Annotated in this window: 45 protein-coding genes and 1 pseudogene (1 of these 46 running past the window's edge); 24 read left to right on the plus strand and 22 right to left on the minus strand. The window is 70.7% G+C overall.

The features are described 5' to 3' along the window. Positions 1 to 131 (plus strand): acyl-CoA dehydrogenase family protein (locus tag ACTWPP_RS00005; RefSeq protein WP_443102696.1); only part of this gene is annotated, 131 nt, incomplete at its 5' end. A 9-nt stretch (positions 132 to 140) separates the two neighbouring features. Here ACTWPP_RS00005 and ACTWPP_RS00010 read toward each other — a convergent pair. After that, complete coding sequence (locus tag ACTWPP_RS00010; protein ID WP_443101909.1) at positions 141 to 737, minus strand: HAD family hydrolase; 597 nt, start codon at positions 735 to 737, stop codon at positions 141 to 143. A gap of 53 nt (positions 738 to 790) precedes the next feature. On the opposite strand from ACTWPP_RS00010, the gene ACTWPP_RS00015 reads away from it, so the two are divergent. Continuing rightward, positions 791 to 1,549, plus strand: a complete 759-nt coding sequence (locus tag ACTWPP_RS00015) for a DeoR/GlpR family DNA-binding transcription regulator (protein WP_443101910.1) — start codon at positions 791 to 793, stop codon at positions 1,547 to 1,549. Then, complete coding sequence (locus ACTWPP_RS00020) at positions 1,542 to 2,765, plus strand: MFS transporter (protein WP_443101911.1); 1,224 nt, start codon at positions 1,542 to 1,544, stop codon at positions 2,763 to 2,765. Before ACTWPP_RS00015 ends, ACTWPP_RS00020 begins: the two co-directional genes overlap by 8 nt. A gap of 21 nt (positions 2,766 to 2,786) precedes the next feature. Here ACTWPP_RS00020 and ACTWPP_RS00025 read toward each other — a convergent pair whose 3' ends face one another. The 3 genes from ACTWPP_RS00025 to ACTWPP_RS00035 all read right to left on the minus strand — a co-directional run bounded on the left by ACTWPP_RS00025 (position 2,787) and on the right by ACTWPP_RS00035 (position 5,856). Beyond that, positions 2,787 to 3,260, minus strand: coding sequence for a hypothetical protein (locus tag ACTWPP_RS00025; protein WP_443101912.1), 474 nt, complete (start codon positions 3,258 to 3,260; stop codon positions 2,787 to 2,789). Positions 3,261 to 3,336: 76 nt separating this feature from the next. Continuing rightward, positions 3,337 to 4,146 (minus strand): thioesterase family protein, encoded by an 810-nt coding sequence (locus ACTWPP_RS00030; RefSeq protein ID WP_443101913.1) that lies wholly within the window; start codon positions 4,144 to 4,146, stop codon positions 3,337 to 3,339. A 39-nt stretch (positions 4,147 to 4,185) separates the two neighbouring features. Next, positions 4,186 to 5,856, minus strand: a complete 1,671-nt coding sequence (locus tag ACTWPP_RS00035) for an LCP family protein (RefSeq protein ID WP_443101914.1) — start codon at positions 5,854 to 5,856, stop codon at positions 4,186 to 4,188. Between the two features lie 239 nt (positions 5,857 to 6,095). On the opposite strand from ACTWPP_RS00035, the gene ACTWPP_RS00040 reads away from it, so the two are divergent. Both ACTWPP_RS00040 and ACTWPP_RS00045 read left to right on the plus strand, forming a co-directional pair. After that, positions 6,096 to 7,178, plus strand: coding sequence for a glycosyltransferase family 2 protein (locus tag ACTWPP_RS00040; RefSeq protein WP_443101915.1), 1,083 nt, complete (start codon positions 6,096 to 6,098; stop codon positions 7,176 to 7,178). 103 nt (positions 7,179 to 7,281) lie between these two features. After that, the gene (locus tag ACTWPP_RS00045) at positions 7,282 to 8,031 is read left to right on the plus strand and encodes a hypothetical protein (RefSeq protein WP_443101916.1); all 750 of its coding nucleotides are present in this window, start codon (positions 7,282 to 7,284) and stop codon (positions 8,029 to 8,031) included. 11 nt (positions 8,032 to 8,042) lie between these two features. Here ACTWPP_RS00045 and ACTWPP_RS00050 read toward each other — a convergent pair whose 3' ends face one another. Together ACTWPP_RS00050 and ispD are read right to left on the minus strand one after the other, a co-directional pair. Then, positions 8,043 to 8,825: a glycerophosphodiester phosphodiesterase gene (locus ACTWPP_RS00050; RefSeq protein ID WP_443101917.1), complete on the minus strand. Its 783-nt coding sequence runs from the start codon at positions 8,823 to 8,825 to the stop codon at positions 8,043 to 8,045. Beyond that, positions 8,822 to 9,523 carry a 2-C-methyl-D-erythritol 4-phosphate cytidylyltransferase gene (gene ispD, locus ACTWPP_RS00055; protein ID WP_443101918.1) on the minus strand — a complete coding sequence of 234 codons (702 nt, stop codon included), beginning with the start codon at positions 9,521 to 9,523 and terminating at the stop codon, positions 8,822 to 8,824. Before ispD ends, ACTWPP_RS00050 begins: the two co-directional genes overlap by 4 nt. Before the next feature lie 86 nt (positions 9,524 to 9,609). Between ispD and ACTWPP_RS00060 the strand changes: the two genes are divergently transcribed. The 6 genes from ACTWPP_RS00060 to ACTWPP_RS00085 all read left to right on the plus strand — a co-directional run bounded on the left by ACTWPP_RS00060 (position 9,610) and on the right by ACTWPP_RS00085 (position 14,610). Continuing rightward, positions 9,610 to 10,359: a hypothetical protein gene (locus ACTWPP_RS00060; RefSeq protein WP_443101919.1), complete on the plus strand. Its 750-nt coding sequence runs from the start codon at positions 9,610 to 9,612 to the stop codon at positions 10,357 to 10,359. Continuing rightward, the gene (locus ACTWPP_RS00065; protein ID WP_443101920.1) at positions 10,356 to 10,973 is read left to right on the plus strand and encodes a DUF5941 domain-containing protein; all 618 of its coding nucleotides are present in this window, start codon (positions 10,356 to 10,358) and stop codon (positions 10,971 to 10,973) included. The genes ACTWPP_RS00060 and ACTWPP_RS00065 overlap by 4 nt, the downstream gene beginning before the upstream one ends. Beyond that, the gene (locus ACTWPP_RS00070) at positions 10,970 to 11,701 is read left to right on the plus strand and encodes a phosphocholine cytidylyltransferase family protein (protein WP_443101921.1); all 732 of its coding nucleotides are present in this window, start codon (positions 10,970 to 10,972) and stop codon (positions 11,699 to 11,701) included. The genes ACTWPP_RS00065 and ACTWPP_RS00070 overlap by 4 nt, the downstream gene beginning before the upstream one ends. A gap of 41 nt (positions 11,702 to 11,742) precedes the next feature. After that, entirely contained in the window at positions 11,743 to 12,816 is a 1,074-nt protein-coding gene (locus tag ACTWPP_RS00075) for an iron-containing alcohol dehydrogenase family protein (protein ID WP_443101922.1), read from the plus strand. After that, entirely contained in the window at positions 12,806 to 13,666 is an 861-nt protein-coding gene (locus ACTWPP_RS00080; RefSeq protein ID WP_443101923.1) for a CDP-alcohol phosphatidyltransferase family protein, read from the plus strand. The genes ACTWPP_RS00075 and ACTWPP_RS00080 overlap by 11 nt, the downstream gene beginning before the upstream one ends. Before the next feature lie 89 nt (positions 13,667 to 13,755). After that, positions 13,756 to 14,610: a glycosyltransferase family 2 protein gene (locus ACTWPP_RS00085; protein ID WP_443102697.1), complete on the plus strand. Its 855-nt coding sequence runs from the start codon at positions 13,756 to 13,758 to the stop codon at positions 14,608 to 14,610. A 9-nt stretch (positions 14,611 to 14,619) separates the two neighbouring features. Here ACTWPP_RS00085 and ACTWPP_RS00090 read toward each other — a convergent pair whose 3' ends face one another. From ACTWPP_RS00090 to ACTWPP_RS00115, 6 genes are all read right to left on the minus strand, one after another. Then, a complete protein-coding gene (locus ACTWPP_RS00090; protein WP_443101924.1) occupies positions 14,620 to 15,261 on the minus strand; it encodes a TetR/AcrR family transcriptional regulator in 642 nt (213 codons plus the stop codon). Between the two features lie 62 nt (positions 15,262 to 15,323). Next, positions 15,324 to 15,653 (minus strand): MBL fold metallo-hydrolase, encoded by a 330-nt coding sequence (locus ACTWPP_RS00095; RefSeq protein WP_443101925.1) that lies wholly within the window; start codon positions 15,651 to 15,653, stop codon positions 15,324 to 15,326. Between the two features lie 74 nt (positions 15,654 to 15,727). Further along, positions 15,728 to 18,253: a HelD family protein gene (locus ACTWPP_RS00100; protein WP_443101926.1), complete on the minus strand. Its 2,526-nt coding sequence runs from the start codon at positions 18,251 to 18,253 to the stop codon at positions 15,728 to 15,730. A gap of 91 nt (positions 18,254 to 18,344) precedes the next feature. Then, positions 18,345 to 19,016 (minus strand): SDR family NAD(P)-dependent oxidoreductase, encoded by a 672-nt coding sequence (locus tag ACTWPP_RS00105; RefSeq protein WP_443101927.1) that lies wholly within the window; start codon positions 19,014 to 19,016, stop codon positions 18,345 to 18,347. After that, positions 19,013 to 19,759 carry an acetoacetate decarboxylase family protein gene (locus tag ACTWPP_RS00110; RefSeq protein ID WP_443101928.1) on the minus strand — a complete coding sequence of 249 codons (747 nt, stop codon included), beginning with the start codon at positions 19,757 to 19,759 and terminating at the stop codon, positions 19,013 to 19,015. The genes ACTWPP_RS00105 and ACTWPP_RS00110 overlap by 4 nt, the downstream gene beginning before the upstream one ends. A gap of 58 nt (positions 19,760 to 19,817) precedes the next feature. Beyond that, positions 19,818 to 20,315, minus strand: coding sequence for an SRPBCC family protein (locus ACTWPP_RS00115; RefSeq protein ID WP_443101929.1), 498 nt, complete (start codon positions 20,313 to 20,315; stop codon positions 19,818 to 19,820). A 161-nt stretch (positions 20,316 to 20,476) separates the two neighbouring features. Here ACTWPP_RS00115 and ACTWPP_RS00120 point away from each other — a divergent pair, with 161 nt between their 5' ends. Then, on the plus strand, positions 20,477 to 22,513 hold the full coding sequence (locus ACTWPP_RS00120) for an outer membrane protein assembly factor BamB family protein (protein ID WP_443101930.1): 2,037 nt from the start codon (positions 20,477 to 20,479) through the stop codon (positions 22,511 to 22,513). 36 nt (positions 22,514 to 22,549) lie between these two features. On the opposite strand, the gene ACTWPP_RS00125 is transcribed toward ACTWPP_RS00120, so the two are convergent. The 3 genes from ACTWPP_RS00125 to ACTWPP_RS00135 form a co-directional block, all read right to left on the minus strand. Then, positions 22,550 to 23,689 (minus strand): glycosyltransferase family 4 protein, encoded by a 1,140-nt coding sequence (locus tag ACTWPP_RS00125; RefSeq protein WP_443101931.1) that lies wholly within the window; start codon positions 23,687 to 23,689, stop codon positions 22,550 to 22,552. Between the two features lie 229 nt (positions 23,690 to 23,918). Further along, the gene (locus tag ACTWPP_RS00130) at positions 23,919 to 25,181 is read right to left on the minus strand and encodes a nucleotide sugar dehydrogenase (protein WP_443101932.1); all 1,263 of its coding nucleotides are present in this window, start codon (positions 25,179 to 25,181) and stop codon (positions 23,919 to 23,921) included. A 22-nt stretch (positions 25,182 to 25,203) separates the two neighbouring features. Further along, the gene (locus ACTWPP_RS00135) at positions 25,204 to 26,637 is read right to left on the minus strand and encodes a glycosyltransferase family 4 protein (RefSeq protein ID WP_443101933.1); all 1,434 of its coding nucleotides are present in this window, start codon (positions 26,635 to 26,637) and stop codon (positions 25,204 to 25,206) included. Positions 26,638 to 26,661: 24 nt separating this feature from the next. Here ACTWPP_RS00135 and wecB point away from each other — a divergent pair, with 24 nt between their 5' ends. Genes wecB through ACTWPP_RS00150 form a run of 3 tightly spaced genes read left to right on the plus strand, consistent with a single transcriptional unit; the run spans position 26,662 to position 30,702 of the window. Then, entirely contained in the window at positions 26,662 to 27,762 is a 1,101-nt protein-coding gene (wecB, locus tag ACTWPP_RS00140) for a non-hydrolyzing UDP-N-acetylglucosamine 2-epimerase (RefSeq protein WP_443101934.1), read from the plus strand. Next, positions 27,755 to 28,492, plus strand: a complete 738-nt coding sequence (locus tag ACTWPP_RS00145) for a hypothetical protein (protein ID WP_443101935.1) — start codon at positions 27,755 to 27,757, stop codon at positions 28,490 to 28,492. The genes wecB and ACTWPP_RS00145 overlap by 8 nt, the downstream gene beginning before the upstream one ends. A 53-nt stretch (positions 28,493 to 28,545) precedes the next feature. After that, positions 28,546 to 30,702, plus strand: coding sequence for a glycosyltransferase (locus tag ACTWPP_RS00150; RefSeq protein WP_443102698.1), 2,157 nt, complete (start codon positions 28,546 to 28,548; stop codon positions 30,700 to 30,702). 21 nt (positions 30,703 to 30,723) lie between these two features. Here the strand turns inward: ACTWPP_RS00150 and ACTWPP_RS00155 are convergent, their stop codons facing one another. Continuing rightward, on the minus strand, positions 30,724 to 31,401 hold the full coding sequence (locus tag ACTWPP_RS00155; RefSeq protein WP_443101936.1) for a winged helix-turn-helix transcriptional regulator: 678 nt from the start codon (positions 31,399 to 31,401) through the stop codon (positions 30,724 to 30,726). Positions 31,402 to 31,509: 108 nt separating this feature from the next. Here ACTWPP_RS00155 and ACTWPP_RS00160 point away from each other — a divergent pair, with 108 nt between their 5' ends. Further along, positions 31,510 to 32,331 (plus strand): class I SAM-dependent methyltransferase, encoded by an 822-nt coding sequence (locus tag ACTWPP_RS00160; RefSeq protein WP_443101937.1) that lies wholly within the window; start codon positions 31,510 to 31,512, stop codon positions 32,329 to 32,331. A 122-nt stretch (positions 32,332 to 32,453) separates the two neighbouring features. Here ACTWPP_RS00160 and mptB read toward each other — a convergent pair whose 3' ends face one another. Further along, positions 32,454 to 33,932 (minus strand): polyprenol phosphomannose-dependent alpha 1,6 mannosyltransferase MptB, encoded by a 1,479-nt coding sequence (gene mptB / locus ACTWPP_RS00165; protein WP_443101938.1) that lies wholly within the window; start codon positions 33,930 to 33,932, stop codon positions 32,454 to 32,456. A gap of 416 nt (positions 33,933 to 34,348) precedes the next feature. Between mptB and ACTWPP_RS00170 the strand changes: the two genes are divergently transcribed. From ACTWPP_RS00170 to ACTWPP_RS00190, 5 genes are all read left to right on the plus strand, one after another. Continuing rightward, complete coding sequence (locus ACTWPP_RS00170) at positions 34,349 to 36,712, plus strand: hypothetical protein (RefSeq protein WP_443101939.1); 2,364 nt, start codon at positions 34,349 to 34,351, stop codon at positions 36,710 to 36,712. Positions 36,713 to 36,821: 109 nt separating this feature from the next. After that, positions 36,822 to 46,115, plus strand: coding sequence for a LamG-like jellyroll fold domain-containing protein (locus tag ACTWPP_RS00175; protein ID WP_443101940.1), 9,294 nt, complete (start codon positions 36,822 to 36,824; stop codon positions 46,113 to 46,115). Next, positions 46,093 to 46,662 carry a hypothetical protein gene (locus ACTWPP_RS00180; RefSeq protein WP_443101941.1) on the plus strand — a complete coding sequence of 190 codons (570 nt, stop codon included), beginning with the start codon at positions 46,093 to 46,095 and terminating at the stop codon, positions 46,660 to 46,662. Before ACTWPP_RS00175 ends, ACTWPP_RS00180 begins: the two co-directional genes overlap by 23 nt. Positions 46,663 to 47,268: 606 nt before the next feature. Further along, positions 47,269 to 47,883, plus strand: coding sequence for a hypothetical protein (locus ACTWPP_RS00185; protein WP_443101942.1), 615 nt, complete (start codon positions 47,269 to 47,271; stop codon positions 47,881 to 47,883). A 111-nt stretch (positions 47,884 to 47,994) separates the two neighbouring features. Next, positions 47,995 to 48,735 carry a leucine zipper domain-containing protein gene (locus ACTWPP_RS00190; protein WP_443101943.1) on the plus strand — a complete coding sequence of 247 codons (741 nt, stop codon included), beginning with the start codon at positions 47,995 to 47,997 and terminating at the stop codon, positions 48,733 to 48,735. Here ACTWPP_RS00190 and ACTWPP_RS00195 read toward each other — a convergent pair. Then, a pseudogene (locus ACTWPP_RS00195) lies at positions 48,640 to 49,644 on the minus strand (CU044_5270 family protein); the annotation flags it as partial. The gene ACTWPP_RS00190 and the pseudogene ACTWPP_RS00195 sit on opposite strands and share 96 nt — an antisense overlap. Next, positions 49,637 to 50,212: an RNA polymerase sigma factor gene (locus ACTWPP_RS00200; RefSeq protein WP_443101944.1), complete on the minus strand. Its 576-nt coding sequence runs from the start codon at positions 50,210 to 50,212 to the stop codon at positions 49,637 to 49,639. The gene ACTWPP_RS00200 and the pseudogene ACTWPP_RS00195, both read right to left, overlap by 8 nt. A 920-nt stretch (positions 50,213 to 51,132) precedes the next feature. On the opposite strand from ACTWPP_RS00200, the gene ACTWPP_RS00205 reads away from it, so the two are divergent. Continuing rightward, entirely contained in the window at positions 51,133 to 51,315 is a 183-nt protein-coding gene (locus ACTWPP_RS00205) for a hypothetical protein (protein WP_443101945.1), read from the plus strand. Between the two features lie 513 nt (positions 51,316 to 51,828). Here ACTWPP_RS00205 and ACTWPP_RS00210 read toward each other — a convergent pair. Continuing rightward, complete coding sequence (locus ACTWPP_RS00210) at positions 51,829 to 52,806, minus strand: CDP-alcohol phosphatidyltransferase family protein (protein ID WP_443101946.1); 978 nt, start codon at positions 52,804 to 52,806, stop codon at positions 51,829 to 51,831. A 259-nt stretch (positions 52,807 to 53,065) separates the two neighbouring features. Between ACTWPP_RS00210 and ACTWPP_RS00215 the strand changes: the two genes are divergently transcribed. Further along, positions 53,066 to 53,488, plus strand: a complete 423-nt coding sequence (locus ACTWPP_RS00215; RefSeq protein ID WP_443101947.1) for a hypothetical protein — start codon at positions 53,066 to 53,068, stop codon at positions 53,486 to 53,488. 51 nt (positions 53,489 to 53,539) lie between these two features. Beyond that, the gene (locus tag ACTWPP_RS00220; protein ID WP_443101948.1) at positions 53,540 to 55,132 is read left to right on the plus strand and encodes a glycosyltransferase family 2 protein; all 1,593 of its coding nucleotides are present in this window, start codon (positions 53,540 to 53,542) and stop codon (positions 55,130 to 55,132) included. Positions 55,133 to 55,207: 75 nt separating this feature from the next. Here ACTWPP_RS00220 and ACTWPP_RS00225 read toward each other — a convergent pair whose 3' ends face one another. Continuing rightward, positions 55,208 to 56,206: a CDP-alcohol phosphatidyltransferase family protein gene (locus tag ACTWPP_RS00225; RefSeq protein ID WP_443101949.1), complete on the minus strand. Its 999-nt coding sequence runs from the start codon at positions 56,204 to 56,206 to the stop codon at positions 55,208 to 55,210. Positions 56,207 to 56,410: 204 nt separating this feature from the next. Further along, positions 56,411 to 57,671, minus strand: partial view of a CDP-glycerol glycerophosphotransferase family protein gene (locus ACTWPP_RS00230; protein ID WP_443101950.1) — the 3' end only. Its footprint extends 2,288 nt past the window's final position; the window shows 1,261 of its 3,549 coding nt (coding positions 2,289-3,549); its start codon lies beyond the right edge, outside the window; it ends in the stop codon at positions 56,411 to 56,413.

A 57,671-nucleotide genomic window follows, 5' to 3' on the forward strand; every position in this document is an offset into this window, starting at 1 on the left:
TGCTGGGTGGTTATGGCTACACGCGGGAGTTCCCGGTGGAGCGGATGATGCGCGACGCCAAGATCACCCAGATTTACGAGGGGACCAACCAGATCCAGCGCATGGTCATGGCCCGCCAGCTCCTCAAATAGCCCACCCGGTCAGCGCAGCCGCCCGAGGTCGGCGCGGAGGCCCGCGACGTCGGTGAACAGCACCGACCGGATCCCCAGGGCCTCGGCGGCGCGCACGTTCTCCTCACGGTCGTCGACGAACACCATCTCGCCCGGAGTGGCGCCGAGCCGGTCGGTCAACCGGCCGAAGATCTCCGGGTCCGGTTTGGCCAGCCGCAGGTCGGCGCTGAAGAGCCGGTGCCGGAACAGCCGCGCCCAGGGCCGCCCGTCCACCGTGCGGGCCAGCTCGGCCGGCGCGTTCGACAGCAGGGCCAGCGGCGTCCCGGCCTCTGCCAGCTCCGTCAGCAGGCCGAGGGTGTCCCGGTTGACGTGCGTCCACGCGCGGACGTCCAGCGTCACCAGCACCTCGATCAGGCCGTCGTCGACCGGAACGTCGAGCCGCCCGCAGACCTGCCGCCAGAAGTCGCCGGCCGTCACCCCGCCCAGGTCATAGGGCGGGCGGTGCGCCCAGTACACGGGCCAGAACCGTTCCGCCGGGACGCCCGCCGTCTGCGGCAGCAGCGCGCCGGCCCGGTCGGGCGGGGACAGGCTGATGACACCCGCGTAGTCGAACACGATCCATTTCATGGCGACCCCTTCCGTCGTTGACTTTCTAACATAGATCTTGTTCGATCTACCACATGGATAGTTCACAACGGGTCGCCACGCTCATTGAACGGTTGCGGACCACCGAACACGTCACCGTGACCGAGCTGGCCGACGAGACCGGCGCGTCGGAGATGACGATCCGGCGCGACCTCGATCAGCTCGCCGAGCGGGGTGTGCTGCGGCGGGTGCGGGGCGGCGCGGTGAGCCTGCTGCTGCGCGGAGAGGCGATGCCCTTCGCCGTCCGCGAGCAGGAGGCCGCCGACGCCAAGGAGCGGATCGCCGCCGGAGTGAACGACCTGCTCACCGACGGGGAGGCCGTCATCCTGGACGGCGGCACGACCACGCTCACCGTCGCCCGCACGATCGCCGGGCGGCGGCTCACCGTCGTCCCCCTCGACATGCACGCGGCGAACGCGCTCAGCGGCGCCCCGCAGGTACGGCTGCTGGTCCCCGGCGGACGGACCACGCCCGGGGCGCTGGCGTTCACCGGGCCGCTCACCGAGGCGTCGCTGGCCTCGCTGCGCGTCGACACCGCCGTCCTCGGGGTGTGCGGGCTGTCGGCCGAGCACGGGCTCACCGCCCACGACCTCGACGAGGTCGTGGTCAAGCGGGCCGCGATCGCCTCCGCCCGGCGAGTCGTCGCCGTGTGCGACGGGGCCAAGTTCGGCCGCACCGGCCTCGGGCACGTCTGCCCCGTCACCACGCTCGACATGGTGGTCACCGACCGCTCCGCGCCCGGCACCGCGGTGTCCCGCCTCCGTGACGCCGGCGTGGACGTCCGCCTTGTCTGACCGATCACTGCGGGCCGGACGGCTGGCCACCTTCGTCTACTTCGGCCTGAACGGCTTCTTGCTGGGCATGTGGATCGTTCACATCCCCGGCATCGAGGAGCGGGCGGGGATCGGCCATGCCGTTCTCGGCTGGCTTCTGCTGCTGCTCGGCGCGGGAGCCGTCGCGGGAATGCAGATCACCGGGCCTCTCACCGACCGCGTCGGCGCCCGCATCGTCGTCCCGCTCAGCGCGGTGTTGTGCAGCGGCGCCCTGATCCTGCCGGGCCTGGCCGCGAACGCCTGGACGCTAGGGGTCGCCCTCCTGGTGCTCGGCATCGGCAACGGCTGCCTGGACGTCGCCATGAACGCCCACGCCGTCCAGGTCGAACGCGGCTACCGGCGGCCCGTCATGTCCGCCTTCCACGCCACGTTCTCCATCGGCGGGGTCCTCGCCGCGCTGGCCGGCGCCCGTACGCTCGGCTGGGGCTGGAGCCCGGCGGCGACCTTGGGCCTGTCGGCGCTCTCCGGTGTCGCCGTGGCCGTACTGGCCGCCCCGGCGCTGCTCCGGTCCGGCGGCGCCCGCCCCCGGGACACCGCCGCCCGTGGCCGGCCCGAAACGCCCCGGCGCATCTGGATGCTCGCCGTCCTCGCGCTGATGGTCATGCTGTGCGAGGGAGTGGCCAACGACTGGAGTGCGCTCCACCTGCGCGACGGCCTTGACGCGCCCGCCGCCACCGCCGCCCTCGCCTACGGGGCGTTCGCCACCGCCATGACCGCCGGCCGGCTGCTGGCCGACCGGGTGGCCGCGCGCTTCGGCCCGGTGGCCGTCCTCCGCTACGGTGCCGGCACGGCCGCGCTCGGCCTTGCGGTGGCGGCGCTGTCCCCCTGGGTCCCGATGGCCCTGGCCGGCTGGGCCGTGTCCGGGGCCGGGCTGTCCGGCTGCGTTCCCCAGCTCTTCAGCGCCGCGGGCCACCACGACCGGGGCGCCGTCGGCGCCAACGTCTCCCGCGTCGCCGGGCTCGGCTACCTCGGCATGCTCGCCGGCCCCGGCATCATCGGACCGCTGACCCACGCCATGCCGCTGAACCTCACGTTCTTCCTGCCCGTGGCACTGTGCGTCATCGCCGCTTCCATGGCGGGCGTCCTCCGCACCCCGACCACCGTCCCCGACGGCCCCCCGGCACCGGACGCGGCCGCCGGTACGGCAGGCGCTCGCCGGGGTGGCGGTCGGGGGTGACCGCCACCCACCGGACGGAATTCAGGAGTGGGAGACGGTGAGCATGACTTTGCCGTCCTTGGTCATGTGCGGGCGGAGCGTGAGGCCGTTGAAGTTCGCGCTCGTGTTGGGACCGTTCGCGTACACCGTGGTCTTGGCCTCCGAGTTGGCGGTGCGGATGGTGAAGGTCACGAGGGTGCCGTCGACGTCGACCTTGATCGGCTTCATCCCGTACTTCTCGTCGAGAACGATCTCCTGGCCGTCGGTGATCTCGATCTCGCAATCGGCGTCGCGGCATTCCTCCAGGGCGGCGTCGTCCTTGCCGGGCGAAGGCGTGGCGGACGGGGACGCCGGCGGCGACGCGGCCGGTGCGGTGGACGGCGACGCGGCCGGTGAAGGGACGGCGTCGGACGTGGGCGGAGACGGTGGTGGTGCGGCGAGCGCGGCGGTGATGCCGCCGGCGAGTGTCAGCGTGGCGGCGGTCGTGGTGAGCAGGGCGAGAATCCTTGTCGACATCCTGTGACTCCTGACAGGTGACTACTCTCGGTCACCTGACTTGTTACCCACCGTGTTCGATCAAGAACGTGCGAGGTCAGGAGGGCGGGCGCTCGTCGACGAGGAGGGTCTGCATCGCGCGGCCGAACTCGCCGGACATGTCGGCGAGCGTCGCGTCGCACAGGGCGCTGCCGCCGGGGCTCGCGTCGAGGGACGCGGCCATGCACAGCCAGTCGCCGACGGGGTCGCGGTGCAGCGCGACGGTCACGTCCGTGTTGATGATCAGCCACTTGGCGAGGTCGAGCTGGCTGCCGATGCCGGACGCGCTGTCGGCCAGCGTCAGGGCGCGCACCAGCGGCGTGTCGGGCTCGCCGGGGATCAGGGGGATGCGGGGGCGTGCCCAGGTCGTGCCCGGGCCCGGTCGGCCGAAGGCGCCGTGGACGAGGCGCCACTCCATCGCGGAGAGGTAGCCGCCGGTGTGGACGCCCGGCCACTCCGGGAACGGCGGAGTCGTGTCGGGGAGGGGCGGCGGAGGGGGCGCGTGGACGACGGATTCCAGGTGGGACGGCGCCTCCATGATCCGCCAGGCGGTGGCGCGGACGACGGGACGGTCCTCGTGGGTCATCTCCGCTTCGAGGAGCGTGATCCGCTTGCCGGGGCGGATGACGCGGACGGCGATGGCCAGCGTCGCCACGGGGACGGGGCCGAGGAGCTCGACCGTGACCCGCGCGATCCGGGTGCCGGGGACGGGGTCGTGCCGTTCGAAGGCCCGTCCGATCAGGCCCGAGACCGGACCGCCGTGCTGGAAACCCGGTGACCACGGTCCCGCCGTGGCGGCGGTGCCGGCGAACCGCCCGTCGCCGAGCGGCTCGTAGAACGAGCCGGCGGGCGCGCTGGACTCGGTCATGCGGCTCCCTCCCAATCTAGAATGCCATTCTAGACATGGTCAGCCGCAGAGCTTCTGCGTGGCGGTGTCGGTGTCGATGCCCGACCGGGGCGACGGCGACGCGCTAGGCGACGCCACCTCGACCTTCTCCACGCCGTCCCAGTTCGCGCCGACCATGACCTGCACCTTCGACCCGAGCGAGGTCACCTTCCTCAGCTTGGCGTCCGGGATCGCGGCGGCCAGGGTCTTGGCGGAGTCCGCGCCGTCCGGCCCGTACTGGATCTGGGTCTTCTGGAGGCCGCGGCGCGCCACGCCCGGCGCGACGGTCACGTCGAAGCCGAGCCCGGTCAGCTGCTTGCCGGCCGTCGTCGCGAGGCCCGGCGTGCCGATCGCGTTCAGGACGCGGACCGAGATGTCGTCCGGCGGCACCGTCAGCTCGTTCTCGGGCTTCTGGCTCGGGGTGGCGCTCGGCTTCCCGGCCCGCTCCGCCAGCGGCTCGTCCTTCCGGATCTTGGTGAACAGGTCGCGCGCCCTGCCCTGGTCCCACTGGACGGTCGACTGCGGCGTCGGCGAGTTCCACAGGACGGCCTGGTGGTCGGGGTTCGCCAGCGGGACCTTCGCGAACGTCAGGTCGTCGGTCGACAGGTCCTTCATCTGGTCGGCGAGTTCCGGCAGGTTGTCGGCGAGTTCGGGATCGACGCGCAGCGACTTCAGCGCCGCGTTCAAAAACTTCGTCGACTTGACGGGGTCGCCGAGCGTCTTCGTCGACAGCGCCTGCTTCAGCATCGACGCCATGAACTGCTGCTGCCGGTCAATGCGCCCGAGGTCGCTGCCGCCCGTCAGCGAGTAGCGGGCACGGGCGAACGCCAGGGCCTTCATCCCGTCCACGTGGGACGTGCCGGCCGGGAGCCGCAGCCCGCTCTTGACGTCGTCGACCGGCTCCTCGGTGCACACGTCCACGCCGCCGAGCGCGTTCACCATGTGCACGAACCCGTAGAAGTTCACCTCGACGTAGTGGTCGATCGACAGGCCCGTCGCCCGTTTGATCGTGCTGACCGTGAGGTCGGGCCCGCCGAACTGGTACGCCCAGGTCAGCTTGCCCGGACGGGACGGCACCCGCGACCCCTTCGCGCCCTCCGACCCGTTCGACTCGTGCGCCGGGATCGTGACGTGGGAGTCGCGCGGCAGGTTCACGATCGACACGCGGTCGTGGTCGCGGGACACGTGCACCAGCAGCATCGTGTCCGAGCGCTCGCCCTCCTGATGCCCGAGCCTGGCGGCCTTCTGCTGCGCCTTCGTCAGCCCGTCGCGGCGGTCGACCCCCGCCACCAGGATCGTCATCGCGCCCTTCGGCCCGTCGCCCTTGCCGAGGCCGCCGACCGACACCTTGTCGATCATGCCGGTCACATAGTTCTGGAACGCCCACGCGCCGCCCGAGGTGAGCAGCACGAACGCCGACATCGTCCCGGTCACCATCAGGAACCGCTTCTGCCGCCGCGCGCTCATCGCCGCCCGCGGGCTCAGCCCCCGGCCGGGACGGCGGGGGCCGCGCGGGCTCTCCACCGGTACCCGGGGCGCCGGCATCCCGTCGACGGTGACGCCCTCGATGTCGCCCTCGCCGCCGTCGCCCGCCACCGCGTGGGAGCCCGGACGGGGCCGGAAGTAACGCTCCAGCGGATCGGCCTCCGGTCCGCCGGTGTCGCCGCGACCTGAGTCGTGCCCGTCTGCCATGCCGGCCGCCGCCTCCCGAGGACGTCGTTCTGACGCGAGTCCACACCACTCTAAAGTGGGGAACACCCGTCCGTTCGCTACCTGGACCTCGTGTCCTTGGAGTAACGTGGCGCCGTCTCGACCACACCCCGGCGGCCCGCACGCGAACTGGGTGGCGTGGGCTGCGTCAGACAAGCGAGCAAGAGAGGATTGGGGCGCCTCACTCCGGTCATCGGCCGGAGGGCGCCCGCGAGCCCACCATGAATTCGTCTCCCCATGTCCAGCGCGCCACGAACCAGGAAACCCAGTACGCCGTGAAGCCCCGCTCCGACTCCGGTGAACGCACCTGGCCCGCCGTGTCGGTGGTGATGCCGGTCCTCAACGAGCAGCGCCATCTGACGGACGCCGTGCGAGGCATCCTCACCCAGGACTACCCGGGCGAGCTCGAACTCGTGCTCGCCATCGGCCCGTCCCGCGACGGCACCGAGGAGATCGCCCGCAGGCTCGCCACCGAGGACCCGCGCGTCCTGGTCGTCGCGAACCCGACCGGACGCACCCCGCAGGGCCTCAACATCGCGATCAAGGCATCGCAGTACTCGATCATCGTCCGGGTGGACGGGCACTCGCTGCTGCCGGACGACTATGTCCGCGCCGCCGTCGAGACGATGGAGGAGACCGGCGCCGACAACGTCGGCGGGATCATGGCGGCGGAGGGCGTCACCCCGTTCGAGAAGGCCGTGGCGCGCGCGATGACGTCCAAGCTCGGCGTCGGCAACGCCCGCTTTCACACCGGCGGAGAGGCGGGCGAGGTCGAGACCGTCTACCTCGGGACGTTCCGCCGCAGCGCGCTCGACCGCGTCGGCGGCTACGACGAGACGTTCGTCCGCGCGCAGGACTGGGAGATGAACCACCGCATCCGGGAGACCGGCGGCCGGATCTTCTTCACCCCGCGGATGCGGGTCACCTACCGCCCGCGCCCCAACCTGCGGGCCCTCGCCAAGCAGTACTTCCACACCGGCCGCTGGCGGCGCGTCGTCGGACGCGAGCACCAGGGCACCCTCAACCTGCGCTATCTCGCGCCGCCGATCGCCGTGGTCGCGATGACCGCGGGCGCGGTCGCGGGGGCGTTCGGGTTCTGGCCCGGCTGGCTGCTGCCCGGCGGGTACGCGGCCGCGATGATCGCGGGCGCCGCCTTGGAGGGACGGGGGCTGCCGGTGTCGGCCTGGGTGCGGCTCCCGCTCGTCTTCGCCACCATGCATCTGACCTGGGGCGTCGGTTTCCTCACCAGCCCGCCGAGGCTCGGCCAGCCCACTCCGGTCAAACCCGGCCAGTCCGTCCACTGACGGACGAAAACACAAAACCACCTGCAAACCTCCTGCCATCCCGCGGATGTGTCAGGGTTGGGTTGGGCGCGATCCCTCGCCGCCCGACGGTTTGGAGGTGGCCATGTCCAACGGAGCACGCCATGGGCTCGGTGTGCTGATCGGTGTGGTCGTGACGCCGATCATCGCCGTGTGCCTGATGTACGGGACGATGAAGCTGGGCCGGCTCACCCGGACTCTCGACCTCGCAGGGAGCGATCGGTGGGTCGGCGGCGCCGTCCTGCTGGTCGCGGCCGTGCTCATCGGCCTGGTGGCGGGATCGCGGGTGTCCCCGCTCGCCTCACTGGTGCCCGGTTTCGTCTTCGGGGTCGCAGGCGTCCTCTGGCTCGCCGCGCCACGCTGGACGCTGACGAACACCGGACGTGACCTGCTCCCCAGGGACCTGTGGTTCGGCTACACGCTGCTCGGCCCCTACGGCATCTTCCTGGTGCTCGGCATCGGGCTCACCGTGGCGTCGGTGGCGCCGTCGCGGTGGAAGGCCCGGACCGCCGCCGGGGCCGCGCCCCGCTTCGGCGGGCCGCCGCCCGCGCCGATGGGCCCGCCTCCGATGCACGGCGCCCAGGCGCCCATGGGGGCGCACCACGCGCCGCAGGGTCCTCCCGCACCGGGACAGAACCCGCCGTGGCAGGGCGGCGCACCCCAGTACGGGCAGCCGCCCGCCCAGCCGGGTGCCTCCAACCCGCCTCCGATGCCCGCCGCCCCTCCCGCGTCGCCGCCCGCCGACGACCAGCCCAGGTCGCCGTCCCGGAGCGACCCGGACGAGGACAACCCGGGCGAGTGGACCCAGATGTACGGCGGCAACCGCCCGACGTGATCGGGCCGTGGTCAGAGCGCGGCGAGGACGCCGGGAATGTCGTTGACGACCATCGCGTCGAAACCGGCGGCCGCGTAGGCCGGTGCCGTCTCCGCGGTGGGGCACCAGACGACGACCTCAAGGCCCGCCTTGTGCGCGACGTTCACATAGTGCGCCAGCGGGTGCAGCCGCGTGTCGGGGTGGTCGAGGCCGCACGAGCCGGTGTGCACCGCGACCACGTCCATCCCGAGGCCCGCCGCGGCCGGGACGGCGTTCCACAGCGGGAACCGCAGCCACGTGAGCAGGCCCAGCGGGACGCCGGGCAGCTCGTCCTTCAGGAACGTCAGCAGTGACGGGTCGAACGAGGTGACGAGCAGCCGCCGCCGCCGGGCCTCGCGCCTCAGCATCGGAAGCAGCAGCGCGCCGGTGCGGCGGGACGGGGCGTCCACCGCGTCCTCCAGGACGGTCTTGACGTCCACGTCCACCGCGACGTCCGGTGGCAGCGCGTCGAAGATCTCCGTGAGGCGGGGCAGCCCGCCGGCCGTGGCGGGCAGGTCGACGACGTAGTCCCCGTCCGGGGTGGTCGGATCGTGCCGCAGGACGAGGTCGTCGTCGGCGGTGCGCGTCACGTCGATCTCGACCCACGACGTCCCCGGGGCGTGTCGGCAGGCGTCGACGGCGGCGAGCAGCGACGGAAGCGTGTTCTCGGCCACGGGCGTCTCGGAGCCGGGCGGCGTCGGATCGCCCGAGCCGTAGCCGCGATGGCCGATGATCGCGGGGGCGCTGTCGAAGATCGGGGTCCGCGCAGAGATCAAGGGGTGTCTCCGGTGGCGAGGTGTTCGGCGACGACGACGTCGAGGGGCTGGGTGACCTTGAGGTTGCGTTCGCTGCCCGCGACCACCCGGATCGGGACGTCCGGCAGGTAGCGGTGGACGATGCCGCAGTCGTCGGTGGCGCGCAGCCCCGGGTCGGCGAGGGCCAGCTCGTACGCCTTGCGGATCGTGCCGAGCCGGAACCCCTGCGGGGTCTGGAACCGGATCATCGTCTCGCGCGGCGGCATGGACACGACCATGCCGTCCTCGACGACGACCATCGTGTCGGACGCGGGCAGCCCGGCCGCGACGGCCTCGTGGGCGTCCAGCGCGTCCAGGACGCGGTCGATGACCGGGCGGTCCACGAAGGGACGGGCCGCGTCGTGGAACAGCACCCGGACGTCGTCGGGACGCCCGGACAGGGTGCGCAGCGCGGCGACCGTGGAGGCGGTGCGCGTGTCGCCGCCCTCGATCACGGCGGCCGTCTTGCCGAACGGCGCGGCGACCGCGGCGGCCTCCCGCAGATGCCCGGCCGCCATCACGACCACCACCTCGCCGATGCCCGGATGCGCGTCGAACGCGTCGATCGCGTGCGCCAGGATCGGGCGCCCGCCGACGTCGATGAGCTGCTTCGGGCGTCCGGCGCCCATGCGTTCGCCGACCCCGCCCGCCAGCACCACCGCAACGGTCCGCGTCGCCATCTCTCCCTCGGTTATCCACGACACCCGGTCATCGGGCCACTACGCTGTGCATCTGCACATGATGTTCCGACCGGCCGGAGGCCCCGATGGATCAGGCGCTCCGGAGCGACCGTCCGGCCACGCTCAACGTACCGGACCACCCCGCGGTCATCCGGCCGGACCGAGAGGCGGTCGAAGCCGTGGACGACGACGGGCTCATCGGCGCCCGCGTGGTGCGCCCGTGCTCGCCGCCCGTCGCCCGGTGGGCGGCCCGGTGGGGGCTCACGCCGGGCGCCGTGTCGGCGATCGCCCTGGCCGCCGCGGCGCTCGCCGCCGTGTGGTTCTCCGCCGGGACGCGCGGCGGGCTGGTCACCGGGGCACTGCTGCTGTGCGTCTCGCTCGTCCTCGGCCATGCGGGCCGGGGCGGCGCCGACGGCGTGCGCGGCGGTCGGGCCGGCCCGTCCGGCGGGCGGCCGGCCGCCGTCCTCGGCCGGTTCGAGGAGTACGCGGTGTACGCGGGGCTGGCCGCCGGAGCCGCGGCGTCCGGCGGGGACCTGTGGTGGGCGGCGATGGGCGCGGTCGCGCTGCTGTCCGTCCGGCACACGATCGAGGCGTCGTTCGCCGCGAGCCGGACCCGGCCGCCCCGGTCGTCCCGGCCACCCCGGTCGTCCCGCTGGGACACCACCCTGCGGCGGGCCCGCAACAGCCTCGGGCTGCCGCACGGCGAGCGGTTCGCGCTGATCTCGGTCACCGCCGCGTTCGCCGGCGCCCGGCTGACGTTCGCCGTGCTCCTCGCATGGGGTTCCGCCGCCACCGCCGTCACCCTGACCGAACGATCGAGGAGGTCGATCACATGACGGCCACGACCGTGGGGGCCTGCACCGTGCGGGCCTACCGCGACGACGGTCCCGCGTGCCGCGCGCTCGGCCGGATGGCGCGGGGACGGCTCCCGCCGCTGCCCGCCACCGTCGCCGCGGCGGCCGCGACGGCCGTCCTGCTGTCACCGCGGGGCGACGGCGGCCCGGCGCCGGCGCTGTTCGCCCCGGTCATCGTCCTGCTCCTCGCCGGACCCGCGTCCACGCACCCCCACACCGGACGGCTGGACTGGCTCGTACCGCCTATATCGCGCGGGATCGAGTATGGTTACCTCGCCGTGCTGGGGTTCGCGCAGGCGGTTTCGGCGCCGCTCGTCTACGTGCTGATCGCGGTTCTCGCGCTCCACCACTACGACATCGTGCACCGCACCCGCCACGGGTCCCGGCCACAGGAGTGGGTCCTGCGCGCCGGGCTCGGCTGGGAGGGCCGGATGCTGTTCGCGGCCGTCGCGGGCCTTTCCGGTCTGCTTCCGTTCGCGTACGCCGCACTGGCCGCCTACCTTGGCGTGTTGTTCGGCGGCGAGAGCGTCGCCACGTGGGTGCGCAACAGCCGCGGCAGCGGCGTGATGGTCGACCTGAAGGAAGAGGAAGCATGATCGGCATGGTGCTGGCGGCGGGGGCGGGCAGGAGGCTGCGGCCCTACACCGACACGCTCCCCAAGGCCCTGGTCCCCGTGAACGGGGAGACCACCATCCTCGACATCGCCCTGGGCAACCTCGCCGGGGTCGGCCTGACCGACGTCGTCATCGTCGTCGGCTACCGCGCGGGCGCCGTCGAGGAGCGCGAGGCCGCACTTGAGGAGCGGTACGGCGTGAACATCACGCTGGTTCACAACGACAAGGCCGAGGAGTGGAACAACGCCTACTCCATGTGGCTGGCTCGCGAACACTTCTCCAAGGGCGTCCTCATGGTCAACGGCGACACGGTCCATCCGGTGAGCGTCGAGAAGACCCTATTGGCGAACCGCGGACCGGACATCCTCCTGGCGGTGGACGACGTGAAAACTCTCGCTGACGAGGAGATGAAGGTCATCCTCGACGGCGAGGGCCACCTGAAGACCATCACCAAGCTGATGGACCCGTCCACCGCGAACGGCGAGTACATCGGCGCCACCCTGATCGAACCCGCCGCCGCCGGAGCGCTGGCCGACGCCCTCAAGGCCACCTGGGAACGCGACCCCGACCTCTATTACGAGGACGGCTACCAGGAGCACGTGAACCGGGGAGGTCGCATCGGCGCCGCCGCCATCGGCGAGGTCGACTGGGTCGAGGTCGACGACCACGACGACCTGGAGAAGGCCCGGCGGATCGCCAAGGGCTACTAGGCCGCCGCCGGCCACTGACAGCGCGGACGACGAGGAGGCTCATGCCCCTGCTGACGCGGATGCTGAACGCGCCGCTCTCCATCGATGTGTGGCGCGGCGCCGTCGCCGCGCTCGGCGACCTGCTCGCCGACAAGCGGATCGCCACCGAGGGACGGGTGGCGATCGCGGTCGGTCCCGGCCAGGGCGACCAGATCGCCGAGCAGGTCCGGCCGTCCCTGTCGGCCTGCGAGGTGTACCGGGTCGCGGGCGGCACCGTGGACGCGGCCGTCGAACTCGCCGCCAAGCTGCGCGCCGGGTCGTACGAGGCCGTCGTCGGCATCGGCGGCGGCCGGACGATCGACGCCACCAAGTACGCGGCGACGCTGTCGGGCATCCCGATGGTGTCGGTCGCCACGAACCTGTCCCACGACGGGATCTGCTCGCCGGTCGCCTCGCTCACCCACGAGAACGGCAAGGGCTCGTTCGGCGTCGTGATGCCGCTGGCGATGGTCGTCGACCTCGACTACGTGCACGCCGCGCCGCCGCGGCTCGTCCGCGCCGGGGTGGGGGACGTGCTGAGCAACTTCTCCGCCGTGGACGACTGGCTGCTCGCCGCGCAGGAGTGCGGGGAGCGCGTCGACACGATGGCGCTCACCGTCGCCCGGACCGCCGCGGAGGCGCTGCTGCACCAGCCGGAGTCGATCGAGTCCGACAGGTTCCTGACCGTGCTGGCCGAGAGCCTGGTGCTGTCGGGGATGTCGATGGCCTTCGCGGGTGACTCCCGCCCCGCCAGCGGCGGCGAGCACGAGATCCTGCACGCCATCGACCAGCTCTACCCGGACACCGCCCACCACGGCGAGCTGGCGGGGCTCGGCACCGCGTTCTGCTACCACCTGCGGGCCACCCGCCTCGGGCAGGGCGCCGGCCGCCTGGAGGAGATCCTCACGTGCCTCGGCCGGCACGACCTGCCCCGCCTGCCCGCCGACGTCGGGCTGTCGGTCGAGCAGTTCGCCGACGCCGTCCTGTACGCCCCGCGGACCCGGCCCGGCCGCTATACGATCTTGGAATACCTCGGCCTCGACAAGGGTGAGACCCTCAAGGCGGTGGAACAGTATGTCCAGGCCCATGGAGGCTGAGCTCCCCGGGCGGAGCGGATCCCCCGAGCCCCCCGGCGACGAGCGGCCGGACCGCAAAGGCGCCGGCGTCGCCGACGTCCGGCGGTACGGCCAGCCGCCCGGGCTGAAGGACCGGCGCAACGAGGAACACTGGGCCGGCCGCCTCTACATGCGGGACCTGTCCCCGTACTTCGCCTGGATCGCGCTGCGTCTCGGGTTCAGCCCCAACCAGCTCACCTACCTGATGATGGCGAGCGGCGTCCTCGCCGGCGTCGTGGTGTCGCTGCCCGCGTCCGGTACCGGCGCGCTGTGGACGGCGCTCGGCGGCGCCGTGCTCATCCAGGTCTACCTCCTGCTCGACTGCGTGGACGGCGAGGTCGCCCGCTACCTGCGGCAGACGTCGGTGGCCGGGGTGTTCCTCGACCGGATCGGCCACTACCTGTCGGAGGTCGCCCTCCTCATCGGCCTGGGCTTCGCCGCCCAGGGAGGTTGGGAGAACGGCGGCTGGGTCGAGCTCGGCCTCGTCGCCGCGCTCGGCGCCGCGCTGATCAAGGCGGAGACCGACAACGTCGTGGTCGCGCGGGCCAAGTCGGGCCTGCCCGCCGACCCCTCCGGCGGCGACCGCGCGCTGCGTCCCCGCTCCACCCGGATCGCGCTCGCCCGGCAGGCGGCGTCCATGCTGCGCTTCCACCGCATCATCGGCGCGGTCGAGCTGTCGCTGCTGATCCTCGCGGCCGCGGTGGTCGACACCGTCTTCGGCACCGAGACGCCGGCCGCGACCCGCGTCCTCATGGCCGCGGTCGCCGCCGTCGCGGTCGTCCAGACGCTGCTGCACCTGGTCAGCATCCTCGCCTCCCGGAGGCTGAAGTGACCTCCAGCCTGGACGAGGAAGCCGTGGACCCGCGAGAACAGTCCTCCCGCGCGGACGGTGGCGTCGCGCTCAGCGTCGTTGTCCTGACGATGGGCAACCGCCCGGCGGAACTGGCCCGCGCGGTCCGCAGCGCCTTCGAGCAGGAGCACGTCGGCGTCGAGGTCGTGCTCGTCGGCAACGGCGTCGCGGGCGACTGGCGGCCGGGCGACGACCCCGTCTTCGACGACGAGCGCGTCACCCTCCTCCGCCTGCCGAACAACGTCGGGATCCCCGCCGGCCGCAACCGCGGCGTGGCGGCGTCCTGCGGCGACGTCATCCTCTTCCTGGACGACGACGGCTGGTACCGCTCCACCCGCCTCGGCGCGCACCTGCGTGACAGGTTCACCGCCGAACCGGACCTCGGCGTCATCTCGTTCCGCGTCCGCGACCCCGAGGGCGGACGCGGCGAACGCCGCCACGTCCCGCGGCTGCGCGCCGGCGACCCCGAACGCTCCTCCGCGGTCACGACGTTCCTCGGCGGCGCCTGCGCCGTCCGCCGCGCCGCGTTCGACGCGGGCGGCGGCCTCCCCGAGGATTTCTTCTACGCCCACGAGGAGACCGACCTCGCCTGGCAGATCCTCAACGCCGGCTACCGCATCGTTTACGACGCGGCCGCGGTCATGTTCCACCCCGCCGTCCTGCCCACCCGGCACGACATGTTCTACCGCTACAACGCCCGCAACCGCGTGTGGCTGGCCCGCCGCAACCTTCCGTGGCCGCTCGCCCTCACCTACCTCGGCGTGTGGGTCGCCATGACCGTGCTCCGCGAGCGCAGGCCGAGCGCCCTCAAACCGTGGTTCAAGGGCTTCGCGGAAGGATGGCGCAAGCCCGCCGGTCCCCGCCGGCCCATCTCGTGGCGCACCGCCTGGCGCATGACGCGGACCGGCCGCCCCCCGATCATCTAGGCCCCGCCGTCATCTGGGCATCGTCACGGTGGCGAGGATGAGATGCGCCAGTTCGGCGGTGATGTCGTCGAGGGGGATGTCCTGGTCGCGGGCGGACCAGTGGTGGACGAGGTTGTTGACGGCGCCGATGACGGCGATCATGGTGAGGTGGTAGTCGCGGTCGATGGCCTCGCCGCGCTCGACGGCCTCGCGGGCCATCGCGACGAGGGACTCCTCCCACCGGGCCCGCCAGCGCAGCCGGTGCCGCTCCAGGCCGGCGCTCACCCCGATGACCTCGACGAACGCGATGCGGGCCCAGCGGGGGTCGCTGGCGGTGACGGCGACGAACGCGCGTACGGCGCGTTCGACGCGGGTCGGCAGGTCGGCCTCCGCGGCCTCGGCGTAGGCGGCGGCGAGGGCCTGCGCGGCGCGCTCGTTGATGTCGTGGTGCAGCGCGACGAGCAGTTCCTCGCGTCCGGAGAACTCCTCGTAGAAGTTGCGGGTCGACACGCTCGCCGTCGCGCACAGCCGTTCGATGGACGTGGCCGCGTAGCCGCGTGTGCCGAACAGTTCGAGGCCGGCGGCCAGCAGGCGCCCCCGTCGTTCGGCGCGGCGCTCCTCGGCCGTGCGGCCGCCGTAGCTGCGCCTGGGCGCGGGATTTCGGCCGGTCATCGCTCTCCGTCCACCCGTGCGAATGGGGCAGCGTCAGCCTAACCCGCGCGCCCGGGCACTTTTCACGCCCCGCGGGACGCCGCCTCCCTCAGCTGGGCGGACGCGTCCTCGGTGACCGGGGCGTCGGCGCGGTGGGCGAGCACCTCGACGTCGCCCCAGGCGGTGACGTCGGCGGCGGAGCCGACGTGGTCCTCGTGGAAGTGGGTGAGGACGAGGCGGCGCAGCTCTCCGGGGTCGCGGCCCAGGGAGCGGATGGCTTCGGCGATCAGGTCCGCCGATCCGGGGAGGCCGCTGTCGATCAGCGTCAGACCTTCGGGGGCGTCCCAGAGGTAGGCGTGCCCGACGGGGAAGCGCAGATGGTGGAGGCGCGGGGGCAGGCGCATGATGTCCATGCGGCCGACGTTAGGCACGGACGCGGGAGGAACCCATGGATATCCGCCCTCGGCGGATCAGCCGAAGGCGTAGCTCAGTCGCTGAGGAGCGTGTCACGCCATCCGGGGTCGGTGGTGAGGACGGTGAGGCGCTGCGTCGCGCGGGACACGGCGACGTAGAGGACGCGCAGCCCGCGCGGGGACTGGGCGGCGATGGTCTCCGGCGCCACGATCACCGCGGCGTCGAACTCCAGGCCCTTGGCCTCAAGGACGTCCAGGACCTGGACGCGTTCGGGGAGGTCGGCGGCGAGGCGCTCGCGGTCGGCGGCGGTCCAGGCGGGACCGGGGCCGGGGCCGGGGGCGCCGGGCGCCGGGGCCGCGGCGGGTGCCGCGGGGTCGTCGAACAGGGTCTCCTGCGCGTCCGGCGCGTCCGCGGGGCGGGGCTCCTCCAGCGGCAGCGGGACGATGAGGCCGATGGTGCCCTCGACCTGTCCGAGCTGCTCCTCGGCCGCCTCCCACGCGGCGGCGACGCCGAGGTCGGGGACGACGCGGACGACCGGGTCGATGCCGGAGGTGCGGACGGCGCGGGCCGGGCGGGCGTCGGGCAGCGCCACCGCGAGCACCCGCGCGGACACGGCGGCGATCTCGGTGGAGTTGCGGTAGTTCGTGGTGAGTTCGTACTCGTGCCGGGTCCGGGCGGAGGCGGCCCCGCGGGTGCGGCGGCGGCCCCGCGCCGGTCCCCGGGCGGCGGACCGTTCGCCGCCGAGCGCGGCCTCCATGGCCCCCCGGGCGGCGTCGAGGTCCTCCCAGGCGCTCTGGGCGGGGTCCTCCACGATCGTCCAGCTGGCCTGGCGCCCGCGGCGGCCCAGCATCCGCCACTGCATGGGGGAGAGGTCCTGTGCCTCGTCCACGACGATGTGCGCGTACTCGGGACGCTCCTCCACCACGCCGTCGTCCACGCGGCGCGACCGCTCAAGCCGCTCGATGGACGTGGTCAGCTCCTGCATCTCCGGCTCCCACGTCTCGTCTCCACCCACGTCCTCGCCGGTGAGGATGTTGACGCCGTCCACGACGAACGGGTCGTCCTCGGACGGCGCCCTGCGGCGGCGGGGCGGGCGGGGCGGGGAACCGAGCAGCGCGTCGAGCTCGTCGAGCAGCGCGACGTCCTGGTAGCTGAGGGGCGGGCCCTCCCCGGCCCAGGACTCGGCGAGCGGGGCGATGTCGGTGGGGTCGAGATCGCGTCCGGCGGCGCGGCGCAGCCGGGCGGGGTCGCCGAGCGAGCGCAGCACGTCCAGCGGGCGGCGGATCGGCCACCAGGCGACGAGGAAGTCGGTGAACGTGCGCTGCTCGCGGACCCGGGCGTCGAACTGGCCGCGCTTCGGGTCGCCGCCGTTCCGCTCGTTCCCGCGTGCGGGCTCCTCGTCGATCGACGCGAGGCCGTCCGCGGCCAGGATCGCGTTCCACAGGCCGGTTTCGGCGCCCTCCGCCGCCTCGGCCGCGTCCGGGCCCCCGATGTCGGTGAAGCGGTCCCAGAGGGCGTCCAGGAGGAGTTCGGCGGCCCGGCCGCGCGCGGCGTTGACGCTGCCCCGGCTGCGCCGGTGGACCTCGCTCCTGATCCGGTCGAGGCGGGCCCGGTCCAGCGTCACGACGACGCCCTTGAACACCACGCGCAACTCGTCCGGGGCGCCGGGCGCGTGGTCGGTCACGGCGCGCCTCAGCACCGTCGCCATCGCGTCCGCGCCCTTGACCCGGGCGACGCGCGGGGGGTCGTGGACGGTCGCGGTGACGCCGTCGACGAGGTCGCCGAGCGAGCGCAGCGTCGCCGAGCCCTCGCCGAGCGACGGCAGCACCCGCTCGATGTAGGCGGTGAACCGGCGGTTCGGGCCGATGACCAGCACGCCCCGGGAGCCGAACCGCCGCCGGTGCCGGAACAGCAGGTATGCGACGCGGTGCAGGGCGACGGCCGTCTTGCCCGTGCCGGGCGCGCCGCGCACCAGGACCGTCCCGTCGGCGGGCGCGCGGATCACCTCGTCCTGCTCCCGCTGGATCGTCGCGACGATGTCGCGCATCTCGCCCTCGCGGGTGCGGGCGAGCGAGGCCAGGAAAGCGCCGTCGCCGACGATGGTCATCCCGTCGGCCGCGTCCGGGTCGAGCAGGTCGTCCTCCAGGTCGACGACCGTGTGCCCCCGCGAGTGCAGGACGCGGCGGCGGACGACGCCGCGCGGGTCCTCGGGGGTGGCGCGGTAGAAGTCCTCGGCGGCGGGCGCCCGCCAGTCGATCACCAGGGAGTCGTGCTCGCTGGTCCGCACGCCGATGCGGCCGATGTAGCGGACCTCGCGGGAGGTCAGGTCGAGCCGGCCGAACACCAGGCCGTCATCGGCGATGTCGAGGGCCTGGGCGCGCAGGGCGGCCTGGTGGACCATCGCGTCCCGGTCCACGAGTGAGCCCTTGGTCCCGGCCAGTGACTGGCGGTAGCCCTCGCGGATCAGGGCCTGGGCATCCGCGCGCATCTCCTCCAGGCGCGCGTAGGCGATGTCGACATGGCGCTGCTCAACGGCGATCTCTTGATCCTTGACCGTGCCGCCGGGGCCGGTCGGCCGCCCGGTGACCTGGGACGACATGCAGGCTGCTCCTCGCACGTGTTTCACGCCGGGGACGTCCCCCGGCGCCCCGAAGGGGCGAAAGAGACAGCTTATTCGGTCCGTCCGACCTTCAGCGTGGTGCGGACGTTCCGGCAGGCGGGCGGCGCGCCAGCCGGGACGTGAAAAGCTCTCGGAGCGCGGCACCGGGAGCTTGGACGACGTGCACTTCCCCGGCGGGACGTGCGAGCGACCGGTCGATCGCGTCGAGCAGGAGGCGCGGCGGGAGCCCTGGCGGCACGACGCAGCAGCGGAACGTCACACCGCGCCCGCTGTGCTCCGCCCAGAGCGCGTCGGCGTACGCGGCGACGGCGGCGGAGGCCGCGGCACCGGCCGACGCGCCCGGCACCGGGTGGTCCGGGCAGAGGATCATCTCGCCGCGCCCGCGTTCCAGCATGCCGGGCAGGGTCGCCCGCACGACGTGGACGGTGCCGAGGACGTCGGTCCGCAGAACGTGCTCCACCTCGTCCAGGGGCTGCTCCAGCGCGGGCGCCACCGGCGCGATCATGGCGGTGTGGACGACCCGCTGCACGGGGCCCGTCATCGCCACCACGTCCGCCACGGCCCCGGGGTCGGTGACGTCGCACGTCCGCACGTGCATGTTCGGGGAACGCAGCGCCGTCGCGGCCAGGCCGCCGGCGTCCGTGTCGACGGCGACGACGTCCCAGGCGGCCGCCGCCAGCCGCTGCGCCGCCAGCGCGCCGAGCCCGCGCGCGGCACCGGTCACCAGCGCCGTCCGCCTCATCCGCGCACCTCCTCGGCCGCCTCGAAGGTCATCGTGAGATGCCCGACGGTGCTCGTGCTCAGCGCCCGTGCCCGGTCCAGGCCCAGGCCGCGCAACTCCTCCGCCACCGGATGGTCGCCGAGGACGACCTTCGCGCCGCCCGGACGCATCCGCACATCGGACGGCGTGACCGTCCACGGCGTCCGGCGTGTGACGCCGTCCATGCACGAGTAGGCCTCGACGCTGGGCGCTCCGGCACCGCCCGGGAGCGGCGCGCCCGGCTTGACCGCCACCTCGATCGCGGTACGGCCGCCGAGCCGCACGGCGCACCGCTTCACGCGCCCGGCCAGGTCCATGGGGATGTCGGCGATCTCCTTCGGGAAACCCCAGATCGTCCGCCCGGCCTCAAGGGTGAACTCCTGGTTGACGGGCAGCCAGTGGATGAACGCCCCGGCGCCCGCCATTCCGCGCAGCCGCCCGAGCGTCCCGGACGGCGGCGCCGAGCCCGGCGGCCGGACCAGGAACGCGACGGCGAACTCGTGATAGGGCCCGAGATCCCCGTCCGCGTACCGGACGAACGCCAGCGAGCAGACGGCCTTGCCCGGCAGCGGCTCGGCGACGTCGAGGCCGGAGTAGGCGATGACGGCCTGCGCCGCGCCGGCGGGCACGGCGAACATCGCCGACGCCACCGCGGCGTCGCGGATCCGGACCGGCAGGTCGACCTGTTCCCCTTGGATCGCATGGGCATGTACGGCGCTTGTCACACCGCTTAGTAGAACAGGTTCTTGTTTTACTTCCAAGGACCGTGTCGAACCGCCTTGCTCAGCCCCGCTCGATGGCCGTCCTGATGCGGTCAAGGGTGGCGCGCATCCCGTCGCGGTTGACGGCGGCGCGCCGGTCGGCGGGCACACCGGTGAAGAGCCTGCCGAGCAGCGAGACGAACGCGGCGCCCCGGCCGTCGCGCCGCAGGTCCTCCCAGTACTCGGTGAGCCGGGTCCGGGGCGCGGACGGGTCGTCCGCGATGTTCTCGATGCGGAATCCCCACAGCGCCACCGGCATCCCGAAGCTCGACACCCGGAACGCGAACGCCTCTCCCGGCACCGCGGCCGTCACCTGGCACGTGGTGAACCACACGCGCCAGCCGATCCGGTTGAACCCGGCGAACCTCGTGCCCGGCGTGATGGCCCGGCCGCGGACCCAGACGGCGAACACCTCCGGGCTCCACTCGGCCATCCGCCGCGGATCGGCGATCGCTCCGTAGACGGCCGTCGCCCCCGCGCCGACGGTCACGCTCTCCTCGACCACCCACTCGCGTTCCATGGCCGAATCCTCCCACTTAATGACCGTACGGTCACACCAGGTGGGTGAAGAGCTCCGCGTTCTTCCGTTCGGTCGCGCGGACGCCCCGCACAAGGCAAGGTGGATGTCGTCCTTCAGGGGAGAAGCACAGAGGCACGTACGCGGAAGGAGGCGGCGCGGTCGTGGGCGGAAGCCGGCAGCGCCCCGGTGGCCGGCCGGAGTCCGTGGGCGGGGTCCGCGTGGCCCTCGGCCTGCTCTCCGGGGTGGTGGCCATCGCGCTCGTCGCCGTGCTCGTCGACCGGTTCGTCCTCGGCGCGGAGTGGTGGCAGGTGCGGCACACCGTGACCGCCGAGCCCGTCACGCCGCAGCGCGAGGTGGGCCCGCCGCCGGGTCCGCTCACGGTGAGCTGGGAGCACACGACGCGGACGCACCACGGGTCCGTCGCGGGCTACGACGGCGTCGCCTACGCGGTCGCGCAGGGGCAGGTGGTGACGGCGTCCGGGCGCGGCCTGGAGGTCCGGGACGCGCGGACCGGCGCGGGCCGCTGGAGCTATCGCCGCTCCGGGTGGACGATGCTCGGCTGGGCGTCCACCCGGTCCCGGCTGTTCGGCTACTTCGAGCGGGACGGCGAGCGCGGCGACCGGCTGATCATCGCGTTCGACGCGCTGTCGGGCGGGCTGCTGTGGCGGCGCGAGGGGCTGCGTCCCGCCGCGGTCTCCCGGACGACGCTGCGCTGGCCCGCCGGGTCGGACGTCCTGCTCACCACCGACGACGACCGCCGGACCCTGTTCGGCGTCTCGGCGGTGACGGGCAACCGGGCGTGGCGGCGGCCGCTGCCGCGCGGCTGCCGGCTGTTCGAGGGCGGCGCGCGGCCGTCCGCCGGGCGGGAGAAGCTCGCGGCGCTGGCCCTGGACTGCACCGGCGGGGAACGGCACAGCCGGCTGCTGGCCGTCGAGCCGGGCAAGGGCGCCGTCCGCTGGGAACGGCGGCTCGGCTCCAAGGAGTCGCCCGAGGTGTCGATGCTGGACGGCGTGACGCTGGCCTCGGACGGGACGGCGCTGCGCGCCTTCGACGCCGACGGCGAGCAGTTCGGCGCCTGGAGGGGCGACGGGGTGTGCGGCGACACCATGTGCCCGGCCGTGCTGCGGTCGGACCGGCTCGTGATCGTCTACCACCCGGACGGCGCGAAGCGCGGCGAGACCCGCATGGAGGCGATACGCGTGCCGTCCGGCAAGGTCGAGTGGTGGCAGGAGTCGCCCGCGTACGCGGCGCTCGCGCAGGCGGGCGGCCATGTGTTCGCGCTGCGTCCCAGGTTGTCGGAGCGGCTGCTGCCGGCGGCCGTCGACATCGTCGAGCCCGGCGACGGGCACACCACGACCGCGCCCGCGCCGATCTCGATGAACCCCGACCTGCCCGGCCCGCGGCCGTGGCTGGCGGCGGCGGGCGGGCTCCTGTACGCGGCCGTCCCGCAGGCGGCGCCGCGTCCGGACGGCGCCGCGCGGCTGGTCGCGCTCCGCGGCGGGCTCGCGGGCACCGGCCCGGCCGGGCTGGGCGGGGTACCGGAGGCGGACTGGCCGGACGCCTGCTCCCTGCTGGAGAAGCCCGACCTGGTCGCGGCGCGCGTGGCCGGCCACGTCGCCGAGCCCGCCACCGCGACCGCGGGCCCGGTCCGGCTGCCGCGCCCGGTGTCGTGCAGGTACGAGCCGCGGGACGAGGACGAGGACGATGACTCCGACGACGAACCGGAGGGTGAGGAGCCGAAGCGGACGGAGTCGGCCGCCCCGCGACCGGCCACACCCGAACCGACCGTGTCGGATCCGACGGCGTCCGAACCGACGGCGTCCGAACCGGCCGGGCCCGAGCCGGCCGGGTCTCGGCCGGCCGGGACGGAATCCGCCGGGACGATGTCCCCGACGGCCGACCCCGGGGAGGACGGCGAGACGGCGCGGACCGTGGGCGGCTTCACCGTCAGCGTCCGCTGGGTGGCCAGGACCGACCACGAGGCGTCGCGGATGCTGGACGCCCTCCAGGCCACGCAGGCGAAGGCCCGCAAGCGGCGCGACATCGGCGCGGACGAGGCGTACGAGATCGGCCCGACCGCCGGCATGATCGCCCTGCGCGTCGGCCGGTACGTCCTGGTGGTCGAGGCCGACCGCCCGCCGGGCGTCGCCGCGCGCCTGGCCCGTTCCGTCGCCTACCGCCTGCACCACCCGTCCTGACCCACCGTCCGGCTCCTGGCGGGCGCCGGGGGCGGCTCAGTACTCGGGGACGGGCTCGGGCTCCGACACCGGCTCCGGGACGGTGACGGGGGAGCGGCCGGCCCACGCTTCGAGCTGGGCGACGAAGCGCTCGGCGTGGACGGGCCAGTGGAACCGCTCGCGGGCGGCGCGGTGGCCGCGTTCGCCGAGGCCGGTGCGCAGCTCCGGGTCGTCGCGCAGCCGCAGCACGGCCTTGGCGGCGGCGGCCGGGTCGCCGAACGGGACGATCAGCCCGCAGTCCGCGGGTTCGACGATGTCCACGGCGGGCGGGTTGGGCGTGGTGATGACCGGGATGCCGCGGGCCATGTACTCGACGACCTTGGTCGGCATCGAGTGCCGGTAGTTGGGCTCGTCGTGCAGCAGCGCCAGCCCGGCCATGGCGCCCTCGGCGATGCGCAGCGCCCGGTCGTTGGGGACGAACCCGTACCAGCGCAGGATCCCTTCGCGCTGCGCGCCCCGGAGCGCGTCCTTGACGTCGGCGTCGGCCGCCCCGATCAGTTCGACGAGGATGCCCTTGTCGGCCAGCGAACCGGCCATCTCGATCATGTCGAGCGCGCCGCGCGCCCGGGACAGCTGCCCGACGTAGACGGCGCGGCGGCCGTCCGGCCGTCCCGGCGGCACGTCGGAGACGTAGGTGGTGTTGGGCACGACGGGATGTTCTTCGCGGAACCGGGCCCGGTAGCCCTCCTCGGCGAGCAGCAGGCGGTGCCGCCGTTCGCTGCGCCGCTCCAGGCGGTGGACGGCGGGGCGGAGCACGGGACGCGCCGGCGCGGGCACCCAGCCTTTGGTGCTGAGGGCGGCGGCGGTGTCCTCGTGGACGTCCCACACGACGGTCCGCTCGCGTACCTCGCGGGGGAGGGACACGAGGAGTTCGGGGTCGTGCAGGAGGATCACGTCGGCGTAGGCGGCGTGCTCGGTGAGGGCCCGGTGGGCGGCGCGCAGGGCCCGGAGGCGGCGCCGTCCGGTGGCGCGCGGGACGTCCACCGGGCTGATCTGCCGCCACGGTGTCGCATTACATGCCCGAAATGGAGCGATATATGTGACTTCATGGCCGGCATCGAGCAGCGCGCGTATCTGCCGGTGCAGAATGCGCGCGTCCTCGGGATGGTGCACCACCGTGCAAACGCAGACCCGCATTACTCTCACTCCGGTCCGAATCAGTGCTTACGGCCGAGTCTCGGATGCCGATGGAAATTGCCGATGAATTCCCGCTGTCCCTGACATGGACGCCGCCGGGCGATTCGTCCCCGTGTGCTAAGGGGAAGCCGCCGCCCAGTGCCGAGCCGCGCTCACCTGCGGGACGCCGCCCTTTTCGAGGCCGCCGGTGAGGGCGGCTCGCCGCGACTCAACGGGTCCTGCGGGCGGGTCAGAGAAGCTCGACCGTGTCCTGCTGGGCGTTGCGGGTCCGGCCGCGGGTGTCGAACAGCAGCGGCGCGTGGCGTGTCAGCGTCGCGGCGTCGTAGGCGGTGTGGTCGGCGAGGACGATCGCCAGATCGGCCGCCTCCAGCGCCGCGCGCAGATCCTCTCCGGCGTTCGCGACCTGCGTCCCGTCGACCTCCCAGGACGAGACGAACGGGTCATGGAACGACAGATCGGCACCGAGCCGTGCCAGCCGCCGCGCCACCGGGCGGGCCGGCGACTCGCGCTGGTCGGCGATGTCGGCCTTGTAGGTGACGCCGAGGAGCAGCACCCGGGCGCCCTTCAGCGCGCGGCCCTCCCGGTTGAGGAGCTGCTGCGCACGCTCCACCACATACCGGGGCATCCGATCGTTGATCTCCTGGGCCAGCTCCACGAACCGGAACGGGTAACCCAGCGAGCGGACCTTGTACGACAGGTAGTTCGGGTCGATCGGGATGCAGTGCCCGCCGACGCCCGGCCCCGGCCGGAACGCCTGGAACCCGAACGGCTTGGTCGCCGCGCAGTCGATCGCGTCCCACAGGTCGATGCCCAGCTCGTTGCAGAACACCGCCATCTCGTTGACCAGCGCGATGTTGACGTGCCGGTAGGTGTTCTCCAGCAGCTTGGCCATCTCGGCCTCGCGGGTGCCCTTGGCCTGCACGACCCGGTCGACGAACTTGCCGTAGAACGCCGCCGCCGCCGACGCGCACGCCGGGCCGAGCCCGCCGACGATCTTCGGCGTGTTGCGCACCCCGTAGACCGGGTTGCCCGGGTCGATCCGCTCCGGCGAGAAGGCCAGGTGGAACTCGTCCCCGGCGACCAGGCCGGACGTCTCCAGGATCGGCCGGACGACCTCCTCGGTGGTGCCGGGGTAGGTGGTCGACTCCAGCACCACCAGCGTCCCCGGCTCCAGGTGCCGGGCGACCGTCTCGGCCGCGCCGCGCACCGCGGTGAGGTCGGGGCCGCCCTCGGGCGACAGCGGCGTCGGCACGCAGATGACCACGGTGCGGGCGCCGTCCAGGATGTCCTCCTGCAGGCTCGGGACGAACCCGGCCTCCAGCATCTGCTCTGCCTCGGCCGGCGAGACGTCGTCGATGTGCGACAGCCCGGCCTTGAGCCCGGCGACCACGCGTGCGTCGCGGTCGAGGCCGCCGACCCGCAGGCCGGCCCGGCAGGCCTCCCGCACGAGCGGCAGTCCCACGTAGCCGAGTCCGATGACCACCAGATCCACGCCGGTGGCTCCCTTCGAGCGTTTAGGTGAGGGCGTAGGCGGCTCGGTATCCGGCCGTCACGGCGCGCCAGGTGCGTTCCGCTCGGACCCATTCCCGGGCCGACTGCCCGATTTTCTGCCTTCTTTCCGGACTGTAAGCCAGGTCTTCCAGGCAATTCGCCCATGCTTCCGGGTCTTCCGGAACTGTTAACGCGCCGGTTACGCCAGGTTCCACAATTTCGCGAAGTGCCCCGACTTCACTGGCTATGACCGGGAGTCCCCCGGCCATCGCCTCGATCGGCTTGAGAGGCGTCACCAACTGGCAGACCCGGTCCGCCCGGCGCGGAACCGCGAACACATCGAGGACGGCGTGGAATCGGCGAACCGACCCCATCGGCACCCGGCCGGTGAACACGGCGTGAACGCCGTGCCCGGCCGCGCGCCGTTCGAGCGCGCCGCGTTCCGGGCCGTCGCCGACCAGCAGCAGCGTGACGGGCGCGCCCCGGTCGCGCAGCAGCGCCGCCGCGTCGATGAGCGTGTCGATGCCCTCGTAGCCGTAGAACGACGACGTGAGGCCGACGACCGGCGCGCCCTCCGGGATTCCGAGGCGTTCACGCAGGTCGCCGGGGTCCGGGAGCGGCTCCAGGAACGCCTCGTCCACACCGTTCGGCACCGTGAAGATCTTGTCCTCGGGGACGCCGCGCGCCGCGATCTCCGCCCGCATGGCCTCGCCCAGCGTCACGACCGCGTCGGCCTCGGCCATGCGGCGCGTCTCCAGCTCGCGGGTCAGCCGGTAGAAGTCGTCCGTCTCGCTGTGCGCCGGGTCGCGCGACAGCCAGGAGTCCTCCAGGAATCCGCGGACCTCGTACACGACGGGCAGCCCGTGCCGCCGGCCCAGCTCCAGCGCGACGGCCGCGTTCAGATGGTTGCTGACCGCGTGCAGGACGGACGGCCGCAGCTCCTCGACCAGTCGTCCGGCCAGATCGGCGCCCTTGCCGACGGCTTGGACCGGATCGGCCGGCGGCAGCCAGGGGAGCAGCCGGTGGTACGGGACGCCCTCGACGTCCACCCGGGCCCGCGCGTCGCCGGCGCCCTGGCTGAGCGGGTACCCGAGCCGCGTCACCACGTGCGTGTCGAGACCCGCCTCCCGCTGGGCGTGGGCGATCCGGTGCGTCCGGACGGTGTAGCCCGCGTTCGTGCAGGGCAGGGCGTTCGTCACGAACTGCAGGACCGTCTTCCCGGCCGGCGCGGCGCCGCGCGCGCGAGGAGGCGGCGACTGGGCCAGCAGGCGGCGCAGGTCGGCCGTCTCCCGCCGGACGTCCCGGGGCTCCGGGACGACGAGCCGGGAGCGCCGCAGCCGGGCGCCGGGCGGGGTACGGGCGAGCAGCCGGACGGCCAGCCGGGACGCGCGGCCGGGATCGTCCCTGACCTGCCGCCAGGCGAGCCCCGCCAGATAGACGGGCTTTTTTGTGAGCACGGCGGGCGAGCGTAGGCAACCCCGATGAACAGAAGGGAAATTGTGTTGGGACCCATCGTGCACGTTCTCGGGGCGCGGCCGAACTTCGTCAAGGCCGCCCCGGTGATCAACGCGCTGCGCGCCGCGGGCGCCGAGCAGACGGTGATCCACACCGGCCAGCACTACGACGCCCGGATGTCGGAGATCTTCTTCGACGAGCTGGGGCTGCCCGAACCCGACGTCAACCTCGGCGTCGGCTCCGGCGGGCACGCCGAGCAGACCGCCGCCCTGCTCGTCGGCCTGGAGAAGGAGTTCACGAGCCGTTCACCCGCACTCGTCATCGTGTACGGCGACGTGAACTCGACCATCGCCGCCGCCCTCGTCGCGGCCAAGCTGCAGATCCCCGTCGCCCACGTGGAGGCCGGGCTGCGGAGCTTCGACATGTCCATGCCGGAGGAGGTCAACCGGCGGATCACCGACCAGCTCTCCGCGCTGTGCCTGGTCACCAGCCCGGAGGGGATCGGGCACCTGGCGAACGAGGGCGTCCCGGTCGAACGCGCGCACCTCGTCGGCAACCCGATGATCGACACGCTGCTGGCGAACCTCGGCTCGTTCGACACCGGCGCGGTGCGGGAGGCGCACGGGCTGCCCGGACGGTACGTCCTGGCGACCATGCACCGGCCCGCGAACGTGGACGCCCCCGGGACGGCGGCGGCCCTCGTCCGGCACCTGCACGGCGTCGCCGACCTCGCCGACCTGGTCATCCCCGTCCACCCGCGAGGCCGGGCGAACCTGCTGGCCGCCGGGCTCGGCGACCACGCCGGCGTGCACATCCTGGAGCCGCTCGGGTACATCGACTTCATCGCGGCGGTGCGCGGGGCGGCGGCTGTCGTCACGGACTCGGGGGGCCTGCAGGAGGAGACGACGATCCTCGGCGTGCCGTGCCTGACCGTCCGGCCCAACACCGAACGGCCCATCACCATCACCCACGGCACGAACCGCCTCGTCACCTTCGAGGAACTGGTTCCCGGGGTGCGCAAGGTCCTTGAGTCGGGCGCGGGCGCGGGGGACCGCAAGCCGCCGCTCTGGGACGGCCACGCCGGCCCCCGCATCGCAGACGTGATCATGGAGTATCTGGGTGAGTGACGAGGCCAAGAACGTCAAGGCGTACCAGCAGCTCGGACGGCTGAAGTCCACGCTGCGGGAACGCGAGGCGCGCGTCGCGGAACTGGAGAAACAGCTCGCCTCGCTGGAGAGCTCGACGGCCCTGCAGTTCGGGCGGCTCGTCGCCGGCGCCGCGCGCAACCCCAAGCGCGGCCGGCGGCTGCCCAAGGAGCTTTACCGGCTCTGGCGTACCCGGAACGCGCCCACCGCGGCATCGAAATCCGCCGCCGGCGGCGGCCAGCCCGACCGCATCGACCGTCCCGAGAACCACCTGCTCGTCGCCGGGCCCTGCGACCGCCTGATCATCGCGGGCATCGTCGGCCCGCGCATGGCCTCGCGGCTCGCCGAGCACGCCAAGGTCGTCCCGCTGTACCCGCACGACGCCGCGATCGCCCTCGACCGGGCGGACGTGGACATGGTCGTCGTGGACGCGGCGGCCGGCGAACCCGGCGGACCCTGGGCGTACCTGGGCGTCCCCGGCATGTACGACCGGGACGCCGCACTGCACGACGTCCGGACGATCGCGGCCGCCCGCTCGCTTCCGCTCGTCCTGTGCGGCGAAGCGCCACCCGCCACCCTGGCATGCCTGACCTGGGACGCCAGGCTCGCGGACGGCGCCACCGACCCCGGCCGGCTCGCCGGACTCCTTGAACCGGCGCGGTTGCCGGGGGGTGTGGAGGGTCGTCCCCCCACACCGGATTCAGACCACTGAAAGGAACCACCGTGCGACCACGTGCCCTCGTCTACGGCGACGTCGATCTCAACATGATCGACGGATCGGCGATCTGGGCCCAGGGCATGGTCCAGGCCCTCGCCCGCGCCGGCTGCGAGGTGACCCTGGTCCTCAAGGCCCCCATCCGGACCGGACGCCTCGTCGACCCGCTGCGCGCCCTGCCCGGCGTCACCGTCCGCAGCCCGCACGCCGAAGGCATGTTCGACGGCCTCCTCGTCCCGCGGCACGCCGCGACGATCCTCGCCCGCATCGACGCCGAGGAACAGCGCGCCTCAAGCGGGGACGGCCGCCCCGGACACGGGTTCGACCTGGTCGTCGTCCGCGGCCGCCGCCTCGCGGCCAAACTCGCCGCGGGCCCCCTGGCCGGACGGCTGTGGACGTACCTGACCGACGTCCCGCAGTCCGCCGCCGAGTTCACCGCGTCCGCCAAGGGGGAACTGCGCCGGATCGCCGACGCCTCCCGCGTGCTGCTCTGCCAGACCGAGGAACTCCGCGGTTTCCTGGAAGGCGCCGTCCCCGCCACGGCCGGCAAGAGCGTCCTGTTCCCGCCCGTCGTCGTCCTCCCGGACGGCCTGGAGGCCCGCCCCGCCGGGGCACCGGACCGCCGCGCGCTCCGCCTCATCTACACCGGCAAGTTCGCGCCGCGCTGGAACACCTACGAGATGACCTCCCTGCCGCGCCTCCTCGCCATCCGCGGCGTCGACGCCGAACTCCACATGGTCGGCGACAAGATCCACGACGATCCCGCCGACCCGGGATTCGCGTCCCGGATGCGGACCGCGCTGGAGACCGGCGAGGGCGTCGTCTGGCACGGCGGCCACCCCCGCGCCGAGGCGATGCGGCTGACGGCCGCCTCCGACGTGGGCCTCTCCTGGCGGCACCCCGAGATGGACGCGAGCCTCGAACTGTCCACGAAGGTCCTGGAATGCGGCACCCTGGGGGTCCCGGTCGTCCTGAACCGGACCCCTATGCACGAACGCCTCCTCGGCGCCGACTACCCCCTGTTCGCCGCCACCGAAGCCGACGTCCTGGACTCCCTGGCCCTCATCGGCAAGAACCCCGACGTCTTCAGCCTCGCCGTGGACCGCTGCCGGTCGGCCGCCGCCGAGTTCACCCTGGACGCCGCCGCCGACCGCCTCCGCACCTACCTGTCCCGGACCTTCCCGGAACCGTCCGAAGCCGTCCTGTCCGTGAAGGCCCGGCGGCTCCGCGTGGGCGTCGCGGGCCACGACCTGAAGTTCTTCAGCCGCCTGCTCGACTACCTGCGTTCACGTCCCGACATGGAGGTCCGGGTCGACCACTGGGCCGCGTTGAAGGCCCACGACGAGAAACGCAGCCGGGACATGGTCGACTGGGCCGACGTCGTCATCTGTGAATGGTGCGGCCCAAACGCCCTCTGGTACGCGAACCACAAACGCCCGGACCAGCGCCTCGTCGTCCGGCTGCACCGCTTCGAGCTCTACGCGCACTGGCCGAAACAACTGAAGATCGACGCCGTCGACGAGGTCATCTGCGTCAGCCCCCACTACACCGGCCTGACCCGCGAAATCACCGGCTGGCCCGCCGAGAAGGTCGTCACCGTCCCCAACTGGGTCGACGACGCCCAGCTCGACCGCCACAAGCTGCCCGGCGCCGAACACCACCTCGGCATGATCGGCATCGCGCCGTCCCGGAAACGCCTGGACCTGGCCCTCGACGTCCTCGAAGAACTCCGCCGCGACGACCCCCGCTTCACGCTCTTCGTCAAGTCCAAGCTCCCCTGGGAGTACTGGTGGATCTGGCAGAAGGACGAAGAACGCGCCTACTACGAAGAGGTCTTCCGCCGCATCCGCCGCTCCCGTCTCCTTTCAGGCGGCGTCGTCTTCGACTCCTACGGCCGCGACGTGGCGTCCTGGCTTCGCCGCATCGGTTTCGTCCTTTCCACCAGTGACGACGAAAGCTTCCACCTGGCCCCCGCCGAAGGCATGGCCTCCGGCGCCGTCCCGGCGTTGCTGCCCTGGGCGGGCGTCGAAACCATCTACGACCGGCGCTGGATCCACGAGACCCCGTCCGCCATGGCCGCGTCCATCGCGACGACCGTCTCCGAGGGCCGCTGGGAAACGGACCGGACCCTGGCCCGCAGCCAGGTCACAACGGCCTATGGCCTGGACGAGGTCTGCCGCCGATGGACGGCCCTCCTCGCCAAGTAGCGGGCGTCCCCATCCGGCCGGCTACCCGGGCCGGGGGATGGAGGCGAACTGCGACATGCCGAGCCAACCGGACACCGCCCGTCGGAGCGCCTCCGGCCCTCCGACTTCGAGCACACCGGACCGCAGCGCGTCCTCCCACCGGATGTCGCCGCGCCATATCAGGACCATGTCGCGCAGGCCGGTGGTCACCGTCACCGCCACCTCGTAGCCGGGGTCCGTGTCGCAGACGTCGGCCCCGCCGGACGTGAGCACGAGCCACCAGTGGCGGTCCCGGGCGGGGACGTCCGGGAAGTCGAACCGGACCACCGTCCGCCCGTCCGGGACGGCGTCGCAGACGATGTTGCGGCGCACGTCCCACATCAGCAGCTTCGGGTCGAGGTCCCGGTCGCCGATCTCCCCGACCCAGCGGACGCCCCACACGGCGAGCGCCTCGACCACCGGCCGCAGCTCCTCACCCGCCGCGGTCAGGACGTACCTGGCGTCGTTCCCGTCGACCCTCTTGTCCACGACACCGGCGCGAATCAGCTGGTTCAGCCGCTTGGACAGCAGGGTCGGGGACATGCGAGGCACACCGCGGCGCACCTCGTTGAATCGCTCGCTCCCGGACAGCAGCTCCCGGATGATCAGCAGCGTCCAGCGCTCGTCGAGCAGTTCCATCGCCTTGGCGACGGGGCAGAACTGGTAATAGGAGGCCCCCATACGTCGCAGGCTAGAACGCCGCCGCCCCCGCCACCAGTACAGATCCTGTACTAGGAGCCGGTCCGGCCCGCGCCTAGCGTGGTTCGCACGACACGAGGGGAGCCGTCAATGGGGGACACGATCGACAAGGTCAAGGCCGGTCACCGCAAGATGTGGGCGCTCGGGGACTACCCGACGCTGGCCGCCGAGATCATCTGGGACCTGGGCGGGGTCCTGGTCGACGCATCGGGCGTGGGGAGCGGCGCCCGGGTGCTGGACATCGCCGCGGGTTCGGGCAACGTCGCGATCGCCGCCGCGCTCGCCGGCGCGGACGTGGTGGCCAGCGACCTGACACCGGAGCTGCTGGAGGCCGGACGCAAGGAGGCCGCGCGGCACGACATTCACCTGGAGTGGCGGGAGGCCGACGCCGAGGCGCTGCCGTTCGCCGACGCGGAGTTCGACGCCGTCCTGTCGTGCGTGGGCATCATGTTCGCCCCGCACCACCAGGCCGCCGCGGACGAGATGGTCCGCGTCTGCCGGCCGGGCGGCACGATCGGCCTGCTCAGCTGGACTCCGGAGGGCTTCATCGGCCAGATGCTCGCCACGATGAAGCCGTACGCGCCGCCGCCCCCGCCGGGCGCGCAGCCCCCGCCGCTCTGGGGCAGCCCCGACCACGTCGAGGCACTGCTCGGCGACCGGGTCACCGATCTCACGTTCCGCCGGAAGACGGTCCGGATCGACCTCTTCGAGACCCCCGAGGCCTTCCGCGACTACTTCAAGGCCCGCTACGGCCCCACCATCGCCGTCTACAACCACATAGCCGACGACCCCGAAAAGGTAGCCGCCCTCGACAAGGCCCTTGTCGACCTGGTCCGCCGCCACGACCAGGGCACCTCGAACGCGACCATCGACTGGGAGTACCTCCTGGTAACCGCCCGCCGCCGGCCCTGACCGCCTCACCACCCGGCCCGTTGCGCACGCCGAGCGCAACGGGCCGGGTGGTGAGCCATTCCGCGCTCCGGGTGACCCGCCGCGCCGGCGGATCCGCCAACGAACGGGCACTTGCCTCCCGATCAGTGCTGCGCGTTGGCACGCAGTCTTCGGTGCTGCGATGGGAGAAGAAAGACCACTGTAAGCAGGACCAACGAAACCGGAACTGCGATACGCACAGCGGTGAACTGGGCTGCGGAGGTGCCGACGCCGGGCAGAAGAATGCAGCTCAGTGCCGCAAAGCGAACGGCCAGGATCTCATCGAAACGCGTGGGCCCCAGCAGTGCGAGCAAGGGCAGGAACGTTGCGGCGTACCAGGGGTACTGCACAGGCGACATGATCACCGATCCGATGGCGAACGCCGCCACCGGATACAGGACCAGATCACCGGACACCGGAGCGTCGGTGCTGAGCCGCCACCACACGAGGGCGGCGACGATCAACGTCAATGCTCCCATGCTGATGGTGTAGAGCATCGGCCGCGCCATGAGCGCCGACGGTATCGGCAGGAACTGGTCGCCGTGCGAGAGCCGTTTGGTCAGCGATGCGACCGCCGACTCGCCGACGCTCAGATAAGCGGTTCCGGTACATGCCACGGCACCCGCCGCGCCGGAGACGAAAACCGCGGGACGGCGTAGGCACGCCAACCCCAGACCTAACACAGCCAGGGCAAAGGTCGCCTTAACCGAGACGGCGGCGCCCGCCAGGACACCTGCGGCCAATCCGGGCACGATGGCGCTCCACCGTTCGGGGCTGCGCCGGAGAACGTACACCGCGCCGATGAGCAGCGCCGCTGCGATGACGTCGGCGTGACCGCTGCCGACCATCCAGAACAGCACGAGCGGGTTCGCCGTCCACAGCACCGCCGCCCGCGCTCGCGCCGCGCGGTCGGGTGCGGTGAGCCGGTCGAGCATGACCGCCGTAGCCAGGAACGCCGCAAGGTGAATGGCCTTTAGCCAGAAGACGATCCATCCCATGGAGGAGCCGCCGAGCCATGCCGCGGCGGTGTGCACCCCGGTGGCCACAGGCCCGTAGACGGTGGGCTGATCGCCCCATGACCCCGGGCTCAGGATGCCTACCGGATCATCGCTGCCGCGCAGCTGGTTCGGGGTCATCGTGTAGGGGTCGAAACCGAGGTCGGTGATCCGGCCGTAGATCGCGTAGTTGAGGATGTCGACGGAGCCCGCTGGCGGCAGGACGGTCATCAGTACGGCGATGATCGTGCCGCCGACGAGCAGCAGTCGTGGGGGAATGCCGACCCGTCCGCGCCGCAAGGACCACAGCATGATCACGGTCCCGAGCCCGCCGCAGAGCGCGGCCGTCCCGGCGATCAGCGTCATAGTGTCGCGAGACAGTTCCATGTCCCAGGTCCGGAATGGCCCGTCCGCTCCCCAGCGCGCCACCAGGGCCGATGGCCCGGCGAGCATGCCGGCGATGAACACCGCAACACCGAGAGTCGCCAATCCCAACCCGGCATAGCTTGTTGCACGGCTCGTCCGCCCACCTTTGACGGGGATGCGTTCTTCAACGGCCGGATTGCCGGCCGAACGTAGGATCGACACGGCTGAACGGTAGCGGAAGTGACCGTTTTCTTGCCGGGGAATGTTCCTAATTCTCGTATTCCCAGGTCACACCGTATGCCGGGAAGATTTCAAGTTGCCGACGCACATGCCAACCCTCAGGTTTACACGCTGTCAGTAGTGCTTTGTGTGTGCGGAGTGACTGTGTTGCGATGGGGCTTTGGGGAAGTGAAGCGGTTCAGGGCTCGAGCTAGGTCGACCACCAGCGCAAACACGAGTCAAGTGGCTTGGCGAGGCCGGCGGGGAGGGGGCCGGGCTCCTGTGTCGCCTCTGGTGATGCTGTCCTGAAGCGGTCACTGATCTTGTCAAAGATGGATGCGCAGGTGATCTTGTGGGGGATTGTTTTTGGGATGACGCTGCCGATCTAGCGTTGCGGCGCCTTGTGAAGGAGCTTGTTCATGCGAGGCTTCGGTATTCGCCGAATTGCCGCAACCCTGTTCGCGCTGATTTTGGGCGCTGGTCTCATGTCCGCAGCCGGGCCTCCGCCGGCGGCTGCGCGGCAGCAGGCCGGGGCGGTTCCCGGGACCCCGCCGGAGGCGGGGCAGTGGTACAAGGTGCGTGGGCGACTGGTCGATGGGCAGACCATCACCGCAGGTACGACGCTAACGGTGAAGGTCACCGGCAGGCGGGGGATTCCAGCCTCAGACGTGGGATCAGTGGCCATCAACATCGCCGCCAAGGGCCTGAACGGAAACGGCCAGATCATTGCATATCCGTCCGGTGTGGCCATGCCGGATACCACGATGATGCGGTACCGCAGGACCCTGTACCACCAGAACCTGGTGTTCTTGAAAGTCGGCGCGGACGGCTATATCAAGCTGACCAACAACATGTCGTCGGATGTGATTATCTACGCGGATGCGCACGGCTATACAACATCGACGGCGGGCAGTACAGCTGGCTCCACGTTCGTCCCGGTCAAGCCAGAGCGAATCGGGAAGGTGACCGTCCCTGCCAACGGCACCGCCCAGGTGGCGCCGCTGGGCAAGGCGGGAATTCCCTCGTCAGGTGTGTCAGACGTGCTGTTCACCATGTCAGGCAAGAGCGACACCGCGGGCAAGCTGACAGTCTATCCTTCCGATGGTGTCCTCCCAGGTGACACCAACCTCGACTACGGACTGAACGTACTCGTCCAGAACCAGGTGATCGGACAGGTAGGCGCCGACGGCAAGCTTGAGATCGCCAATGCGGGAGCCAAGGCCATCACGGTTTCCCTGGACGCCGCCGGCTATTTCGCCACGCCGACGACGGCGGTCAAGGGAGCGGCCATCCATGCGATCACACCAGATCGGCTGGCCAACGATGTGAGAGTACCGGCGGGTGGCACGCACACGTTGGCGCCGCTTGGTCATGGAGGAGTTCCGACGTCTGGTGTCTCAGGCGTGTACCTGAACATTACGAACGTCCACTACGTGGGCAGTGGCGTTCTGCGGGTCTACCCAGCCGGTACGACTCCGGCGGAGACCCACGCGGTGACGTTCCAAGAAGCGATGGCTTACAGCGGTGCGCTGCCCGCGAAGCTCGGTGAAGACGGCAAGATCACCATCCTCAATGACGGATCGTCAGAGCTGCGTCTGTGGGTGGACCAGTTCGCTTACTTCAAGGAGCCCGTCACCGGGTGCACGAACCCTTCTCCGGCGACCGAGCAGGCAGCTTCACCGCCAAGCATCAGCATCGACAGCTACACACCGACCGCAGTGATGCAGTCGTCCCCCATCGGTGGCGCGTCACAGGGAGCCCTCCAGTTCGCTTACACCGACAACATCGGCCGGCTGCTGCACGGCACCGCGGACCCGGCCGCGCTCAGCCAGGTCCAGTGGACGGTCATCAACGACAATGAAGCGTTCACCGGTCAGCCGGCTCTTGGCGAGCAAAAGGACGGGCGCCTTCAGGTGTTGGCGCACAACACCGGTGGAAACGTTTGGACGAAGACGCAGGCCACCCGGTATCCGCCGGTGTGGGACTCATGGGTGAACGTGGAAAAGCCGATGGTCTCCCACGTCACGGTGACGCAGCAGGATGATGCTCTGGTGGCGTTTGCCGTGGACGCCGGCGGGACGTTGTGGGCGCTGCCGCAGTACGCGCCGAATGACGCCTACCAGGGGTGGATCGATTTGGGGATGACCGGGCTGTCGACGGCGAGTACGCCGGTGGCCGTTCCAGTCGCCGATGGAGTGCAGGTGTTCGCTCTGGACGCCGCCGGCACGTGGCGGACGGCGCTCTACGCGCGGGGAACCGTGTCTGAGTGCGCGTCCTTGAGCGGCCCCGGTTTCTCCGGGCAGGCCGCGGTCGTCTCCTATCCGGGCGACAGGCTGCGGATCTTCGTGCGGTCGGCTGACGGCCACATCCTGACCAAGATGCGGGACGGCTCGGGCAACTTCCCGCAGGAATGGGAGCAGGTCGGTGACCTCATAGCCGCGGGTTCGCCGTCAGCGCTGCTCAGCCCAGTCAGTGGCAAGACCGAGATCCTGGTCCGCGGCACGGACGACAAGATTCACAGCACTGGTGAGACGCTCCAAGGCACTGGCGACTGGCGCCCCTGGACCGACGCGCAGGGAGCATCGGACCCGTATGAGGCTGCGACGGACCCGACCGCGTTCGAGTACATGGGCACTAACGGGCCCACATGGGCCTTCCTGTTCCGCACCGACAACCAGGAAACGCGGATGTACATGCTGAACGTCGCCACGAACCTGCGGTCGGCGGGCACCACACCGAATTTCACTGGGCATTCGCTGCCCAAGCCTCCCGCTGCTCGCTGAGCGGTCTGCCCTGCCAGAACGGTTCCCCCTCGTCGTTCGGGAGTAGAGCATGGTGCGGCCGGACCGGCTTTTCATCGGTGCACGCACGCGGTCGCCCGGAAGGCACTCCGTGCTCTTCCGGGCTGTCGCGGTAGTCCTCGTGCTGTCGCTCGTCGCGACCCTCGACAGCAGCGGGATCAACGCGCTGTCGGCATGGCGCGATCTGCCGGATCCGCACGGCCCGAAACAGGCATGGGGTACGGCCGCGGGCCGCGGCGGGGACGTTCCGGTCGCCGGGCGTAACCAGACCGAACCGAAGTCCTTGCGCTCGCGGTATCCGTTGACCACACCGAAGAAGTCGCCCTCGCCGCCGCGGAACACCGCGAGTGTGACGGCCCCACCGGCACCCGAGCCGGAGAAGGTGTCGGGCTTTGACGCTGAGACAAGCCGCGAGCTGCCCGAACGCCGGGACTCGCACGTCCGCACATACGTCAATGCCGACGGCACCGAGTCCACCGAGGTCTCGCCCCGGCCGATCAACTACCGGCGCCCGGACGGCTCCTGGGCCCCGATCGACACACGGCTCGTCCCGGTCGGCGCCACGGCCCGCTCCGGTGACGTGCCCGCGCAGGGCTGGCGGAACGCGGCCGACTCCGTCGACATCCGGCTGGCGCCGGAGGCCAACGCCGATCCGGTCGTCCGGGTGGGGCTCGGAGGCGGCCAGGAAATCGGCTACTCCATGCAAGGGGGCGCCGCCACGGCCGGCCGGCCGGGGGAGCGCGGCGTCACCTACCCCGATGTGCGCCCGCACACCGACCTGGAAATCGACATCGGTTCCGGTGGACTGAAGGAGACGCTCGTCCTGCGGTCGCCCAAGGCATCCGGCACCTTCGTCTTCCCGCTGTCGCTCAAGGGGCTCACCGCGCGGATCGCCGGGGACCAGGTGGTGTTCACGGACGCCTCCGGGCGGACGAAGGCCGTGGTTCCCCCGGGCTCCATGAGCGACTCGGCGGCCGAACCCGTGACCTCCGACAAGGTGTCCTACAGCCTCGAGTCGGTCGGCGGCGTGCCCGCCCTGCGGGTCACCGCCGACCCGGAGTGGCTGTCCGATCCCGCGCGCGTCTTCCCCGTCAACCTCGACCCGAGCGTCGAGATCAGCGAGGCGACGACCAGCCTGACCGTCAACGACGGTGGCCAGGTCGGCGGTGGCCAGGTCCTGACGGTGGGTTCCCGCTCGGCGGCCTACCTCGGCTTCCCCGGGCTGAGCAGCAGGCTGCAACACCACAAGATCTTCGGTGCGTCGCTGTGGATGGTGAACTACGACTCGGAGACCTGCAGGTCCCGGCCCGTCAGCGTCCGTCCGGTCACCGAGGAGTGGGCCGGCAGGAGCGGACTGAGGTATCCGGGGCCTTCGGTCGGCGGCGCGCTGTCGCGCGAGTCGTTCTCCTACGGGCACATCAAGCTCGGCGCCACAAAGTCCAGATGCCCGACCAAGCCCGTGACCTTCAACCTCGGCAAGCGCGGGCGCGACCTGGTGCAGCGGTGGGTGAACGGCGCCCAGCCGAACTATGGCCTCTCGGTGCGCGACGAGTCGTCCGACGGCCTCGGCACGAAGAAGTTCACCGGGCACGACACCGCGAACCCGCCGCGGCTGATCGTGACGCACAGCCCCTACAACGCGAAATACGCGATCACGGACCCGGTGCCGAATCCGCCGGTCACCCAAGCGCAGAGCGGCAAGGTGAAGGTGACTGTCACCAACACCGGCGCCGAGACCTGGACGCCCAGTACCTACTACCTCGGGTACCGCGTCTACGACACCAAGGGCGAACTCGTTACTCAGCATCGCTCGGCGAACCTCACCGGCAACGTCCCACGTGGCGGCAAGGCGACCCTGGACGCCGTCATCAAGCCACTGAAACCAGGCACGTACTCCATCGACTTCACGATGGTGCACCAGGGCGGGCCCGTCTTCACCGACGAACAGGTCCCGCCGATCCGCCTCCGGATCAAGATCATCGACATCGCGCCGGTGGTGCAGGAGCTGTACCCGCTGAACGGTTACCAGGCCCCGACGTTGACCCCGCAGTTCTGGGCGACCGCCATCGACCTCGACGCTCCGCCGGGATCGTCGCTGAGCTACAAGTACGAGATCTGCGAGAAGGCGCCGGACGGCGAAGCGGTCAACTGCTTCGATTCCGGTTACGTCCCAACGTACGCCTGGACGGTGCCCGCCGGGCAACTGTCGTGGAGCAAAACGTACCTGTGGCGGGTATTCGTCAAGGACGCCGGCAACGAGGTCCCGTCTCCCCGCGTCATGCTACAGACCGCGGTCCCGCAGCCCGAGCTCACCGCACAGCTCGCCCAAGGCCAGGCCCGCGAGTTCGAGCCGTCGTCCGGCAACTACTCCACCTCGGCCATCGACGCCAACGTCACCACGGTCGGCCCGGAACTCAAGGTCGAGCGCACCTACAACAGCCTCGACCCACGCCGCGACTCACCTTTCGGGGCCGGCTGGACGACCCGGTTCGACATGCGCCTGACCGAGGACGGGGACGGCTCAGGCAATATCGTCGTCGGCTATCCGGACGGTCAGCAGGTCCGCTTCGGCAAGAACCCCGACGGGAGTTACGTCCCGCCCATGGCACGCGAGGCCACGCTCACCGTCCAGTCGGGCACGTGGACGCTCACCGACAAAGCGGGCACCACGTTCAAGTTCGTCAACGGACGCCTGACCGCCATCACCGACGCGGCCAAGCACGCCATCACGCTCACCTACGACCCGTTCACAGGGAAGCTCGCGAGGGCCACCGCCACCGGCGACCGCACTCTCGCCTTCACCTGGTCGGGCTCCCATGTGGCATCCGTCAGGACCGCGCAGGTCGACGGGGAAGCCCTCACGTGGAACTACACCTACACCGGTGACCTGCTCACCAAGGTCTGCGGGCCTGCGTCACGCTGTACCACTTACGAATACGAAACCGGTTCGCACTACCGCACGACCGTGTTGGACGACCGTCCCGAATCGTACTGGCGGCTCGGCGAGGATGAGGGTGTCGGCGCGTCCAGCCAGGTCGCGGTCAATCTCGGTAAAGACGGCGCGACGTACAAGAACGTCGGGTTGCAGACCGCGGGGGCACTCGCCGGCACCGACGACACGGCGGCCACGTTCAACGGAGCGTCTTCGCAGGTGACCCTGCCTGCCGGAACCGCCAAGAAGAGCCGTGACCTGGCGGTCGAGGTGTGGTTCAAGAACAGGGCGACCGGATCCGGCGGCCCGCTGATCGGCTACCAGGACAAGCCGCTGGACGCCGCGTCCGGGATCGGTGTCCCGGCTCTGTACACCGGGACGGACGGCAAGCTGCACGGCCAGTTCTGGAGCGGCGGGACGATCTCGCCGATGTCGTCCACCAAGATCGTCAACGATGGGCAGTGGCATCACGCCGTCCTTTCGGCGATGGGTTCGACCCAGACGCTCTACCTCGACGGTCAGCAGGTCGCGACCCTCACCGGGCAGACGCCCGACCACCGTGCGCTCACCCAGAACCAGATCGGTGCCGCGTTCGCGTCCACGCCCTCGTCCTGGCCGGGTTGGGGCGGCGACCAGCGCCGCTTCTACAACGGCACCATCGACGAAGTCGCGATCTACCATCATCCCCTCGGCCCAGCCCAGGTCGCCACGCACTACGCGAACGCCCGCACCGCCGCGGACCAGCTCAGCAAGGCCACCCTGCCGAGCGGGAAGATCGCCACCGAGGTCCGCTACGACACCGATCAGGACCGGGTCAGCGAGTACACCGACCGCAACGGCGGCACATGGAAGATCAAGACGCCGACCGTCTACGGCGGAGCCACCGACCTGCGGCGCGCCGTCGAGGTCCGCGACCCCGCCGATCGCCCTTACCTGTACGAGACGGACGCGCTGACCGGCCGGATGATCCGCGTCGGCATCCCGATGGGCCTGGACGTCCGTGAAGAAGACAAGAAACCAGCCACGCCCACCGCGACACCGTCCCCGACCCCGACGTATGTGTGCACCACGCCCGACCCTGGCGATCCCAGCTTCTGCACCGATCTGCCCGGCAACTCAGGCGGCGTCCCCGACTGGATGGGCATAACGCTCGCCGGCATGGGCATCCGGACGTTCGAGTACGACGACCAGGGTCACCCGACGACCATCACCAATGAGAACGGCGACTCGGTCGAGCTCACCTATGACGACCGTGGCAACATTCTGACCCGAACAACGTGCCGCACCAAGGATGTCTGCTACACGGCCTACTACACCTTCCCGACGGTCACCGACCCGTCCGACCCCCGCAATGACCAGCCGATCGAATACCGGGACGGCCGTTCGACCAGCGCCACCGACAACCGCTTCCGAACCAGTTACACCTACACCACCTTCGGTGATCTGAAGGTTCAGACCAACCCCCAGGGCGCCGGCCAGGTCGAATACACCTACACGAACGGGCTGGAGGCTGCTGTCGGCGGCGGGAACATGCCGAGCGGCCTGGTCAGCGCCGAGACCGACCCGCGTGGTGCCGTGACCCGCTACGCCTACACCAAGGCAGGGGACCTGGCCCAGGTAACCGACCCGTCCGGTCTCGTCACCAAGTACACCCACGACGCCATCGGGCGCCGGAGGTCCGTCACCGAGATCTCCGACAGCGTCCCGGCCGGGGCCGCCACGTACTACGGATACGACGGCTGGTCGAACCTCACCAGCGTGACCGAACCCGCCACCACCAACGCCGTCACCGGCGCGGCTCAGCAACAACGCGTCGACCACGCCTACGACGCGGACGGGAACCTGATCAGAACCGAGGTCTCCGACACGGTGGCCGGCGGCGATCCGCGCGTCACCACCTACGACTACGACGACCACAATCTGCTGGAACGCGTCACCGATGCCTACGACCATGAAACCGGCTACGACCACGACCGCTTCGGCAACGTCACCGCCGTCGTGGACGCGGTCGGCAGCCGGTTCGAGTACGCCTACACCGCCCGCAACATGCTCGCCGAAGTGCGGCTCCGCGACTTCGACGGCGACCCCGAGGGCGCCCCCGAACTCGGGGACCACCTTGTCGTCGAGGCCCGCGCCTACGACTACGCTGGACGCCTCGTCGCGAGCACCGACGCTATGGGCCGCCGCACCGAATTCACCTACTACGGCGACGACCTGCTGAAGTCCGCCACGCTGAAGAACTTCCAGAACCCGGACGGCACCGAACGCGACCTCGCCCTGTCCACCGTCGAGTACGACGGCGCCGGCAACGCCACCAAGATGGTCACCGGCAACGGGGAGAACACCGTCCTGAACGTCTACGACAACGTCGGACGCCTCGAATCCTCGACGCTCGACCCCGGCGGTGTCTCTCGCAGCATCACCTACCGGTATGACGTCGGCGGCAACATCACGCAGGAGACCGTCAACGGTGCGCCGTCCAACGTTCCCTGGGCGACGCCCGCCGGCGGCGAGACGACCGCCTACACGTATGACACCCCAGGACGCGTCACTCGGCGAATCGTCGACGACGGCAGCACTTCGCTCATCACGGCCTTCACCTACGACCAGCGCGACCTGCTCACCTCGGTAACCGATCCCCGGGGAAACGTGGACGGTGCAGACAAGCCCGCCTACACCACCACGTTCGGATACGACGAGACCGGCCGGCAGATCGCCGTCACGTCCCCGCCCGTAGCGACGGAATCCGGCGGGAACACCCCCTCGACCACCAGGCCCGAGACCGTCACGGGCTTCAACGCCTTCGACGAGCCGACCGAGCTCAAGGACCCGCTCGGCAATATCACACGGACCGAGTACGACCGCCTCGGACAGCCGGTCAAGGAGATCGCGCCGGCCTACACCCCGCCCGGCTCGACCATCCCGCTGACACCCACGACCACGACGTACTACGACCCGATCGGGCAGGTCGAGAAGGTCACCGGCGCCCGCCAGAACGAGACCCGCTACACCTATGACCGCCTGGGCCGCCTGCAATCACTCGACGCACCGGCGAAGACGAACGACGACCGGTCGGTCTGGCGGTACGACTACACCCGTACCGGCGAGGTCGTTTCTGTCACCGACCCCAACGGCGCCCGCGGCGAGGCCACCTACGACGACCTCGGTCGCACGGTCACTGCCACGGAGACCGTACGAACCCGGGCCCCGGCCGCATACACCACCCGCTACACCTACGACGACGCCGATAACCTCCTCACGACCACCTCGCCGACCGGCGCCGAAAGCACCGCGACCTACGACAGCGCGAACCAGCTCATCAGGACGGTCGACCCGGCGGGTTCACCGTCGGAGTTCGGCTACGACGGTCTCGGACGCCGGATACGGGCGAGCGACGGCCTCGGCCGCACCAGCAAGCTCGGGTACGACACGCTCGGACGCCTCGCCGTCGCGGCCGACCTCAAGCCCGACGGCACCGAGGCCCGCAGCGCCTCCTACCGCTATGACGTCGCGGGCAATCTGACCGGCGTAACCGACCCGCTGAACCACACGAAGACCTTCGCGTACGACGCCTTGAACCGGCTGGTCGAGCAGGTCGAACCGGTCACCGACACGAAGTCCGTTACCACCGCGTTCGGCTACGACGCCGCAGGAAACCGCACCCGCTTCACCGACGGCCGCGGCAACAGCACCATCTACACGGTCAACTCGCTCGGCTTGCCCGAATCGATCATCGAACCGTCCACCGCCGCGCACCCGGCCCCGGCCCAGCGCACCTGGACGAGCGCCTACGACGCGGCCGGCAACTCCGTCAAGATCACGGCGCCGGGCGGGGTCGTCCGCGAGCGCACCTTCGACGCCGCCGGCCGCATCCTCACCGAATCGGGCTCCGGTACCCCGTCCCCGACGACCGGCCGCACCTTCGACTATGACGCCGCCGGACGGCTCATCGAGGTCAACGCCGCCTCGGGAACCAACACCTACGGCTATGACGACCGGGGGCTGCTCACCTCAGCGGACGGCCCGTCCGGGACCGCGAACTGGACCTACAACGGCGACGGGCAACCGACGACCAGGACGGACGTCGCCGGTACCGCGAACTTCGGTTACCTCGACGGCCGCCTCGCGACCGTCCAGGACGGCATCACCGGCGTCACCCGGACGCTCGGCTACAACGCCGCCGGCCAGCCCAGCAAGGTGGACTACGGCGCGGGCCGGATCCGCACCGCCGGATACGACGACCTCGGGCGGCTGTCCACCGACACCCTGAAGAACGACCAGGGCGCCGTCGTAGCCTCGGCGTCCTACATCTACGACGACAACGATCAGACCACCGGCAAAACGACCACCGGAACAGCCGGCGCCGACGAGGAGACCTACGACTACGACGACGCCGGCCGCCTGACCTCCTGGACGCACGGCGGTACCACCACCGCCTACGAGTGGGACGACTCCGGCAACCGCACCAAGACCGGCGAAACCACAGCCACTTTCGACGAACGAAACCGCCGCACAACCGACGGCTCGGCGACATTCGCCTACACACCCCGCGGCACCCTCGCATCCAAGTCGAACCCCGGCGACCCCACCACGACCTACGACTTCGACGCCTTCGACCGGCTGGTCACATCAGGCGGCACCAGCTACGCCTATGACGGCCTGGACCGCCTCGCCACCCGCAACGGCACACCCTTCACCTATGCGGGCCTGGGCTCCGACCCCGTCGCCGACGGTGTGACTCGATACGCGCGCGGCCCGTCCGGCGAGCCGCTGGCAACCGCCCAGGGCCTGAACACCCGGATCACCCTCTCGGACAAACACGACGACGTGTTCGGCACGTTCGACCCCAATGCCGCCCTCACCACCCTCACCGACTCTGTCTCCTACAGCCCCTTCGGCAAGACGACTGCGAGTACCGGCACCAAACCCGGCATCGGCTACCAGGGCGACTGGACTGACCCGGACTCCGGCCTGGTCAACATGGCCGCCCGCTGGTATGACCCTTCCACCGGCTCCTTCACAAGTCGCGACAGCTGGACACTCGACCCGTCCCCTGACTCCGTCAACGGCAACCGCTACACCTACGGCAATGCGAACCCCAACGACCACATTGATCCGACAGGCCACTGGGCGGTACCGGCCGTCGCGGCGGCCGTTGTAGTCGGCAGGGCGGCATGGATCGGGTGGCGTGCGTATCGCGCCTACCGGGCTGCGCAGGCCGCCAAGAACGCGTGGAACGCGCTCAACTCGAGGCCTCCGTCCAGCGGCGGAGGGATCGGCGGCTTCGGATCCTATTCGTCCCCTGGGGCCGCTTGCGGTGCACCGTGCTGGCGCCCCGGTACATCAGGTCATGGCGGTGGTGGGGGTGGCTCCGGCACCAGGGGAGGAGCCCCCTCTTACACGCCTGGCCGGGGAAGCGCCTACGGGGGGAGCGGGGGTCTGTCAGCCGCCCAGCGAGCGGCGATCGCCCGTGCACAGGCCATCGCGAGAGCCCGGGCGAGAACGGCGGCGGCCAAACGCCGCGCGGCGAAGGACGCCCGGAACAAGGCCAGGAGCATCAGCCCGTCGCTGCGCAAGCCCTCCTATGCGAACCCCGGCTCCCGGATCTCGACAGGCCCCGCCCGAATGGCCACGAGGGCCAGGACGCACAACGTCGTCGAGGACACCGTTGCGTCTCTGCGCGCCATCCGCGAAAAGGCGGTCCAGGACACGGGCTCCATCGTGGCTTCGGTGACCCTGCCGAGCATCGCAAGATCGCAGCCTCTTTCAGCCGGTCAACGGAACCCGTCGGTCACCGGGCCCCCGCCCCCGACCGTCACTGTCACCGCCCTGGCGGCTGACGACCCGGTACCGGCCGCGGTAGTCGGAGTAGTGGAGGTTGTCTCCGTGGAACCGACCGGAGTTTCCACGGGAGCCGACGATGACACCGAGGGCTGTCGGCACGTCAAAGATTATGGTGGTTTCGACCGTCACGGATACCACTCCGGTGCATACGCGAAGTTTTGCGACAAAGGTGATCTGAAGTACGGAAGTAAAGCGAACCCTCACATCCATCCGCCGGGGTGGCCGGAACTCGACGCGAGCGGTAGATCAACAAATCCGTGGCTCTATGAGACGCGCCAGCAGAAGTATGCTCGTTGCCATCTGATCGGAGATCAGTTGGGCGGTAGCGGCGATGACCCGAACAACCTCATCACCTGTATGCAGCAGCCGGTCAACAGTCCAGTGATGAGAGGTCTCGAGAACAGAGTGGCGGAAGCTGTCCGAGCCGGCCAGCAGGTTGACTACTGGGTCACTCCAATCTACCGTAGGGGGAATATCATTCCTGATAAGATACGTCTTACGGCATACGGTCGTTTCCCTAACGGCAGTGCAGGAATTAACCTAGACAGATGCATGGTCAATCGGATGAATTCTAGGGTGGAGTTCAATGGCAGCTTTTGTGGACCTTGAGAGCCTTATTGGGGCGCCGCTGTTTGTTCCGCCCGCCGTGGACTGGGATGAGTTGGAGCGGGCAACCCTGTTCTCGTTCCCCGATGATTACAAGAGACTTTTCGAAAAGTATCCACATTTGCAATTCGATGGTTTCCTGGGGGTGTTTCATCCGGGCGATGATATCGCCGGATTCATCAAGGGTACTCGCACGGCTCTAGAGCCCCTTCGGGTACTCGCAGCCAATCGCGGCTCCATGACCTCGGTCGACGCCTCGGGGGAGAGAGAAGATATATCTCCCTATCCGATATTTCCGGAAGCTGGAGGTCTTTTCCATTGGGGAGGGACGGAAAACGGTGACTCATGCCTGTGGCTAACCAGCGGCCAGAACATGGCGGACTGGCCGATAGTCGTCACTGACGGTATCGATTACTGGCGCTACGACGAGGGCCTCGTAAACTTTCTGATCGGTGTGATGCACCGTACCGTGCGATGCCCCCTGTTTCCCGCGGATTTTCCATCAAGCTTTCGCGTCGATCAGTTCGATGCCCGTAGGCCGAGTTCCTGATGATCCGGGGCATCGTGCCAGGTCTTTCCGCACTGTTTGGGTCAGACGGGGATGTGGCGTTTTTTGTTTCGGGGTGACATCAGTACGGCTTCCCCCGGGAATTGTGTGAATCGAAGGACTGAGAGCAGGCCCCGGTGCCGCAGCCAGTCGGTTCGGCGCGGGTACCGAACCTCGAACGCGACCATCGACTGGGAGTACCTCCTGGTAACCGCCCGCCGCCAGCCCTGACCGCCTCACCACCCGCAACGGCACCCCCTTCACCTACGCGGGACTGAGCTCCGACCCGGTTGCCGATGGTCTGACCCGCACTGCGACCACAGCTGCGACGCGGCCTACCGGCTCCAGCGGCAGACTGACGGTCTGGCGCTTCATGCTGTACATCTACGACGGGCTCGGCGCCGTCCTGGCGCCTCCCGTACCCGGTCGGCAAATCGCGCTCAGCCAGGTCCGCGCCCGTCTTCCACCGCGTAGCCCCGCCTGGCGGATCTGCGAGATCCTCCCCGATGTCGGTGTGGTGGTCGTCGACGACACCGTCCCGGCGATCCGCTCCTGGATCGATCGGCGTGCCGGCGAGCTGCCCGCCGGGCTCGCCGGTGACGTCCAGGCGTGGTTGCTGGTCCTGCTGCACGGCCAGGACCGAAGCCGACCGCGAGCCCAATCCACCCTACTTCGGCACGGTCGGCCGCTGCTGGAGCGCTGGGCGGCCACGCGCAACACCTGCGGGAGATCACCCCGGCCGATATCGCCACCGCCCTTGACCCGCTGCCTGCCCCCAAGCACTGCATCGCCTCCAACGCCCTGCGCTCGCTGTTCCACTTCGCCAGGAAACGCGGCCTGATCTTCACCGACCCCACCCGCCGCCTCACCCTGCCCACCATTGAACCCGGCCTGCTGCCGATGACCGAGGACGAGATCGGCGCCGTCACCCAGCTCACCACCACCCTGCTGCAACGCCTGGCCGTTGCCCTGGCCGCCGTCCACGCCACCCGCCCGGCCGCCATCCGCCCGGCCGCCATCCGCCCGGCCGCCATCCGGAGCCTCACCCTGGCCGGTCACCATCAACGCATGGGCGACCTGCCCCACCGCGCCCTGATGGCCTGGCTGGAACACCGCTGCTCCACCTGGCCGCTCACCCCCAACCGCCACGTGGTGATCTGCAATATGTCCGCGCTCGGCCACGCGCCGATATCACGCTCGTTCCTCAAGACCAACCTGGCCTAGCTGTACTTGGCCATGATCTTGATGACACCTGACCGGTAGGTCTTTGATCAGCAAGAAGACCTCCTGGCGTAGTGGAGTTTCGCCGACTTCACCGACACCAGGAGGTCTTCGATGAGCCACGCTAACGCCCGGCTGACCCACCACGGCAGATGCCTGCTGGTTCGCCGTGTCGTGTTCGACGGCCGCCCAGTCGCGCACGTGGCCGCCGAACTCGGGGTGTCGCGCCAGTGCGCCCACCGGTGGGTGGGCCGGTTCCGCGACCAGGGCTGGGACGGGCCGGCCGACCGGCGCAGGGTGCATCGCGATGCCATCAGTAGCAGGTGGAACGGAGGATGGCCCAGGTGCCCCAGCCCGCTCGGCTCCGGTGACGTGCCAGTGTCCCGGCAGGGCGGCTGCGGCGTGCACCCCGACCAGCCCTGGCACGACCTGACCGGTGGCGGCCCGATCGGCCGCCTCCTGGACGTGCTTTCCGCCGCCCCCGGCCAGCGCTCCGCTGACCAGACCACCCGTACCTGCAGCGAACCTCAGTTCCCGGCTCGGTGCGCCGAGCCGGCGGCGGGGAGGTCAGCCGCGCGGCACGGTGTCGGTCCACCTGGTGATCTCGAACACCTCGTACGCCGCGACCTCGCCGGGACGGTGGAACCTGTCGGGCATGTCCGCCGCCCGCAGCCTGCGCGGCTGACCCGAGTCCCCCGGTGGGAGCGGCAGGCTGCCGCGCGGCGGCTTCACCACCAGGTCCCGGACGGCCAGCAGCGTCCCGGCCGACGGGTCGATGATCAGCTGGCGCCGGTAGGTGGCGAGCCGCTTGGGAGCGGTGTAGAGCCCAAGGGGCGCGGTGGTCTCCAGCGGTAGCGAGACCGCCGAGCCGGTACGGCCGAGCGGGTCGGTCGCCGTGCCCTCGGCCTTGACCCCAGGCTGGGCGGCGAGCATCCTGAACGCCGCCGCCCGTACCGCGGGCGAAGCCGGCGCCGTGGACAGCAGGGTCTTGGTCACCTCGCTCAGTGCCCGGACCCGCTCCCGACCCTTGAGGGCCCGGATCGGCTCGGGCCCGCTGCCATTGGAGACCGCGCGCCAGTTGCCCTTGAGGCCGAGCAACTCCCGCTCCAGCGCCTCCGGGTCGGTGGGCAGCGCGGCGACCCGTGCCGCGGTCAAACCGGAGTGGTCGTCCAGGGACGGCTCCCAGCCCCGCCCCGACATCATGCCCCCCATGTCCAGGAAGCTCTGTGCTCCCGTCCCCTCGGGATCGGGGATCGGCGCCCTCTTCGGTGCTCCCGCCGCCTGCCACTTCCGCCTGTCCTCGGCGGTGACCGGGACGTCGATGTAGTCGAGGTAGCGCGACATCCCCTTGCCGGTACGGTCCGTCCAGCCCTCGCCGCCCTGCCGGGAGTCGACCTTGTAGTGGTCGGCTCTGCTCTTGCCGACCGCGTAGATCTCGCCGGAAATCCGCTTGTAGTGCCAGTACTTGCCGGACGGCGCCTTCTGCGCGTTGCTGGCGGCGACCAGCAGCACGTTACCTTCCTGGGGAACGGGCGGCGTGGCCTGCTTCGGGTCCGGCCCGCCCGGCAGCAGCGACACCGCGGCGACGACGACTGCGAGCACCGCGGCCGTCGCCGCCAGGCTCACCAGCGGAATCTTCCAGCCGCGCCGCCGCGGGCGGGCCTCGGCGGCGGCCCGCCAATTGGTGCGCAGGGCGATCCGGTCGGGATGCTCATGCTCGGCCAGGGCCGTTCGCATCCGCCGCAGGGCATCGAGTTCATCCATCGCTCTTCTCCTCAGGAAGGGCCGCGCGGAGCTTCTTCCGCGCCCGGTGGATCGTGGCCTTGACGGTGCCGAGGGGAAGATCGAGCGTCACCGCGATCTCGGCGTACGACAACTCCGCCCAGGCCAGCAGCAGGACCGCGCTCCGTTCGCGGGCGTTCAACGCGGCCAGGGCACGGGCTAGCCGAGGACCGAGCGCCGCCGCCGACGCGCGGTCACTGGCCAGATCGGCGACCCCGTCCTCGGCCGGATCCACACCGGTCCGGGCATACGCCCGGTACATGCGTGTCTCCTGCCGGTGGTGCTTGGCGATCAGGTTGCTGGCGATGCCCCACAACCAGGCGCCGAATTCCGCCCGCCCGTCGAACCGTTCCCGCCTACGGAACGCGGTCGCGAACGCCTCCGCCACCAGGTCGTCGGCGAGGACGAGCCCGAGGCGCCGTTTGATGTACGCGTGCAGCCGCGGCGAGTGGCGGCGGAACAGCTCACCAAAGGCTTCCGGGTCTTCCAGGGAGGCGGCGACGATCCCGTGGTCGTCCAGCTCGTCCCTGGCATGATTCACCATCGCCATGGGCGTCTCGTCATGGGAGTCCTTCGTACTGAGGGGTGCTGACACCCTCCTCTATCCCGAAGACCACCCAAAGGTTGCACCCCGGACACCGAACGGCCCGCCCCCGGCCGGAGGCCGCACCCAAGAGTGCGAATACGCCTACCAACCGCGACCGGACGAGTGGCCGGAACCGTCCAGCCATTTCGGCAAAGGGCTCCGCCACACCACTCCGACCGCAGTCAGCCGATCTCCCCGGTAAGGCCCCGGCTCTCACCCAAACGGCGATGACCAGGACCAGGGCCCGGACGCACAACGTCGTCGAGGACACGGCCCAGTCTCTGCGGGACATGCGCACCAAGGCCGTCAATGAAGCCGGCTCAATCGTCCACCAGGTTTCGCCGGCCGGCTCCGCCGCCACCCGCGGACACGGTCACGGCTCCGGAGCCGGAATCCCGTAGTGCTCCCAGTGGACCCGTACGGTTCCTCCTTCCTGTACCCGGAGACGGGGACCGCCTGGGAACCAGATCCGGGCCGGGTTTCTCCGGGGGCGACGGTGACGACGGCTGCCTGCCGTACAAGCGGTACACGCCACTCGACGGCCAGGGCCGGGCCACCGGCGCCCGCGCCCAGTACTGCAGTGCCGGGGACCTGCAGGGCGGATCCCCGGGAAAGGGTCGATCTATCCCAGTGACTGGCCCCGGGACGCCGTCGGCAAGCCGGATAATCCGAAGAACGCCTTCTCTCGCGGACACCCCATCGGTGACCGGCTGGGAGGCAGTGGATCGGATCCGAGGAATCTCGATTCAGAACGGCAAGTCCAGGACAGAAAGCATAGGGTGATATCTCCATGGCTTCACTGACACGGATGATTCGGCTCATCGGTGAGCCCGTGCAGTCGCCGCCCCCCCGTTGACTGGGATAGGTTGAGAGAGCAACTCGGAATGCGCCTCCCCAGCGACTACATGGAGGCGGCCCACTCTTATGGAAAGGGCGCTTGGTGGGAGTTCAACGGCTCCATGACCGACCTCATCACAGGACTCATGACCCGCGAACTCACCTGCCCTGTATTGGACGCCGACTTCCCGTCCCCGAACGCGAAGATCGCACAGTACCCTCTCCCGTGAGACCAGGTGGACCCGCGCCTGCCTGGAGGGATTGACGTCAATAAGACTCTCGGTCTGCGCTGAGCGATGAAGAAGGGCTTCCCCGACGAGCGTGAGGTAGCATTTAAGGGGGCAATTCCTGCGGAATATTTAACCGCATATCGCAAGTATCGAGGCGGAAGACGGTCGGCGATTGGATTCCGTTCTCTGGCGGAAGCGTTCAGGTGCGGGCGTCGGTGTTGTCGGCCTTGCTCGCCGATGGAGTTGTCCCGGATGCGGCGTGCGGGCTGCTGGTTCGTCATCGTGGACGACACCGGCGGCATGAGCGGCGGCGTGCACTGCCGCACAAGATGACGGGATCTCCTCCCGCGTCTATAACGGCAGCACAATTCAACATCAGCGGGCTTGGGCGGCCGACGAGGTCCTGCTGCGCATAACAAGCGCGGCCGTACCACGCGGAATATCTGCGCAACTTCTACATCGTGCGCGACCAGTGCAGCAGACAGGTTTCCTGGAGAGGCGTGGGTGGGACGGTCAGGCGGAGTTGGCTGTGGTGAGGGGTTCGTTTTCGGTGGGGAGTTGGCTGCGGTAGGTGGTGATTTCGGTGTTCAGGGTGGCCAGGCGGTGGGCGTGGTCGCGGGTGGACAGCCGGAACTTGTAGATGATGACGAGTTCGAAGGCGAGCATGCCGGCGGCGCCGGCGGCGATGACGGGGATCATGGCGCCGGGGATGATGGCGGCGGTGATCGGGGCGATGATGAAGACGCCCATCTGGAATTCGATGCCGCTGATCAGGTGCGGGCGGATGCGGCCGGCGGTCAGGACGTTGCGGATTCGCGCGTACCAGGGGAAGCGCTGGTTGAAGCCCTGCTGGAGCAGCATGTTGGGGTTGTCGCCGACGACGCGGTCGTCCGGGTCGGGCTCGGGGCCCATGCCCTCGGGGGAGTCGATGTTCTCGCCGATGTGGCCCTGGAGGGCGAGTTCCAGTGATCTGGCCTCTGTGTGCGCCGCGTTGAGGGTGCTGCGCATCTGGGAGCGGACCTTGTAGATCTCCAGGGCGTCCATGTAGCGGAGCATGTCGAGGAAGACGACGGCGAGGGCGGTCCAGAGGTAGGCGACGTTGTCGGTGGCGGCGTATTGGCCGCCCATGAGGGCGATGGCGCAGGCGAGGACGCGGACGCGGTCGAAGATGTAGTCGAGCCAGGCGCCGAAGACCGAGCCGGTGCCTTTGAGGCGGGCGATCTTGCCGTCCATGCAGTCGAGGGTGAACGACAGGTGGTACAGCAGTGCTCCGGCCAGGAGCCAGGGCCAGGAGGCGACGGCGAAGCAGGCGCCGGCGGCGAGGCCGAGGAGGAGGGCCCCGACCGTGAGCTGGTTGGGTGTCACCTTCGTCCGGTTGGCGGTGAGCTTCACCAGCCGGGCGGCGAGCGGGTCGACCAGCAGTACCGTCCACCATGCGTCACGCGCCTTGTACGTCCGTTGCCGAACGTCCTCGAGCGTGAAGTTCGCCATCGGGTCCCTTTCGTCGTGAGGATCGTCCCTTGACGACACTGTGCCATGTTGGGGCCACGGAGTGTGGCGGCTTCGCGGGATGCAGCGATTCGATGCGAAGGCGGTGAAACCGATGGGCATCCCCGCTACGGTCGACCCGGTGCCGCCTTCCGGGAACGGGGCGAGCCCTCCCGGGTAAATATCCCCCAATCGAATAGACGCGAATGAAGCGGCTCATTCTGGCGGGGTGTGATCTGGTTACGGCGAAAAGGAGAAGGGCATGCCGGACTACGTAAGCGTCGGAGTACGGGACGCGCAGGACATGCCGTCGGGCGAGTGGGTCACGGTCAGGTGGGATCTGGAGTACTCCGACGACGCTCACCACCACCGGACGGAGGGCGGGCCGTCCGTGGTCGAGGGCCCCGCCCGGTACACCCTCAACGCGAACGTGCGCATCGAGGGCCTCCCGTCCGGCACCGAACTGCAGGCGCGTGTCATCGAACGCGCCGACGACGACGGGGCGGTGAAGAACGGGCCGGTCGCCGAGTTTCTGGCACGTGACGGCGAGACGTTCGTCGACTACGCGCTCGCGGCGGATACGGTCGGTTCCGGGCAACGGGTGCGGTTCCAGGTCATCCACTACGGGACGGGTACCGCTCGGCTCGTATCGGGCACCGCGAAGGCGCTGGCCTGGCGTCTCTGACGGGCCTCTGCCCCCAGTCGATCTCGCCGCCGTCAGTGAACTTGGAGTCGCATGGGGACCCCCAAGGTCAGCGTCATCGTGCCCGTCCACAACTGTGCGGGATCACTCGACCGGGCGTTTCGCTCCATTTTCGAGCAGACGCTGCCGGGCGAGCTCATCGAGATCATCGCGGTGGACGACGGGTCGACCGACGGCGGCGGGGAAATGCTCGACCGGCTCGCGGCGGGACGGCCCGGGTTCGCGGTCGTGCACCGGTCGGCGTCCGGCGGTCCGGGACGGCCCCGGAATGTGGGGATCGAGCGCGCCACCGGCGAGTACGTCTTCTTCCTCGACGCCGACGACTGGCTCGGCCCCGAGGCGCTGGAACGCTGCTGCGCGATGGCCGACGCGAACGGCACGGACGTGGTCGTCCCCAAATATGTGGGGGTGGGGCGCCGGGTTCATCCGGAATTGTTCAAGGAGAACGTGGAGTTCACCACGATCTTCGATCCCGTGCCGAACCTTTACGGCAGCATCACCGCGCTCAAGCTTTACCGGCGGGCATTGCTCGAACGGCATGACATCCGTTTCCCCGAAGGCGTCCTTTCCGGTGAGGACCAGATCTTCGCCGTCCGCGCCTATTTCGAGGCCAAGGGCGTGTCGGTGCTGGCCGACCACGACTGCTACTACTGGGTGGCGCGCGAGGACGGCACCAGCGCGCTGCAGCGCGGTGGCGCGCCCGCCGAGCTCTACTTCCCGGAGATCGACCGGCTGATGGCCTTCGTGTCGGAGCGGACGGCACCCGGGCCGGTGCGCGACCGGCTGCTGCGCCGCCATTTCGCCGTCGAGGTCTTCTCCCGGTTCGATCCCCGGTATCAGGCGTTCGGCGAGGGGGAGCGGCGCGCCACCCGGGACGCGGCCCGGCGGCTGCTGGACCGCTACGGCGGTGAAGGGATCATGCGTCGCCTCCCGCCGTACGCCCGGTTGATCGGCCACGCTCTGCGCCACCGGATGGACGATCTCGTCGACGAGGCGGCGCGGGTGCGCGCCCAGGGCCCGGCGAGGTACTACGTCGAGGGCGACCGTGTCTTCGCGGCGTACCCGGGGCTGCGCGATGAGCGGCTCGGCGTCCCCGACGAGGTGTACGCCGTGCCGCGGCCGCCGGACCAGAAATGGCTTCTGGCCGGCGTCGAATGGCGGGGCGGCCTGCTGGCCGTGCGCGGTCACGCGATCGCGGAGCCGCTGGGCGAGGCGGCGGCCTGGTCCGGTGAGCTCGTCGTGCGCCGGAGGGGCGGGACCGGCGAGCACCGGACGCCGTTCGAACCGGTGGGCACCACCGATGACGGACGCACCGTGCTCGGCGCGGAGATCGACCCGCCGGCCGCCGTGGACGCCCCGGGCCGCTACGACGTCTTCGTCTCAGCGCCGTACCGGGGACGCGTTCACGAGGGACGGCTGAACGCGGGGGACGTCACCGTCCCGGAGGCCGGGGGCGCGGCGGTGAGCGACGGCGGCCCCGTGGTGGTGCCGTATCTGACGGCGGGGACGGCCTCTCTCGCCCTCCGGGTCGGCGCGGTCGCGTCCGCGCCGAGGACGGACCTGTCCATCGGGCGGCCCGGCCTGCTCCGGCTGCTGCGCCGCGTCCTCGGCGGCGCGCCGTCCTGACCTCCTCGCGCACGCTACGGCGAAGGCCCCGGCGAGCCGTGCTCGCGGGGCCTTCGGTGGCGTCGGGGACGTGGGTCAGCCGGAGCCGCTGACGGCCTCGACCACCTCGGCCGGCAGCCGGCCGCGGTGCTCCTCGATCTCCTTGTTCAGCCTGGCCATCATCCGGGTGTAGTCGCGGCTGGCCAGCCAGAACTTGTAGATGATGACGAGTTCGAAGGCGAGCATGCCGACGGCACTGGCGGCGATGACGGGGATCATGGCGCCGGAGACGATCGCTGCGGCGATCGGGGCGATGATGAAGACGCCCATCTGGAACTCGATGCCGCTGATCAGGTGCGGGCGGATGCGGCCGGCGGTCAGGACATTGCGGATTCGCACGTACCAGGGGAAGCGCCGGTCGAATCCGGCCTGGAGGACCTTGTTGGTCTGCTCGGTGAGGACCTGGTCGTCCATGGCCTCCGGGTCCTCGGCCAGCGCGTCCTCGACGAGTTGCTCGTCGGTGTCGGTGCCGAGGGCATCGCCGGTGGCGTTGCTCGCCGCCAGGCGCAGCGCGCCGGCCTCCGCACGCGTGGCCCTGAGCTTGCTCCGCATCTGGGAGCGCACCTTGTAGATCTCCAGGGCGTCCATGTAGCGGAGCATGTCGAGGAAGACGACGGCGAGGGCGGTCCAGAGGTAGGCGACGTTGTCGGTGGCGGCGTATTGGCCGCCCATGAGGGCGATGGCGCAGGCGAGGACGCGGACGCGGTCGAAGATGTAGTCGAGCCAGGCGCCGAAGACCGAGCCGGTGCCTTTGAGGCGGGCGATCTTGCCGTCCATGCAGTCGAGGGTGAACGACAGGTGGTACAGCAGTGCTCCGGCCAGGAGCCAGGGCCAGGAGGCGACGGCGAAGCAGGCGCCGGCGGCGAGACCGAGGAGGAGGGCCCCGACCGTGAGCTGGTTGGGTGTCACCTTCGTCCGGTTGGCGGTGAGCTTCACCAGCCGGGCGGCGAGCGGGTCGACCAGCAGTACCGTCCACCATGCGTCACGCGCCTTGTACGTCCGTTGCCGAACGTCCTCGAGCGTGAAGTTCGCCATGGAGAGAGGTGTCCTTTCAATCGTGAGGGTGGCTTCTCCGCCGTAGTGGCGCAACCTCGATTCGGGAACTGATCACGGCATAAGCGTGCCCCCTGATCCGCATGCCGGGGCCGTCACGGCCGCATCGATCGTATCTGGTGACCACGCCCGGTTTCCCGATGTTGCCGAGTCGCGGCCGCCGCATCCGCGCCGCGGCGGTCGTCCTTACGGACCGGCCAGCATGCGGTCCACGACGCGGGCCGAGGCGCCTCCGTCGTCCCACGCGCAGAATTTTCTCCGGAACGCCTCATAGCGGGCGGAGTGGACCGGCATCGTCGTCCCGGCGGCGCGGACCGCCTCGATGACCTCCGCCGAGGTGCGGCAGAGCGGACCCGGCGCCTCGGCCTCCAGGTCGAAGTAGAAGCCGCGCAGCCGGTCGCGGTACTGCTCCAGGTCGTAGGTGAAGAACAGCTGGGGACGCCCGGTCACCGCGAAGTCGAACATCACCGAGGAGTAGTCCGTGATCAGCATGTCGGAGATCAGGTACAGCTCGGCGATGTCGGGGTAGCGGCTGACGTCGACGGCGAAGGAGCCGTCGGTGCCGGTGACGCCGCCGCCGAGGTTGAAGTGGCCGCGCACGAGCAGCACGTGGTCGCCGGCCAGCGCGCTCCGGGCCGCGTCGAGGTCGAGTTGGAGGTCCATGCTGTGCGTCCCGGGGCGGACCTGGTCGTCGCGCCACGTCGGCGCGTACAGCACCACGGTCTTGTCGCCGGGGATCCCGAGCCGCTCGCGGACCCGCGCCGCCCGCGCCGCGTCACCGCGGGCGAGCAGGTCGTTGCGTGGGTAGCCGGATTCCAGGACCTCGCCGCCGTAGCGGAACGCGCGCTTCATGATCGGTGTGCTGAACGGGTTGGGCGACACGAGGACGTCCCACTGGGCGACGTCGAGGCCGAAACGGCGCAGGTAGTCCTGGGCGTTGCGGAACCGGGGCCGTTCGATGTCGTGGCCGATGCGCTTGAGCGGCGTCCCGTGCCAGGTCTGGACGTACAGCTGGCCGTCCCGCTTCGCGAACCATTCGGGCATCGGGTCGTTGCCCACGAGGTACTTCGCCTGCGCCAGGATCCGGAAGTGTTCACGGCTGCCGTACAGGACGGTCCGCACGCCCTCCGGGACGGTGAACTGGCCGTCCCGGGTGACCCAGACGTACTCCAGGCCGGGGTGCCGCCGCGCCATCTCCTCGAAGACGGCGCGCGGGCTGTCGGAGTACTGCCGGCCGCGGAAACTCTCGAACAACGCCAGGTCGCGCAGTGGCTCCGAGCGGTACCGGGGGTAGTCGCGCAGCGTGATCCGCTTCAGCCCGTGGACGCCGCGCTCCTCGTCGTCCAGCGCGGGATGCGATTCGAGGCGCAGCGCGTCGCCCTGGTAGGCGGCGAGCTTGAACGAGTGCACGCCGATCACCCGCGACTCGGGCAGCGCCGCCACGGAC

It is taken from the genome of Actinomadura sp. 3N407 (assembly GCF_052245875.1).
In the GTDB taxonomy this organism is placed as follows: Bacteria; Actinomycetota; Actinomycetes; order Streptosporangiales; family Streptosporangiaceae; genus Spirillospora.

Coding starts and splice junctions, on each gene's coding strand:
- ACTWPP_RS00010 (WP_443101909.1), bottom strand. CDS start 737: ATGAAATGGATCGTGTTCGACTACGCGGGTGTCATCAGCCTGTCCCCG.
- ACTWPP_RS00015 (WP_443101910.1), top strand. CDS start 791: ATGGATAGTTCACAACGGGTCGCCACGCTCATTGAACGGTTGCGGACC.
- ACTWPP_RS00025 (WP_443101912.1), bottom strand. CDS start 3,260: ATGTCGACAAGGATTCTCGCCCTGCTCACCACGACCGCCGCCACGCTG.
- ACTWPP_RS00030 (WP_443101913.1), bottom strand. CDS start 4,146: ATGACCGAGTCCAGCGCGCCCGCCGGCTCGTTCTACGAGCCGCTCGGC.
- ACTWPP_RS00035 (WP_443101914.1), bottom strand. CDS start 5,856: ATGGCAGACGGGCACGACTCAGGTCGCGGCGACACCGGCGGACCGGAG.
- ACTWPP_RS00040 (WP_443101915.1), top strand. CDS start 6,096: ATGAATTCGTCTCCCCATGTCCAGCGCGCCACGAACCAGGAAACCCAG.
- ACTWPP_RS00045 (WP_443101916.1), top strand. CDS start 7,282: ATGTCCAACGGAGCACGCCATGGGCTCGGTGTGCTGATCGGTGTGGTC.
- ispD (WP_443101918.1), bottom strand. CDS start 9,523: ATGGCGACGCGGACCGTTGCGGTGGTGCTGGCGGGCGGGGTCGGCGAA.
- ACTWPP_RS00060 (WP_443101919.1), top strand. CDS start 9,610: ATGGATCAGGCGCTCCGGAGCGACCGTCCGGCCACGCTCAACGTACCG.
- ACTWPP_RS00065 (WP_443101920.1), top strand. CDS start 10,356: ATGACGGCCACGACCGTGGGGGCCTGCACCGTGCGGGCCTACCGCGAC.
- ACTWPP_RS00070 (WP_443101921.1), top strand. CDS start 10,970: ATGATCGGCATGGTGCTGGCGGCGGGGGCGGGCAGGAGGCTGCGGCCC.
- ACTWPP_RS00075 (WP_443101922.1), top strand. CDS start 11,743: ATGCCCCTGCTGACGCGGATGCTGAACGCGCCGCTCTCCATCGATGTG.
- ACTWPP_RS00080 (WP_443101923.1), top strand. CDS start 12,806: ATGGAGGCTGAGCTCCCCGGGCGGAGCGGATCCCCCGAGCCCCCCGGC.
- ACTWPP_RS00085 (WP_443102697.1), top strand. CDS start 13,756: ATGGGCAACCGCCCGGCGGAACTGGCCCGCGCGGTCCGCAGCGCCTTC.
- ACTWPP_RS00090 (WP_443101924.1), bottom strand. CDS start 15,261: ATGACCGGCCGAAATCCCGCGCCCAGGCGCAGCTACGGCGGCCGCACG.
- ACTWPP_RS00095 (WP_443101925.1), bottom strand. CDS start 15,653: ATGGACATCATGCGCCTGCCCCCGCGCCTCCACCATCTGCGCTTCCCC.
- ACTWPP_RS00100 (WP_443101926.1), bottom strand. CDS start 18,253: ATGTCGTCCCAGGTCACCGGGCGGCCGACCGGCCCCGGCGGCACGGTC.
- ACTWPP_RS00105 (WP_443101927.1), bottom strand. CDS start 19,016: ATGAGGCGGACGGCGCTGGTGACCGGTGCCGCGCGCGGGCTCGGCGCG.
- ACTWPP_RS00115 (WP_443101929.1), bottom strand. CDS start 20,315: ATGGAACGCGAGTGGGTGGTCGAGGAGAGCGTGACCGTCGGCGCGGGG.
- ACTWPP_RS00125 (WP_443101931.1), bottom strand. CDS start 23,689: ATGCGGGTCTGCGTTTGCACGGTGGTGCACCATCCCGAGGACGCGCGC.
- wecB (WP_443101934.1), top strand. CDS start 26,662: ATGAACAGAAGGGAAATTGTGTTGGGACCCATCGTGCACGTTCTCGGG.
- ACTWPP_RS00150 (WP_443102698.1), top strand. CDS start 28,546: ATGATCGACGGATCGGCGATCTGGGCCCAGGGCATGGTCCAGGCCCTC.
- ACTWPP_RS00155 (WP_443101936.1), bottom strand. CDS start 31,401: ATGGGGGCCTCCTATTACCAGTTCTGCCCCGTCGCCAAGGCGATGGAA.
- ACTWPP_RS00160 (WP_443101937.1), top strand. CDS start 31,510: ATGGGGGACACGATCGACAAGGTCAAGGCCGGTCACCGCAAGATGTGG.
- ACTWPP_RS00170 (WP_443101939.1), top strand. CDS start 34,349: ATGCGAGGCTTCGGTATTCGCCGAATTGCCGCAACCCTGTTCGCGCTG.
- ACTWPP_RS00180 (WP_443101941.1), top strand. CDS start 46,093: ATGGCAGCTTTTGTGGACCTTGAGAGCCTTATTGGGGCGCCGCTGTTT.
- ACTWPP_RS00190 (WP_443101943.1), top strand. CDS start 47,995: ATGAGCCACGCTAACGCCCGGCTGACCCACCACGGCAGATGCCTGCTG.
- ACTWPP_RS00200 (WP_443101944.1), bottom strand. CDS start 50,212: ATGGCGATGGTGAATCATGCCAGGGACGAGCTGGACGACCACGGGATC.
- ACTWPP_RS00205 (WP_443101945.1), top strand. CDS start 51,133: ATGCGCCTCCCCAGCGACTACATGGAGGCGGCCCACTCTTATGGAAAG.
- ACTWPP_RS00210 (WP_443101946.1), bottom strand. CDS start 52,806: ATGGCGAACTTCACGCTCGAGGACGTTCGGCAACGGACGTACAAGGCG.
- ACTWPP_RS00215 (WP_443101947.1), top strand. CDS start 53,066: ATGCCGGACTACGTAAGCGTCGGAGTACGGGACGCGCAGGACATGCCG.
- ACTWPP_RS00220 (WP_443101948.1), top strand. CDS start 53,540: ATGGGGACCCCCAAGGTCAGCGTCATCGTGCCCGTCCACAACTGTGCG.
- ACTWPP_RS00225 (WP_443101949.1), bottom strand. CDS start 56,206: ATGGCGAACTTCACGCTCGAGGACGTTCGGCAACGGACGTACAAGGCG.